This window comes from Pseudomonas sp. GW821-FHT03A09 (genome assembly GCF_059421065.1).
In genome coordinates, this window is the sequence record NZ_JBWKUX010000008.1 from 172620 (window position 1) to 230290 (window position 57671).

Below are 57671 nucleotides of genomic sequence, written 5' to 3' on the forward strand. Positions count from 1 at the left end.
GTCACTTCCTTCCAACGCTTGGCCACCGCCGTGTGGGTGGCCATGCCGCCGGCGATCACCATGCGCAGCGCGGAAAAGTCCCGTGCGCAGAACTCCTTGTTCTCCAGCAAGCCATTGAACAACGTGTTGACTCCAGCGATGCCGTTGAAGCGCTCCTTGCGCAGGATCATCTGCACCCGCTTCACATCCCGTGGGTTGGCAATCAGGATGTTGCGCCCGCCCAGGCACATGAACATCAGGCAGTTCACCGTCAGGGAAAAGATGTGGTACAGCGGCAGCAAGGTGACGTTGGTTTCCTGCTGGGTCTGGTCCAATTGATCACCGACCCACGCCTTGGCTTGCAGCAGGTTGGCGATGATATTGCGATGGCTGAGCATCACGCCCTTGGCGTCGCCCGTGGTGCCACCGGTGTACTGCAGGAAGGCCAGGTCGTCGAGGGCCATCGTGACAGGAGAATGATGCTGTGCCCGCCCCTGCTTCAGCACCTGATTGAAGCGCAGCGCCCCTGGCAGCTTGAACGCCGGCACCTGTTTCTGCACGCTGCGCAGGATGAAGTTCATCGCCGCGCCCTTGAAGGTGCCGAGCAAATCGCCGATGGCGGCGATCACCACGCGCTTGACGCTGCTGCCGGTGATGACCTTTTCCAGGGTGTGGGCGAAGTTTTCGAAGATCACCACGGTTTCAGCTTCGCTGTCCTTGAGCAAATGCTTGAGCTCATGGGAGGTGTACAACGGGTTGACGTTGACCACCACCGCGCCGGCCAGGATCGTGCCCAACAGGCAGATCGGGTATTGCAGGCAGTTGGGCATCATCAGCGCCACGCGGTCGCCTTTCTTCACCCCCTGGCCCTGCAGCCAGGCGGCAAACGCCGTACCTTGCACCTGCCAATCGGCGTAGGTCATTTCGGTGCCGATGCTGACATAGGCGACCCGCTCGCGGAATTTGTCCAGGTGCTCCAGAAACACCTCGCGCAGCGACGGGTAGTCCTCGATACCGGCGTCGATGTCGGCCGGCACGCCGGGCAAGTAAGCGTTCAACCAGACCCGTTCGGCTTGTTCCAGGCTTACAGCGTTCATGGCAGTCTCCTTGTTGTTGTTTTTGATAGAGCTACTCTCGACGATGGCAGTAATGCCCAGCCCGCCTGCCGCGCAGATGGAAATCAGGCCGCGCCCGCCGCCGTTCTCATGGATGATCTTGGCCAGCGCCGCCAATTGCCGGCCTCCAGTGGCTGCAAAGGGGTGGCCGCAGCCGAGCGAGCCGCCGTTGACGTTCATCTTGGCGCGATCAATGGCGCCCAGCGGTGCATCCAAGCCTAGACGTTCGCGGCAATAATCGGCGTCTTCCCAGGCCTTGAGCGTGCACAACACCTGGGCAGCAAAGGCTTCGTGGATCTCGAAGAAATCAAAGTCACTGAAGCTCAGGCCTTCGCGCTTGAGCATGCGCGGCACCGCGTAGGCCGGGGCCATCAGCAAGCCTTCAGTGCCGTCGACAAAATTCACCGCTGCAGTTTCGCCAGTGCGCAGGTAGGCCAGCACCGGCCACCCCTTGGCGGCCGCCCATTCTTCACTGGCCAACAACACCACCGAGGCGCCATCGGTCAGCGGCGTGGAGTTGCCCGCCGTGAGCGTACCGTCTTGTCGGTCGTAGGCCGGGGCCAGGCCGGCGAGTTTTTCCAGGCTCGTGTCGGCGCGCAGGTTGTTATCCCGCGCCAGGCCGCGATGGGGGCTGATCAGGTCATCGAAGAAGCCGCGCTGGTAAGCGGCATCCAGACGCTGGTGACTGGTGAGGGTCAGTTCATCCTGTGCCAGGCGTTTGATCTGCCAACGCTTGGCCATCTCTTCACAGTGCTCGCCCATGGACAAACCCGTGCGCGGCTCACCATTACGCGGCAGCAGTGGTTTGAAGAACATCGACGGACGCACCTTCAGCAACGCCTTCACCTTGTTGCCCACGCCTTTGGCGCGGTTGGCCGCGAGCAAGCTGTGACGCATTGACTCATTGATGCCGATGGGTGCGTCGGAGGTGGTGTCGGAACCGCCAGCAATGCCCACTTCGATCTGGCCAAGCGCAATTTTATTGGCCACCAGCAAGGCTGCTTCCAGACCTGTGCCGCAGGCTTGCTGCACGTCGTAGGCGGGTGTTTGCGGCGACAACGTGGTGGACAGCAAGGACTCACGCGCCAGGTTGAAATCCCGCGAATGCTTGATCACCGCGCCCGCGGCGAACTCACCCAAACGCTGGCCGTGCAAGTTATAGCGGTCGACCAGGCCTTGCAGTGCAGCCACCAGCAGGTCCTGGTTGCTGTCGTGGGCGTACACCGTGTTGGAGCGGGCGAACGGAATACGGTTGCCACCGATGATCGCCACGCGACGGGTCTGGGCCGGGTTAAAGCTGTAGTCACTCATCGACAGGTCTCATTCCAGATAAACAAGCCGCGCATATGGGGTTTATCACCCGCAAAATTGCGCACTTCAAACTCACGGCGTGGGCTGGTCACAGGATGGCTCCACAGCGCGACCTGGCCGGGCAGGAAGATCGGCAATTTGAAGTCGCAATGCGCTTGCGCCTGCTCCAATCCACCGGGCGGTTGCTGGGCGGCCAGTGCGCGGCCCAGGGTCCACATGCCATGGGCGATGGCGCGGCGAAAGCCGAAGATTTTCGCGCCGATCACCGAGGTGTGAATCGGGTTGAAGTCCCCCGACACCTGGGCAAAGCGTCGGCCCAGGTCGGCGGGCAACACCCAGCGCTGGGTGCGCAACAGGCCCTCGTCCTGCAACGGCAACACGTCATCCCACGGTTCGCCGACGGGATGGCTCACGTCGCGGCGCAGGTACAGGCTGTCGCTCTCCCACACCAAGGTGCCCGCACTGTAGGCGCGGGTGGCAATGCTCAGCGCCTGGCCCTTGGGATGGGCAACCCAGCGCTCGCAGTAGACTTCCAGGCGCAGGGCCTGGCCTTCCTCCAGCCGCTGATGCTGACGAATGCGATTGGCCAAATGCACCATGCCGCTGGCCGGGAACGGGAAGCTTGGCCGAGTCAGCAGCATCAAATGCAAGGGAAACGCCAGCACATGGGGATAGGACAGCGGCACGCCCTGCTCACGGCGAAAGCCACAGGCGCGACCAAAAGCGGCGATGCCATTGGCCGACAGCTCCACGGCAGAGCGCACCAGTCGCTCTTTGGGCAGCAACGGGTCGCCGTCGAGCTTGGATTTGCGCAGCCCACGCATGCCGTCCAGCAATAGCCGCGTACGCGACGGCAGTGGGTCAATGATCTGGGTCACGTAGTCCATGGCTCAGGCTCCCAGTAGGCTTTGGCCGCACACACGTACGACCTGGCCATTGACCCCGCCAGACGCTGGATGCGCCAGCCAGGCAATGGTCTCGGCCACGTCGATCGGCTGGCCACCCTGGGACAACGAGTTCATACGCCGCCCCGCTTCGCGAATCATCAGCGGGATCTTCGCGGTCATCTGGGTTTCGATAAACCCCGGCGCCACGGCGTTGACCGTGACCTGTTGCGCGGCCGCACGCGGAGCCAGCCCCTGCACGAGGCCAATGACACCGGCCTTGGAGGTGGCGTAATTGCTTTGCCCCAGGTTGCCGGCAATCCCGGAGATCGACGACACACACACAATACGCCCGCCCGGGTTGAGGCCCTGGCTGTTCAGCAGCGCCTCGCTCAATTGCAACGGCGCTTGCAGGTTGACCGCTAGCACGTCGCGCCAGGCCGCTTCGGACATCTTGGCGATGGTCTTGTCGCGGGTGATCCCGGCGTTGTGCACCACCACGTCAAAGGCCCCGTATTGGCTGGCATGAGCCTGCAACAAGGCGGCGGCGTCCGCTGCGGTAATGTCCAGCGGCAAAGCCGACCCGCCCACGCTGCTGGCCGTTTGCTGCAATGCTTCCTGGGCCTGAGGCACATCGACGCACACCACATGGGCACCGTCGCGGGCCAGCACTTGGGCAATCGCCAAGCCGATGCCCCGGGAAGCGCCGGTGACCAAGGCGCGGCGACCAGCGAAGGGTTTTTCCCAATTGACGGTGACGTGGCCTTCCACCGCTTTTTCCAGACGCACCACTTGCCCCGATACATAGGCCGAGCGACGGGACAGGAAGAAACGCAGGCTGCTGTCCAACGCCTCTTCGGCACCCGGCGCCACGTAAATCAATTGCACGGTGATCGCCCGTCGCAATTCCTTGGCCAGCGAACGTACCAGCCCTTCCAGGGCGCGCTGGGCAATGGCCTGGGGCAAGTCTTTGCAATGTTCTGGCGCGGTGCCGAGCACCACCACGCGACCATGGTGGCTAAGGCGCTTGGCGTTGGCGTGGAAGAACAGGTAAAGCTCGTCGAGCTGTGCGACATCCGCCACGCCACTGGCGTCGAACACCGCGCCCTGCACCTTGAGCGTGGACGGCGCCGTGAGGGTTGCCGGGGTAGCGGCGACCGTGTCGGTGGCGGTGAAGACCTGTTGCACCCGAGGAACCAGGTGCCCTGCCCCGGCGATGATCACCGGGTTGACCAGCCCCTGCAGGCCGCTGCGATGACGTTGCAGCGGCAAGGGTTGCGGCAGGCCGATGGCCTGGGCCAGGCGACGGCCCCAGGGGGAGTTGACGAACGAAAGGTAGCTGTCACTCATAGATAGATCCACTCACAACATAATCCTGCCTGGTAAATCCGATCTCTTGTGGGAGCTGGCTTGCCTGCGATGGCATCGCCTCGGTATCTCTAAAAGACCGAGTCGTCTGCATCGAAGGCAAGCCAGCTCCCACACTGACCGTGTTCATTCCGTACTGCTCAGTTGACCGAGGCGTTTTCGCTTTGGGTGTTGCGACGCTTGGCCTTGGGCTCCAATGCCTGTTGACGCTGTTGCAACGCCTCGAGCAAACCGAAGTCCTGCGGGAAGTCGTCGACCTGGATGCCATGGTCGGCGTATTCCACATAGCGTCCCAGCAAGGTGTCTTCGTCGTCGCCGATCAGGTCCAGCGCCCGCGCCTTGACGCGCCAGGCGGTGAAGGCCGTGGCGGAAATCGGCATCGGCTCGATCAAGCCCTGCTTGACGGCTGACTTGAGCCGAGCTTCGATCAGCTCCACCTGCGGCAGTAAACGGAAGCCCAATTCGCCGTAGGCCAGCTTGTCGACTTCCGGGCGTGGAATGTAGGAATTGGCCAGCAAACGGTCACGGGTTTCACCCGGGGTTTGCACCACGTCGGCCACTTGTGCCAGCAAGCGGTCCGAGGGTTTGCGCAGCGGAATGCCAAACGGGAAACTCAAGCCACGCACCACGGCCGCAGCGGCTTTCGACGGGTAGTTGTCGAGCACTTCGGCCAAGGCCTCATGGGCACGCAACAACGCGTCCTGGGCCGACCAATGCACCAGCGGCAGGTCGGCCTGGGGCCGACCATCATCCTCAAAACGCTTGAGCACGCAGGACAAGATGTACAACTGCGACAGAATATCCCCCAAGCGCCCGGTGATACTTTCCTTGCGTTTGAGGGCACCACCCAGCACACCCATGGAAATGTCTGAGATCAACGCCAGCACCACTGACAGGCGGTTGGCCTGACGGTAATAGGACGCCAGCGCCGGATCGGTCTTGGCCGGTACGGCTATCAGCCGCCCGCCGGTCAGCGCATGCACTGCGGCACGCACGGTGTTGGCCAGCACAAAGCTCACGTGGCCGAACATCGCACTGTCGAAATCTTCCAGTGCTTTGCGCCGATCCGGGTTACGTGCCGCTTCCATTTCACGGAACACGTAAGGATGGCAGCGAATCAGACCCTGGCCGAAGATGATCAGGCAACGGGTCATGATGTTCGCGCCCTCCACCGTGATTGCTATCGGGCTTTGCTGATAGGCACGGGCCAGGAAATTGTTCGGCCCCATGCAAATGCCTTTGCCGGCGACGATGTCCATGCCGTCGTTGACGATGATCCGCGCACGTTCGGTGACGTGGTATTTGGCGATGGCCGAGATCACCGAGGGTTTCTCGCCAGCATCCAGGGACGCCACCGAGACCTTGCGCACGGCATCACAGGCATACAAATGCCCGGCCATCCGTGCCAGCGGTGCCTGCACGCCTTCGAACTTGCCGATAGGCAGGCCGAACTGTTTGCGCATCGCCGCATAGGCCGTGGTACCGCGCACCGCGACCTTGCCCAGACCAACGTTGGCCGACGGCAAGGAAATCGCGCGGCCGGCGGCCAGGCACTCCATCAGCATGCGCCAGCCGTTGCCGACTTGTTCACGGCCGCCGATGACCCACTCCAGGGGAATGAATACATCCTTGCCGGTGGTAGGACCATTCTGGAATACAGCGTTGAGCGGCCAGTGACGACGACCACTGTTCACGCCCGGATGGGTGGTAGGAATCAGCGCACAGGTAATGCCCAGCGAACCCGGCTTGCCGAGCAGACCGTCCGGGTCTTCGGCGCGAAACGCCAGGCCAAGCACCGTGGCGATGGGGCCGAGGGTGATGTAGCGCTTGTCCCAGGTCACTTTGAAACCCAGCACTTCCTCACCTTCGTGCACGCCTTTGCAGACGATACCCAAATCCGGGATCGCCCCGGCATCGGAGCCCGCGTAGGGGCTGGTCAGTGCAAAGCATGGGATGTCTTCACCCCGCGCCAAACGCGGCAAATAGTAATTGCGCTGGGCATCGGTGCCGTAATGCAGCAACAGTTCCGCCGGGCCCAAGGAGTTAGGCACCATCACCGAAATCGCCGCCGCCGAGCAGCGCGTCGACAGCTTCATCACCACTTGCGAGTGCGCGTAATGGGAGAAACCTTTGCCGCCGTACTGCTTGGGAATGATCATGCCAAGGAACCCAGCGTCCTTGGTGTACTGCCAGCCTTCGGGGGACATGTCCTGCCAGACCTGGGTGGTTTCCCAGTCGTTGGCGATGTCACACAGAGTTTCGACTTCGTTGTCGAGGAAGGCTTGTTCCTCGGCGCTGAGACGGGCGGGTGCGGCTTTGAGCAGGCGGTCCCAGTTGGGTTTGCCGCTGAATAGTTCGGCATCCCACCATACGGTACCGGACTCGATTGCCGCGCGTTCGGTGTCGGACATGGCCGGCATGATCGTGCGAAACAGGCCTAGCGCCTTGCTGGTCAACAGCGTGCGGCGCAGGGGTTTGATCGTCATCAGCACCGCGGGCGCTATCACCAGCACCGCCGCGACGGTGGCGCCAAAACCTGCCACTACGTTGACCAGGTAACCAATCGCCAGCCAAACCAGGCCAACACCCAGCCACAGAGCAGCGGTGGCTTGTCGATATGCCAGGGCAATCGCTGCTGCGACACCCGCCAATAACCAGATAACCATGGGGATACCTCTACTTGATTCAGGGGCACGGCTGTTGCGCGGGCAGATCGAAATGAACTGCGGCGTAGAGCCACACTACAAACTTGAAAAGATAAATTCAAATTTTGTTTTGAAATTTTTATTTAATGCTTTGGCGCAAAAAATAAGGGCTGAGCGAGTCAGCCTTAAAGATAAAAAGGTGGAAGCGAAACCGGGCGCAAAGCGTCCCGTCAGAAACGCACGACCGTGTGGAGCCGGGCATCCAGATGCGCTGGGTACCCTGCTCCACCGCTGTCTTGCAGACTACTTAGAACTTATAGGTAGCCGACAAGCTGACAACGTCACCTGAGGACTCGGCCTTACCGTCCAACTGCGCACCACCGAGACGATCCACGTTCTTGGTCTTCAAGTTGACCTTCTCGACAAACTGGTGCGAGTACGCGGCGTCTACCGACAGACCAGGCACGGCCTTGATGTCATAGCCGGCACCGAATGCCAGGAAGTACCGGTCACCGTCCGGAATCCGAGGATCTCGGGTAGAGTTACGGGTAGGTGTCTGGTCGTAGGCCACACCAGCGCGCAGAGTGAGTTCATCGGTGGCTTTGTAATCGCCGCCAATGGAAGTCATCCAGGCGTTCTTGTAGTTGTAGGGAATGGACACAATGGTCGTTCCCTGAGACTTGAGTGTCAGATCTTGGAACGAAGACCATTCAGTCCACTGGGCGCTCACACCGAGAGTCCAGCGATCATTGAACTGGTGGACCCAGTCAATGGCAGCTGTGGCAGGAATATCCAACTGAGTACTGGCATGCGCGCCATCCGGAAATAGCTTGAGGCCCGGATAAGCCATTTCAACCAATGTTTCGCCGTTTGGACCGATCGGATTGGTCATCGCGTTACGACCGATGGCATCCGTGTAAAAGTTGTACTTGCCGGTCATCTTATTCTTGATTTTGGCATGGTAGTTCAAGCCCAGTGTGTCTTGCTGCGTCGGTTTCCATACGACGCCACCAAACCACCCCACAGAGATGTTATCGACCTTCACGCGTATCAAGGAGTGCCCTACACCGGACGGAAAACCTTGTCCCCCTAGCCCTGGAGAGACATCTGCAGCAGCCAACAAGTCGACGTTCTGGCTGACATTCCCCTGGCTGCGCTGAACAATGGCGCCAGCACCGACCGAAAACTCATCATTGACTTTGAACGACAGCGAGCCTGTCAGGCCGACGGTCTCGATTTTGGTGTCGACAGCAAAATCCCGCAGCTTTGAATTTTCGTTCCATGTGCTCTTCATGCCCTGAGGCACAACCTGGCTTAGGCCAAAAGCGAATCGGTCGCCGATCGGCATTACCATAAAGCCCGTTGGCAGCCATGCGGTAAAGCCTCCTTGGCCACCATTATTGGTATTGAGGACAGGGTCGCCCAGGTTGCCTTGGTCATCCAGCACTGGCGTGTTGGTCACCGGATTACCATTGTGATCGTAGGCTTGGCCGGAGTATTTGATCTTGACCCGAGCGTAATCGACGGTCTGTTGCACGATGGTCGTATCGATGAAGGCCATGGCTGCCGGGTTGTTGTACGCGGCACTGGGATCATTCTTGAACAGTGATCCCCCACCGAATGCACGGCCCCAGCCGGGAGCCCCATAGGTAGGTGTGGAGAATCCGCCCGCCTGGACATACCCAGTGGTCATCAGACCTCCCAACAGAGCCAGCCCCAGTAACGTGTGGGCGTGTTGTTTCTTATTATTCATGCGGCACTCCTTATTATTCACGACCGGTCCCTGCCATGGATGAAAGCACTTCAAAATCAACTAACACCCAGCCCGGACACGCTACGCTCAAAATGCTTTGCATCACCTACCCCCCTGATAACCGATCCCATGCACGCTGGCTTCTCGCGCCCGGACAGGTGCCTCTGAAGAGGCACCTGAAGTGTGGGGTGATCAGCCCTGAGGAGAGACGGCTTATGGATTAACTGTCAGCGAAGGTGCGTCCACGCTAAGGGAGGTCACGGTGCAGCCGCCGGTCAGCGCCTGGTTCGTGGCGGACAAGGTCTTGGTACCTGGATTCCACGCCACACTGATGGGGGTAGGACCACAGTGGGTGGACGGAATCGAGGTGATGTCGTAGCCAACGTTGGTCACTGTGCCGGTGGTAGCACTGCCGGCATACAGGGTCCAAGGGATGTTGGTCAGTTTAGGCAGAGCGCACAGGCCCCCACCCGTCAAGGTGGCACCAGTGATCGAGGCGACGCCACCTGTAACGGTGCCAGTAAAGGTAATACCGCAAGTCACTTCCGCACCGAAGGAAGAAGGCGATTTCACTTTGATAGTACCTGGTGAAGTACTGAACGCCCCTTCCGGCGAAATCCAGGCAGCATTGGCCATCGAGGCCGCGCCAAAGCACATTGCAAAAGAAGCTACACAAACGAGGGTTTTCAAGCTTTTCATTGTTTTTCCTCACATGTAATGGCGAGTTATTTCGCCAGGGGTAATGGCCAAGATAGAGAGGTCACGGTGAAACAGCAGAACTTCTCTATCCAGCCAAATCTCAATTCGACTACCACGGATTCTTCCAACTTTGTTTATTCGACCACTTTGAAGTTTGGCGGCATCTTTATCGATACCGTCTTGATCTTGCAGTCGTCGCCAATCGGTACATTGGCAGCTTCCAACTTACCGGTGGCGTTGTCCCAAGTGCCGTCGGCTGTCGAAGGACCGCACTTGCCGCCCAGGCCGAAGGCATGGACATCCACACTGATCTTCGACATGGAACCGCTTTTGGTATCTTTGGCGATTAATACCCACGGTAAATTGATGGCTTCAACACGGCTGCATTTAAGGCCGCCATCGAATTCAACTTTATCGACATTCACCGAAGTGCCATCGGCGGCAACTTTGCCGGCCACCTTGATAGTGCAGTCGGCGCTGATCAGTGCGCCTTTGGAAAAGCTGATGGGGCCTTGGGCCGTAAAGGTGCTGCCCGCAGGCTCGATACGCGCGGCCTGGGCCTGGTGATAAACGATCAGACCCAGGGCAGCCAGTATGATATGGCTCGTGAACTTGGCAGGTGCTTGCATGGTGTACGTCCTTCCCTTGAAATTATTTTTGTAGGGTCAAACCACTCACTTGCATTCAATCGGTAAACCTTGGGCAATCGGAACCTGCGCGATACACAGACCCCGAGCCCCCCAACAACAGGTTCACTCACATCAAAACGGTGTTGAACTGTTAGCGTATTTCTCTAGGTACTTCAGACGTTGCGACGGCTGAAGATTAGTCAGGGTAATGTCCCCGGCATAATGTTTCAGTACTCGGTGGTCCATACGACGACGCCACAAGTACGGCACATAGGCCCAGACAATCATGCTCGCGTATCCATAAGGAAGTTGCGGTGACTCATCAAAGTGACGCAACGACTGATAACTGCGTGTTGGGTTGGCATGATGATCGGAGTGCCGCTGCAATTGGAACAGAAAGATATTGGTAACAATCCGATTACTGTTCCACGAGTGTCGTGGCGAACAACGCTCATAACGTCCATTGGGTAATTTCTGGCGTTTAAGGCCGTAGTGTTCGACATAGTTCACTACTTCCAGCAACGAGAACCCGTAGATACCCTGGATAATCAGGAATGGAATCACCCCTGCCCCCAGCCACACGATCATCGCGCCCCACAGCACGACGCTGTACATCCAGGCGCTGAGCACGGCGTTCTTCCAGTGCAGCGCCGGCAGGCCGAGTTTGCGCAGGCGTTCGCGTTCCAGGTTCCAGGCCGAGCGGGCACTGAACCACACCGAGCGCGGCAAGAAGGCCCAGAAACTTTCACCCAAGCGCGAGCTGGCCGGATCTTCGGGGGTGGCGACACGCACGTGGTGACCACGGTTGTGTTCGGTGTAGAAGTGCCCGTAGAACGTCGGTGCCAGGGTAACCTTGGCGAGGAACACTTCCAGTGGCTTGGGCTTGTGCCCCAGCTCGTGAGCGGTGTTGATTGCAATCCCGGTCGCAGCGCCGGTGGACATTGCCATGCCCAGGTAAGTGAACCAGCTCACTTCGCCATGCAGTTGAGTACGCGCAGTGATGTAGCTTGCGGCATGGGACAGCCAGCTCGCCGGGTCCAGATTGGCGGTAGCCTGCAACAGGCCGCCCCGGATGATCCAATCGATGCCCCCCGCCGCCAGCCAACCGGTGATCACCACCGACGTAATGACGAAAAGCACACCGGTGTACACGATCCAGCGGTAGTAGCTTTGAGATTCAAGGTGGCTGACAGCGGACTCGGGCGGGTTACTGACATCTTCGCCCAGCAGGCCGTCGATCAATGGAATCAGGCCGAATATCACCAAGACACCGACCCACCACAATTGTTGTACACCGGTGGTGATAGCTAACGTACCAGAGAGTAATGGGGTTGCCAGGGGCATGATGCCGAGCCACCACAGGTGGCGCTTGCCGTCGGTCCAGACGTTGGGTGCGGCCAGGGACTGATTCATGGCAACCTCCGCACGAGACCGGTGGTCAGGGAGAAGAATTGAACGGTCAACAGATTCACGGAGCGGTGAATCCTCCGAGAAACCATCCATGCGATAAAAGACGTTTTTTTCATTATTCTATTCGCTCTTAGGCATTTCAAAAATTATTTCAAATTAGACATTGAAATAATTTTTTTAAATAAATAGCGCGGAATCGTTAGGTCGTCAACTAGTTTCTCGGCGCCTTTTTGACGTGACCGTACAGTCTCTTTTTCAGCCGTTTGGTCAGGTGTCTAGGGCAGGCATTAACGCCGCTGATCCGCAGGTTTGATTGCAAGGTTATTTACTCGCCAAGGCAAATGACGGGTGCAGTACCGTGGCGCTTTCCAGGGGCCGGGTGCGCTTGGCGATCTGCTCCACCAGCGCGACCACACGGTCCACGGCGGTGATGGGCAACATATGGCCCCGCCCTTCCACCACCTGCAGCTTCAAGCCAGGCACCTTGCTGGCCAGGGCCTGGCCGTGCTTCTGGAAGTCGAGCACCTTGTCCCGTGCGCCGTATATCAACCCAATGGGCAGGCTCAACTGCGGATAACGCTTGACCATTTCCGGAAGGTCATCGTTGACCCGATTGATCTCGCTGGAGGCGGCGTAGAAGTTGTCAGGACGCATACCCAGCAGTCCGCCACCCTGCGTGGCGAAGTCGGTCGGCGGCGCATCCGGGGCGAACACCCCGTTCACCACTGCCCCCTTGGTCAACAACCCGATAGGCATCGTCAGAGTGTGTGAAACCCAGCGTCGCAACCAGGCCGGGCGCACCGCCAACGACAAGAACACCAGCGGCAACAGGCGTTGAGGATGGGTCAGCGGTGCCACCAGGATCAGGCCAGAGACGGCATGAGGATGATCAAGCGCGAGCGCCAGGGAGATCGCGCCGCCGAGGGAGTGCCCAAGTACTAAAGGTTTATCCAGGTCCAGCGTCTTGATGAACGCGGCCATTTGTCGGGCCTGGGCCGGCAGGTCTGCCGCAGTGCCACTATGCCGGGTGGAATAGCCCGAGCCTGGACGGTCCACCGTGATGACCCGAAAACGCTCGCGTAACTGACCAGACAAGGCATAGGTCAGGTTGCGACTGCTGCCCATCAGCCCGTGAATCATCACCAGCGGTGGGCCCTTGCCTTCCTCTACATAATGAAAGCGCTCGCCATCGACCTCCACGAAACGCCCGTTGATCGGCACAGCCGCTTCAATACGCCGAGTCATCCAGGCGCTGAAGCCCCATAGCGCAGCACTCGCACCCACCAACACACCTGCAGCGACAACCCATTCGACAGCCATAGCTCGGTCCTCTGCTTCCCTGTTGCTGGCGACCCGACCGGAATTGGTCAAGGCTTCAGCTATCGTCCATGCCTTGAAACTAGACCTCATGCATACCGTGCTCGTCTGTCGAACAAGTCGCATATGTGAAACAAGGTCCTAGCGTAGGCGATATTTTCAGGTAGATTATTTAAAATCTTTTTTAAAATAAATAATTCAATTTTTCTTTGCAATGGTGTTCTATCTAAAAAGACAAAACAAAAACAGGAGCACAACAGATGCCCACGAAGGACACGCTATGAACGCCCACAGCGATGCCATCGACATCGCCATCATCGGGTCGGGTTTCGCCGGGCTGTGCATGGCGATCAAACTCAAGGACGCCGGAATCACTGACTTCCTGATCGCCGAACAAGCCCAGACCCTTGGCGGCACATGGCGCGACAACCATTACCCCGGCTGCGCCTGCGACGTGCAGTCCCATGTGTACTCATTTTCCTTTGCACCCAACCCAAACTGGACGCGGCAATTCGCACCACAGCCAGAGATCCGCGCCTATCTGGAAGACTGCGCCCGAGACTTTGAACTGGCGCCGTTCCTGCGTTTTGGCATGGGCCTGCAGCGGGCAGTATTCGATGAACAGCAACAACGCTGGCAGCTCAGCTTCAGCAATGGTCGCCACCTCAGTGCGCGGGTGCTGGTGTCGGGCATGGGCGGCCTGTCGCGCCCGGCGCTGCCGGATATACCCGGGCTGGACAGTTTCAAGGGCAAGCGCTTCCACTCCCAGCAGTGGGACCACGAGTATTCATTGAAGGGCAAGCGCGTGGCGGTGATCGGCACCGGGGCCAGTGCCATCCAGTTCGTACCTCAGATTGCGCCACAAGTGGCCCATCTGGACCTTTTCCAACGCACACCGCCGTGGATCATGCCCAAACCGGACCGAGCTATCTCGCGCATCGAGCGTTGGGCGTTCAAACATCTGCCATTCACTCAACGGCTGGTACGCAGCGCGTTTTATTGGGCCTTGGAAGGTCGCGTGGTCGGTTTCGCCCTTCACCCGCGCCTGATGAAAATGGTGCAGAAAATAGCCCTGCGCCACCTGCATAAGCAGGTCTCCCGCCCTTCCCTGCGTAAAATCCTGACGCCGAACTACACCATCGGCTGCAAGCGCGTTCTGATCTCCAATGACTATTACCCAGCGTTGTCGCGCAGCAACGTCGAAGTGGTGACCCACGACGTGCTGCGCATCGAAGCCGACGGCATCATCACCAACGATGGCATCAAGCACCCCGCCGATTGCCTGATCTTCGGCACCGGCTTTCAAGCCACAGATCCCTTGCCGCGTGACTGCATCATCGGCTGCGACGGTATCGACCTGCTGGATACCTGGCGCGATGGCGCCCATGCCTACAAAGGCACCACCGTGCCGGGCTACCCGAACCTGTTCCTGATCGTCGGCCCCAATACCGGGTTGGGCCACAATTCAATGATTCTGATGATCGAGGCCCAGGTCACCTACATCCTGGATGCGTTGAAACAGATGCAGCACCATCGCATCGCCACCGTGGACGTCAAACCCGCCGTAGAAGAAGCCTACAACCGACAGCTGCAGGACAATCTCAAGCGCACCATCTGGAACACCGGCGGCTGCCAGAGCTGGTACCTCGACCCGCGCACCGGCAAGAACACCACCTTGTGGCCCGGTTCGACCTGGCGCTTCAAGCAAGTCACTCGGCATTTTGCACTCAAGGACTATATCGCCCGCCTGGCGCCGCCCGCGCCTCATCCTGTGCCAACGGCCTACCCCAACACTGAAGGCAGCCTGACATGAAATCATTCAATGGCCGCGTGGCGGCAATCACCGGTGCGGCATCCGGCATGGGCCGCGCACTGGCTTTGGCCCTGGCGCGGGAGGGTTGTCATCTGGCGCTCGCGGATAAAAACAGCCAGGGCCTGGAGCAGACGCTGACGCTGATCAAGACGTCAACGTTGTCACCCGTGACGATCACAACCCAGGTGCTGGATGTGTCCGACCGCCAAGCGGTCGAGGCATGGGCCACGCAGTGCATCGCCGAGCATGGCCAGGTCAACCTGATCTTCAACAACGCCGGAGTGGCGCTGTCGAGCACTGTGGAAGGCGTGGACTACGCCGACCTGGAGTGGATCGTCGACATCAACTTCTGGGGCGTGGTGTACGGCACCAAGGCATTCCTGCCACACCTCAAAGCCAGCGGCGATGGGCATGTGATCAACACGTCCAGCGTGTTCGGCCTGTTCGCTCAGCCCGGCATGAGTGGCTACAACGCCACGAAGTTTGCCGTGCGTGGCTTCACCGAGTCTCTGCGCCAGGAACTCGACCTGCAGCGCTGCGGCGTCTCGGCCACCTGCGTGCACCCCGGAGGAATTCGTACTGATATCTGTCGGAGCAGCCGCATCGACGCCAACATGACCGGTTTCCTCATCCACAGCGAACAACAGGCCCGTGCCGATTTTGAAAAGTTGTTCATCACCGACGCCGACCAGGCGGCCAAAGTGATCCTGCAAGGCGTACGCAAAAACAAACGCCGCGTGCTGATCGGGCGCGATGCCTACTTCCTCGACCTGCTAGCCCGTTGCTTGCCGGCGGCCTATCAAGCACTGGTGGTATTGGCCAGTAAACGCATGGCGCCAAAACCACCCACGCCGGTATTCGAAACCCATGACGAGCCTCGCCACTGAACAGGAGAACGCACCATGCTGCCGATCCGCCGCGATATCCGCTTTGCCTTGCCCGCCGAGCGTATCAAGAACTGGCACGAACAAGGCCCGTTCATCACCCACTTCTTCAATGCCTTGTCGTTGCTGTTTCCCCAGGGCGAACTGTTTTTCATGGACAGTGTGCGCCACTACCGCTCGCAGATTGACGATCCGGCCCTGAAAGCGGAGATACAGGGGTTCATCGGCCAGGAGGCCATGCACAGCCGCGAACATGTGGCCTACAACGACCTGTTGCAAGCGGCCGGCTTACCGGCGCACACCCTCGACCGGCGCCTCAAGTTCATCCTCGACCTGCAGAAAAAACACCTGCCGCCCTCTTTCAACCTGGCCGTAACCATCGCCCTTGAGCACTACACCGCGATGCTCGCGGAGATTCTGCTGAGCGACCCGTCACGCTTTGGCGACTCGCTCAAGGGCTACCGGCAGATGTGGTATTGGCACGCGCTCGAAGAGACCGAACACAAAGCGGTGGCATTCGATGTGTGGAACACCGTGATCAAGCCCGGCCCCCTGCGCTACCTGCTGCGCACCGGGACCATGCTGACCACCACCGTGCTGTTCTGGCTGGTGGCCTTTGATTTCCACCTGCGCCTGTTGCTGGCCGATCGCACGTCAGGCGGCTATCTGAAAGGCTTCTGGCGCATGCTCAAGTTTTTATATGGCCCCAGTGGCGTATTCCCGCGAATGCTGCGGCCATGGCTGCACTATTTCAAACCGGGCTTTCATCCTTGGGATCATGACAATCGCGCACGCTTGGCAGGTATCGATAGCCTGCTCGACGAAATAGAGCGGACTCAACGCGGCTATGAGTCAGCCTAGGCTCCGCCCAACACTTTACGTTCGCGTACAAAGTGCGGCACCTGTTCGCCGGGCAGCGCTTTACTGAAATACCAGCCTTGAATAAACAACTCGGTACCGGTATTCAAGAACGCCAACTGCTCGGCGGTCTCCACTCCCTCGACCACCACTCCCAGGTTCAGCGCCTCGCAGAAGCGCAACATGCCAGTCAGCACCTGAGCCCCTTTGGGATCGCGTTGGGCAACCACAAAGCTGCGATCGATCTTGATGAAATCCACGGGAAACTGGTGCAGATAACTCAACGCCGAAAACCCAGTGCCAAAGTCATCGAGATAGACCTTGGCGCCGATCGTTTGCAACTTCTGGATGGTCTGGCGCGTGGCCTGGATGTCGCCGACCAGAGCGTCTTCCGTGATTTCCACCGACACCTGCCCGTGGGCCTGGGCCAGGATTTCCACCAGGCGATCACCATAGGCGGCGTGGGTCAGCGTCACACTGGAAATATTGATGGTCATCGGTAACTCAAAGCCAACCTTCTTCCATTGCTGGTACTGGCGTACAGCCTGGGAGGCCACCCATACATCCACATCAGGCATCAATCGAGCCTGCGCCAGCCATTGCAAGAACTCCCAGGGCGAGTGCACCGTGCCCTGATTGTCCCGTGCTCGCATCAGGGCTTCACAACCGGTGCATAGGCCGGTGCGAGTGGAAACCTGCGGCTGGAACTCCAGGTAAAACTCGTAATCGCTGATCTGCTGAATCCGACTGAACTCCACAGCCTGGCGTGCCGCGCTGCGATGAGACGCGAGCACCGGGTCGAATTCCAGCAGTCGACCCTTTTCTTCAAGGCCGCGAAACGTCATGTCCAGGGACTTGAGATACACCGTCCCCCCCTCACTGGACTGGCGATGAATCGCCCGCACATACGGTGCATATATCAGGGTACCCAAGCCCAGGAGCACCAATTGCAGCACCACCGCCGCCATGTCGCCATGGGTGCTCAGGTAGGCATTGAGCATCACGGGAGCAGTAAACGGTACGCTGGCCACCGCCGGTGACACCCAACCCAATTGCACCACCGCCAAAGCCACCATGGTATTGAGCGCAGGTACCAGCAAAAACGGAATGAACAAGCGCGGGTTGAGGATGATCGGCAATCCAAACAACAGCACCTCGCTGACGTTGAACAACGACAGCGGCAAGCTGGCAATGGCCAGCAACCGCATGGACTGGCTCTTGGAAAACAGCAGGATCGCCGACAGCAGGCACAGCGTCGCGCCCGACCCACCAATAAATGCGAAAGACCCCAGTAGACCGCTGTTGAGCAGATATAGAATCGGCTCACCCGCCGCCTGCGAAGCCCCGTTGAGCACCACGGCCTGGTCCAGTACATCGAATAGCGGCTGCATGGCATACACGCCGTGAATGCCGAAAAACCACAGCAACGAATTCATCAGGGTCACGAACAACCCGCTGCCGTATGGCGTTTGCAGCGCATCGAGCACCTGAGGGCCTTGGAGCTGGGCCACATAAGGAACCTGCAGCAGCAACGACAACACCACCACCAATGTGAGCGCGGTGATTGCGCCAGGCAGCACCATGTTGATGGTGCCCCGAAGGTTGTGGCCGACGAGGTCCTCGTTGACCAGGCGCGTCCAACGAAAGCGATGCAGCCAGGCGATGGCCGGTACATTGATCAGCGGTGACGCAATGGCGATGAACAGCACGAAGGTGGCCGAGGCCCGCGGATACTCGCGCAGGACGAAGGTCGCCACCACCACGTGGGCAAGGCACAGGAAAGCGATCGGCAACTGTGGCAGGCGATACCGAATCGCCAGCATGTACCCAATGGATGCGGCCACCAGCAGCGGGATAACCGAGCTTATCTGATTGTGCAGCCCTGCCAGGAAGCCCACCACCTGGGGGTCAAACCCGAGCACCCCGGCACACTCGGACAGGATCAGGAAGGAGGCAGACACCAACAGGCACGGCAAGATCCACAGCAACCCCTCACGAATCGCCCGCAACGACTCCGTGCTTGCCAGGTCGGCCAGGCGTTGAGTAAGGAAAAGTTTAAACAGCGTTTGCGCCATGACCTGTCCCTCTGCCTGTCACTCGCTGCCACTGGTAATCAGGGCCGGAAACACGAGGTAACGCTACACGTCCTGATAGCGTGAGCGAAAGCCTTTTGCCATATACCGGGATTTATTTAGGCTGCGCATGCCCATTTGCTACGCTTGTTCGAAGATGAAATATCGAACTTTCCGACAGGATCTGCCCCCTAATCTGATCTGAGTCGGTATTATCCGCGCCTTTCTGCGCGTTAATGGATGTGACAGCCGGGGTAAAGCCCGGGTGACCCACTCAGGGAATGTTGTCTGGAACGGAAGCAGGCACTCAGGAGTAAGGCTTACTATGCAAGACAAACGCTCAAACAGTATGCGCCCCATCTGCATCACCATTGTGCTGTGGCTGTGCAGCGTGGCGTTGTTATTCATTATCAAAAACGTCATTGAGCTTTTTACCGGGCCTGTCGCTGAAACCTGGATCGACTTGACCCTGGTACTCGCGGCTTACCTGATGTTTTTCTTGCTGGCACCGTTGCAAAACTGGATTCGCCGCAAGTCCAACAAGCGCGCTCGACGTCATATCAGCCGACACTCGTCCGATACCGAGCCCCGTCGCTCCCACTAAGGTGCACCTCTTGTCAGCACCCGACGATAAGCATCAACTCGCCCTGGATCGGTTCCTGCGCGAACACCCACAACTCGTCACTCAGCTAGACAGCCTCAACCCACTGGCTGCTCAGGCCAGGGGCGAAACCCTTGCACAATATCGTGCCGAACGCCTGCATGAAGCCTTCGAAGCAGAGGCCGAGCGCCTGAACCTATTCGCTTGGGAACTGACCCTCAAGCTGACGGCGCAATCCACCGAAGACTTCGAGGCCCAACGCCTGGAAGTACACAAGGAAGTCGCACAGATGGCCGGGTTGGATTGGGTCGAGTACTGCCAACTGCATGACTTGGCTACTTGACCCACGCCCTACAGCAACCAGTGAAACCGGTCACGGCCAATGACTTCGCGCAGCTCAGCCACGCTCACGTCGCGTCGCTCGGGGTCCACCGCCAATGCACAACGTAACGCAGGCCAGCAATGCCTGGGTAATTGCGTAATCCAGTGGCCGGCTAGGTTCAATTGATGCAGGAACGGCCGCAAGGGAAGGCGTCGTTCCTGCCTCTGAAGGGCTACACCATCGCCAGTGGATGCTTACGTTTAGGTGCCCCGAATACGCGGTCGATCGCGTCCAGATCATGCTCATCCAACACCAGTTGCGCGGCGCTAGCATTGAGGCGCACGTGTTCGGGCGTGACGGCTTTCGGGATGGCAATCACACCGTCCTGACGCAGGACCCAAGCGAGGGAAACCTGTGCAGGTGTCACCTCATGACGATGGGCAATTTGCTTGAGCGTAGGGCTGGACAACAGCTCACCGCCTTGAGCGATCGGACAGTAAGCCATCAAGGGCAAATGGTGTTGCTGCCACCACGGCAGCAGGTCGAATTCGATACCACGCTCTTCAATGTTGTAGAGCACCTGGTTGGTGGCGCAGGCCGGGGATGCCAGTTCCTGCAGGTCCGCGACATCAAAATTGGACACCCCCCAACGGCCGATCTTGCCGGCTTCGCGCAGGCGTTCGAACGCTTCAACGGTTTCTTCAAGAGGGTATTGGCCACGCCAGTGCAGCAGGTACAGGTCAATGTAGTCGGTGCCCAGGCGTTGGAGGCTGGCTTCGCAGGCACGGGGAACGCCTTTATGGCTGGCGTTGTGCGGATAGACCTTGCTGACAAGGAACACGTGGTCACGCTTGCCGCGAATGGCTTCGCCGACCACCGTTTCGGCGCCGCCCTCGCCATACATTTCGGCGGTATCGATCAGGGTCATGCCCTCGTCGATGCCCAATTGCAGCGCCGCGACTTCGGCACGGCGCTGGTCCGGTTTTTCGCCCATGCGCCAGGTTCCCTGGCCGATGACCGGCACAGGCACGCCAGCCAGATCAATGGTACGCATGACAATCTCCTGATGAGTACACGGGTCTAGAGTGTGGCACTGACTGGACAAAAGGGTTCCATCAAGTAGGCTCCCATCGTCCTGACCTGAACCCTACCCGAACGGGTTATGGCGCCCCTCCTCGTCCTGCCTGACAGTGCTATCAGTCCCTCAGCCTGATAACAAGCACAAGATAGGTGGGTTCCCATGCAGAAAACCTTCATCGCTCTGTTCAGTGCCGCCTTGCTGGCCTCGGCAACCTTGAGCCATGCCGCCGATGCCCCGGACAACACCTTGCGCATCTACAACTGGGCGGACTACATCGGCGACACCACCTTGGCTGACTTCGAGAAAGCCACCGGTATCAAGGTGGTCTACGACACCTACGATTCGTACGAAACCGTGCAGGGAAAACTGCTTTCGGGGCGCTCCGGTTATGACCTGACATTGCTCAATGCCTCCCTGGTACCGCTGCTGATCAAAGGCAACGTATTCCAGGCCCTGGATAAATCCCGATTGCCCGACTGGAAAAACCTCGACCCACTGGTACTCAAAAGCCTGGAGGCGCACGACCCCGGCGTTACCTATTCGGCACCTTATACCTGGGGCAGCAACGGCGTGACCTACAACGTCGACATGATCAAGGCGCGTATGCCGGACGCCCCCCTCGGCTCCCTGGCGATGATCTTCGACCCCAAGGTCGTGTCCCGGTTTGCCGACTGCGGCATCACCTTCATGGATTCCCCCACCGACATGATTCCCCTGGCCCTGACCTATCTCGGCCTAGACCCCAACAGCGTCGCTCCCAAGGATCTCAAAGCCGCCCAGGACGTGCTGATGGCGGTGCGTCCCTACATCCGCAAATTCGACTCCAGCGGTTTCATCAATGGCCTGGCCAACGGTGACTTGTGCCTGGCCACTACCTGGTCCGGCGACTACGCCACATCCCAGGCACGGGCGACGGAAGCCGGGGCCAACGTCAAGTTGGATTACTTCATCCCCAAGGAAGGCTCGTTGATCTGGTTCGATAATTTCTACATTCCTGCCGATGCGCCCCATGTGGCGAATGCCCATAAGTTCATCGAGTTCCTGCTGCAACCCAGCACCATGGCCGGCGTCAGCAACACCATCCATTACGCCAACAGCAACCTGGCTTCAAAGCCCCTGGTCAACGCGGATATCCGCGACAACCCGGCCATCTATCCCGACCCGGCGACGATGCAGCGCCTATTCACGCAAAAAAGTCAGCCCCAGGCCGCCGTGCGCCTGATCACCCGTACCTGGAATGCCGTGAAGACCGGCAAGTAACCCCCAGCCATTGAAGGTAAATGCCATGACTCTGCCAAATCCCGCTTTCTTCGCCCAGTTCGACCACGCCAAGCTGGACGCCGCCGACAAAGCCCACTACATGCACGGTTTCCATATGTTCGATGAACACCGTGAACAGGGTTCGCTGAATATCGCAGCGGGTAACGGCGCCTATATCTACGACACCCATGGCAATCGCTACCTGGATGCCGTCGGTGGCATGTGGTGTACCAATATCGGCCTGGGCCGCGAGGAAATGGCCGATGCGATTGCCCATCAGGTGCGCCAGTTGGCGTACTCCAATCCGTTCTGTGACATGGCCAACGTCACGGCCATCGAGCTGTGCGCCAAACTCGCCAGCCTGGCCCCCGGCGACCTTGACCATGTGTTCCTCACCACCGGTGGTTCTACCGCGGTGGACACGGCTTATCGGCTGGTGCAGTACTACCAGAACAGCCGGGGCAAGCCGACCAAAAAACACATCATTTCGCGCTTGGGCGCCTATCACGGCAGCACATTCCTGACGATGTCCATCGGCAACAAGGCCGCCGACCGCGCCCCCGAATTCGACTTCATGAGTGACCTGTTCCACCACATCTCCTGCCCAAACTACTACCGGGCACCGGAGGGGATGAGCGAAAGTGATTTCCTCGGTTTCCTAGTGAGCGAGTTCGAAGACAAGATCCTGGCACTCGGCCCGGACAATGTGGCGGCGTTCTTCGCCGAGCCAATCATGGGCTCCGGCGGCGTGATCATCCCGCCCAAGGGTTACCACCGTCGTATGTGGGAAGTCTGCCAGCGCTATGACCTGCTCTACGTCGCCGACGAAGTCGTCACCTCGTTCGGGCGTCTCGGTGCATTCTTTGCGTCCGAGGACGTGTTCGGCATGCAGCCGGACATCATCACCACCGCCAAGGGCCTGACTTCCGGTTATTTGCCACTGGGTGCGTGCATTTTTTCCGATCGGATCTGGCAGGTGATCGGCGAGCCAGGCAAGGGCCGCTGCTTTACCCACGGCTTTACCTACAGCGGCCACCCGGTCAGTTGCGTGGCAGCACTGAAGAATATCGAGATTATTGAGCGGGAAAACCTGCTGGCCCATGTAGAGGACGTGGGCGTGTACCTGGAACAGCGCCTGCAGAGCCTGGCCGACTTACCCCTGGTCGGGGATATTCGCTGCCAACGGTTGATGGCCTGCATCGAGTTCGTGGCGGACAAGCGCAGCAAGGCGCTGCTGCCAGAGGCGGTGAACATTGGCGAGAAAATCCACCTGCGCGCCCAGGCCAAAGGCTTGCTGGTGCGGCCCATCGGCCATCTGAACGTGATGTCGCCACCGTTGATCATCAGCCACGCCCAGGTGGATGAAGTGGTGGAGACGCTACGCCAATGCATCCTCGAAACCGCCGCAGAATTACGCCAGAGCGGCGAGTACCACGACTGATGAAACACCACGCCGAGCCTGTCTCGGCGTTTTTGCCTGGGCACGGCCCCGCGGGTAGACTGGCGGCCATGACCACAGCCAGCCCTACCCCGACCCTCGACGAACTTGAAGCCTGGCATCAAGCCCTGGCCCAGGCCTTTATCCACGTGGACGAGTCGTCGTTTCTCGAACACCTGGCCAGGGCGCTGTGCACGCTCACCCCCATTGAATCGATGATGATCAGCCTGGAGCGTCAGGGCTTGCCGCCGCACCTGCTGTATCAACAGGGCATTCCCCGGGCTTATCAGGATGAAATCATCCACCGCTACTTTTCCCGAGGCTATTTGTTGGACCCATTCTGCCTGGCGGTAGACAAGGGCCTGGCCGAAGGTTTCTACCATCTGGCCCAGATCGCCCCGGACGATTTCTTCAACAGTGAGTACTACAAGACCTACTACCTGCGTAGCGGCGGCGCCCAGGAGAGCTACTACATCGTCGACCTGTGCCCCCAAAGCAAAATCTCCCTGTGCATGTTCCAGGGCCTGAGCGCCGGACAGTTCAGCGACGCGCAACTGGCGCTGCAGCAATCGACCCAGGCCATGGTCCGCGAACTGCTACGTCGCTTCGGCACCACGGGTGGCCTGGCCAAGGTGATCAGCGACGAGGCATTCACCCAGACTCAGGCCCACCAACAGATCGAAGCCGCGTTCATGGGCTTTGGCAACGGCGTGCTCACCGTACGCGAACGCGAAATTGCCCACTTGATCCTGCGCGGTCACTCGGTGAAATCCACTGCGCAAGTGCTGGGCATTTCCCCGGAAACCGTGCGCATGCACCGCAAGAACCTGTACACCAAGCTGGCCATCAACTCCCAGGCCGAACTGTTCGCCCTGTTCATCGAGTGGCTGACCCGTAGCGGTGCCATGGCCCGGGCTTAAGCTACTAACGCGGCTTTGCTTTGCTTCGTTTTTGACTTTGATCTCAAGCGCCCCATCAACCACGCTGGCCGAACGCAGGCTTGAATCCGTGGGTAACCCGGCAGGACGCCGGGTTAGCCGTCCTGGGCCAGGGATGGCCCATGACGGCGGCCCACGGATTCAAGCCTGCGTTCGGGCACACCGAGCCTAAGCGAGGTGCCGAGTGGTGGGGCGAAGCGTTTTTGGTTACTTTTGGCGCTCTTCCAAAAGTGACCCGCTGTAAGAGCGGAACCCTAAGCCGCCGCGGCCGCAGCAATGGATATGTACCCCGCCCAAAAACCTCTAGCGCCTAGCACATAGCAATCGCTGGCAAGCCTGCTCCTACGCAATCCCCCTCCCACAGGTCCAGTGCGCCATCCAACGTTGTGTATAGGCCGAGGACCGCTCAGGCAATCCACCGGAACTTTGCCAACAAATAATCGCCTGAATCCGGTAGGCTCACCCTTTTCATTCAAGGAGTTACTCCCATGGCCAAAGCCACCGCCCGTCACATCCTCGTGTCCACTGAAGCCAAGTGCAACGAACTGAAAGCCCAAATCGAAGGCGGCGCTGATTTCGCAGAAATCGCCAAAGCCAACTCCAGCTGCCCATCCAGCCGCGACGGCGGCAACCTGGGTTCGTTCGGTCCAGGCCAGATGGTCAAGGAATTCGACACCGTCGTGTTCAGCGCCCCGGTCAACACCGTGCAAGGCCCGGTAAAGACCCAGTTCGGCTACCACCTGCTGGAAGTCACCAGCCGCCAGGACTGATCCAGTCCGCGCTGGTGCGATAAACAACGGCCCGCCTCTTGGTGGGCCGTTGTGCATGTGATGACTGGCGACACGGATGCCGTTAGCGTACAAATCCCTATTATTCTTCATCCGGTGTTCAAGGCTGATAATGCGATTGGCTTTTTCCAGACTGCTCAGTACCTCCTTGGCCCTGTTGCTGGCCAGCAGCGCCGTGATCGCGGCTCCGCAGACTTACCTCACGGTATACGGCGAACCGGCCAAGTACCCCGCTGGCTTCACCCACTTCGACTACACCAACCCCGAGGCCCCCAAGGGCGGCAGCCTACGGCGCTCGGCGCTGGAAATCGGGCGCTTCGACCATGTGTTGCCCTATATCGACAAGGGCATCGGTGTGTCCCAGGTCGACGGCTGGCTCTATGCGCCCCTGGCCCAGCGCTCCCTGGATGAGCCCTACACGGTGTATGGCCTGGTGGCAGAGAAGATGGAGCGCGCCGAGGACGGATTGTCCCTGCGCTTTTACCTCAACCCCAAGGCGCGCTTTGCCGATGGCAAGCCCATCACCGCCGAAGACGTGCGCTACAGTTTCGATCTGCTGATGACCCAAGGCAGCCTGCGCTTCCGAACGCTGTTCGCCGACGTCAAGCACGTCGAAGTCGAAGGCGAGCGCCAGGTGCGCTTTGACTTTTCCAGCAATGAAAACCGCACCCTGCCCCTGGATATCGCCACCCTGCCGGTGTTCCCCGAGCATTGGTGGAAGACCCGCGACTTCGCCAACGGCGGTGGTTACGAAGCCCCGCTGGGCAGCGGCCCGTACACCGTCAGCAAGATCGACTCCGGCAGCACCATCACCTTTACCCGTGATCCCGACTGGTGGGGCAAGGACCTCCCCGTCAGCCGAGGCCTGTACAACTTCGATCACCTGAGCCTGGAATACTTCGGCGACACCGAAGTGGCGCGCCAGGTGCTGCGCGGCGGCGCCTATGACTTCAACCGCGAGTTCTCCGCCACCGGCTATTCCATCGGCTATAACGGCCCGGCACTGGACGACGGTCGTCTGCAACGCGCCCACTTGGCCAGGGAGATGCCGCAACCGGCCCAGGGCTACGTGTTCAACGTGCAAAAACCGATGTTCAAGGACCGCCGCGTGCGCCAGGCCCTGGCGATGCTGTGGGACTTCGAATGGGCCAACCGGCAGATGATGCGCAATATGTACATCCGCCAGCAGAGCTTCTTCTCCAATAGCCCGTTGGCCGCCAGCCAGCCGCCTACAAAAGACGAACTGGCCATTCTTGAACCGTTGCGCGGCCAGGTTCCCGACGAGGTATTCACCCAGGTATTCAAGGCACCGGTCACCGATGGCAGCGGCATGATCCGTGACAAGCAGTTGCAAGCCCTGGCCTTGCTGGAGCAAGCCGGCTGGAAACCGGAGGGCGACAAACTGGTTAACGCCGCCGGCGAGCCACTGGAGTTCACCTTCCTCAATGCCCAAGGCGGCATAGAACGCCTATTGCTGCCATACAAACGCAACCTGGCGCAGATCGGCATAACCCTGAATATCCGACGTATCGACTCCTCCCAATATGTGAACCGGGTCATGGCACGGGATTACGACATGATCGTCGCCGGGTTCCCGGTCACCACCTCACCGGGGATGGAGCTGTACAACTATTTTGGCTCGGCCGCCGCCTTTGATCCCGGCGCCAACAACTACACGGTGCTCAAGGACCCGGCAGTCGACAGCCTGATCAAGGGTCTGGTCAAGGCCAACACCCAAGCGCAGATGCTCACTTACGCCCACGCCCTGGACCGCGTGTTGCAATGGAATTACCTGTGGATCCCCAACTTCTACCCGCCCGGCACCTCGGCGGCGTGGTGGAACCGCTTCGGACGCCCGGCCATCGAGGCCAAGAACGACGAAGCCCTGGAAACCTGGTGGGAAATCAGCCCAACCCCCTTGACCAATGAGCAGATGAACGCCGAATTGAAAAAACGCGGAGGTGCACGCTGATGTTTGCTTATATCGTGCGGCGCCTGCTACTGATCATCCCGACGCTGGTGATCATCCTGCTGGTGAATTTTGTGATCGTGCAGGCCGCCCCTGGTGGCCCGGTGGAACAGGCCATTGCCCACCTGCAAGGGATTGGCGGTGGTGGCGTCGGCGGCTCCGGCGGTGACGGTGCTGGCACGGGCTCCCGCGCCAGCCGTGGCCTGGACCCGAAACTGATCAAGGACATCGAGAAACAATACGGCTTCGACAAGCCGGCACCGGAACGCCTGTGGCTGATGCTCACGAGCTACGCGAAGCTGGATTTCGGCAACAGCTTCTTTCGCGGCAAGACCGTGATCGACCTGATCCTGGAAAAGATGCCGGTGACCATTTCGTTGGGCCTGTGGGCCACCTTGATCACCTACCTGGTGTCGATCCCCCTGGGCATTCGCAAGGCGGTACGCCACGGCAGCAGTTTTGACGTATGGAGCAGCACGGCCATCGTGATCGGCTATGCAATGCCGGCGTTTCTGTTTGCGATGTTCCTGATTGTGGTGTTCGCCGGTGGCACTTCGCTGAACTGGTTCCCGGTGCGCGGGCTGGTCTCGGAGAACTTCGAAGAACTGAGCACCGTGGGCAAGATCGCCGACTACTTCTGGCACCTGGTGCTGCCCGTGACTTCGTTGGTCATCGGCGGGTTCGCGACCTTGACCATCCTCACCAAAAACTCGTTCCTCAATGAAATCACCCGCCAGTACGTGGTGACCGCCCGCGCCAAAGGCCTGAGCGAAAAACGCGTGCTGTACGGGCATGTCTTTCGCAATGCCATGCTGCTGGTGATCTCCGGCATTCCCCAGGCGTTTATCGCGGTGTTCTTCGCAGGCTCCTTGCTGATCGAGGTGATCTTTTCCCTCGACGGCCTGGGCCGCATGAGCTACGAAGCCGCCCTCTCCCGGGATTACCCGGTGGTGTTCGGCTCGCTGTTTATCTTCACCCTGTTCGGGCTCTTGATAAAACTCATCGGTGACCTCTGTTACACCCTGGTGGACCCGCGTATCGACTTTGCCGCGAGGAACGCCTGATGCTGAATCTCTCTCCAGTGGCCCGCCGGCGTTTCGAGCGATTCAAGAAGAACCGGCGCGGCTGGTGGTCACTGTGGCTGTTTATCGGGCTGTTTATCCTGACCCTGGGCGGTGAGCTGATTGCCAATGACAAGCCCTTGGCCCTCAGCTACAAGAACGAGCTGTATTTCCCGGTGTTCAAGCGCTACACCGAACAGCAGTTCGGCGGGCAACTGCCGTTCCAGGCCGACTACCGCAGTGACTACGTGCAAAAGCTGATCAAGCAGGACGGCGGGTGGATGTTGTTCCCGCCGATCCCGTTCAGCGACGACACGCCCAACTATGAACTGACCCGCCCTGCCCCCAGCCCGCCGTCGTCGGTGAACTGGCTGGGCACCGATGACCAGGCGCGGGATGTGCTGGCGCGGGTGATCTTCGGCGCACGGGTGTCGATTCTGTTTGCCCTGGCACTCACCGCCATCAGCGCCGTCATCGGCATTGCCGCCGGTGCGCTGCAAGGCTATTACGGCGGCTGGGTCGACCTGGTCGGCCAGCGCATCCTTGAAGTGTGGTCCGGGCTGCCGGTGCTGTACCTGCTAATCATCCTGTCAGGCTTTGTCGAGCCTAACTTCTGGTGGTTGCTGGGGATCATGGCGCTGTTTTCCTGGCTGGCGCTGGTGGACGTAGTACGTGCCGAGTTCCTGCGCGGGCGTAACCTGGAGTACGTCAAGGCCGCGCGGGCGCTGGGGCTGGGCGATGGCAAGATCATTCGCCGGCATATCCTGCCCAACGCCATGACGGCGACCTTGAGCTATTTGCCGTTCATCCTCACTGGCGCGATTTCTACCCTGAGCGCCCTGGATTTCCTCGGCTTCGGCATGCCCGCAGGCAGCGCGTCGCTGGGCGAGTTGATCGCCCAGGGCAAGCAGAACCTGCAGGCGCCCTGGTTGGGGCTGACGGCGTTTTTCACCTTGGCGCTGATCCTGTCGCTGCTGGTCTTTATCGGCGAGGCATTACGTGATGCCTTCGACCCACGTTCATGAGTGACTCCCTATGAACCTGATCGAAATCCGCGACCTCAGTGTCGCCTTCAGTGGCCAGACCGTGGTGCGCAACCTGAGCCTGGATGTACGCCCCGGCGAGTGCCTGGCGCTGGTGGGTGAATCGGGCTCCGGCAAGTCGGTGACGGCCCATTCGATTTTGCAACTGTTGCCCGAAGCCGGTACGCAAACTACCGGCTCCGTGAAATATCGCGGCCAAGAGCTGATCGGCGCTTCGACTGCCACCCTGCAAAAGCTGCGTGGCAACCGTATCGCGATGATCTTCCAGGAGCCGATGACCTCCCTCAACCCGCTGCACAGCATCGAAAAGCAGATCGGCGAAACCCTGCTGCTGCACAAGGGTCTGGGCGGCAAAGCGGCGCAGGCGCGCATCCTCGAGCTGCTCGAACTGGTAGGCATCCAGAAGCCCCAGGAGCGGCTCAAGGCTTACCCGCATCAACTCTCCGGTGGCCAGCGCCAACGGGTGATGATCGCCATGGCCTTGGCCTGCGAGCCGGAACTGCTGATCGCCGACGAACCGACCACCGCGCTGGACGTCACCGTGCAGCGCAAGATCCTGTTGCTGCTCAAGTCGCTGCAAAAGCGCCTGGGCATGTCGCTGCTGTTGATCAGCCACGACCTCAACCTGGTGCGCAGCATTGCCCAGCGCGTGTGCGTGATGCGTGCCGGGGAAATTGTCGAGCAGGCCGACTGCCAAACCTTGTTCAGCGCCCCGCACCACCCTTACAGCCGCCTGCTGCTGGATGCCGAGCCCGTCGGTACGGCGCTGTGCAGTGATGAGCGCGAGACGGTATTGCAAGTGGACGACTTGACCGTGCAGTTCCCCCTCGGTGGCGGGTTGTTTCGGCGCAAGACCTATCTGCGTGCGGTCGATGGCATCAGCCTCAGTGTGCAGCGTGGCAAAACCCTGGGAATCGTCGGCGAGTCCGGTTCGGGCAAGTCCACATTGGGCCAGGCGATCCTGCGTTTGCTGGAATCCAGTGGCAGCATCCGTTTCCAGGGCGAAGCCCTCGACCCGTTGAACCCTCGGCAGATGCGCCCCTGGCGCAAGCAGATGCAGGTGGTGTTCCAGGACCCTTATGGCAGCCTGAGCCCGCGCATGTCGGTGCAACAGATCATCAGTGAAGGCCTGGAGGTCCATGCCCCCTGCAGCCTGGAAGATCGCGATGCCCAAGTGATCCAGGTGCTCAAGGATGTGGGCCTCGACCCTGAGAGTCGACACCGTTACCCCCATGAGTTTTCCGGGGGCCAGCGCCAACGCATCGCCATCGCCCGGGCCTTGGTGCTCAAGCCCGCGCTGATGCTGCTGGACGAGCCTACCTCGGCGCTGGATCGAACCGTGCAGAAGCAAGTGGTGGCCTTGCTGCGCGAACTTCAGGAGAAGTACGGCCTGACTTACCTGTTCATCAGCCATGACCTGGCGGTGGTGCGTGCCATGGCCCACGACATGATCGTGGTCAAGGATGGCAAGGTGGTGGAGCGCGGCGCGAGCCACGCTGTATTTGAGTCACCGCAGCATCCGTACACCCAGGAACTGCTCGCGGCCGCACAGCCATGAACACCAGTCTCAAGGATTACCAACAGGTTCGCGGCCTGGCCATCCAGTCGCTGTTCGAGATCATCGAGCAGTCCAGCGAGGGCACGGTGATTGTCGACCGCGACGCGAATATCGTGTGGATGAACGAGCGCTACGCCAAGCGTTTCGGCCTTGAGAGCGCCGACGACGCCATTGGCCAGCCTTGTGAAAAGGTGATCTCCAATAGCCTGTTGCGCCAGGTGGTGCGCACCGACCGGCCGATTCTGCTGGACATCCAGGACACACCCAAAGGCCCACTGGTGGTGATGCGCCTGCCGATTCATGACGATGCCGGCGCGGTGATCGGGGCGATTGGTTTTGCGCTGTTCGATGAGCTGCGCAACCTGTCACCGATGATCGAGCGCTACCTGAGCATGCAGCAAGAGCTGGCGTCCACCCGCTCGCTGCTGCGCAAGCGCCAGAGCAAATACAACTTCGCCCACTTTATCGGCACCAGCGCCGCCAGCCTGGAGGTCAAACGCCGGGCACGCCGCAGCGCGAGCGCCGAGTCACCGGTGTTGCTGCTCGGGGAAACCGGCACTGGCAAGGAACTGCTCGCCCAGGCAATTCACGGCGCCTCAAACCGTGCGCATAAAGCCTTTGTCAGTATCAACAGCGCGGCGATTCCCGCTGATCTGCTGGAAGCCGAATTCTTCGGCACCGCGCCCGGCGCCTTTACCGGCGCGGATCGCAAGGGTCGCCCCGGTAAACTGCAAATCGCCCAGGGCGGTACGCTGTTCCTCGATGAAATCGGCGACATGCCGCTGCCGCTGCAAAGCAAATTACTGCGGGTGCTGCAGGAAAAAGAATACGAACCGGTCGGCTCCAACGAGATGCTGCACAGCGATGTGCGGGTGATTGCCGCCACCTCCCTGGATCTGGAGGCAGCCATCAAGCGCGGTGAGTTCCGTGCGGACTTGTATTACCGACTGAACGTGCTGCCCATCCAAGTGCCGCCGTTGCGCGAACGCCTGGAGGACATCCCGGCGCTGAGCGAAGCGATTCTTGAGGAACTGCGCAGCCAGCACGAACTCGATCCCGAAGCATTGGTTTTATTGGCACAGCACGCCTGGCCGGGGAACATCCGTGAGCTGCGCAATGTGCTCGAGCGGGCGGCCTTGCTGAGTGATGCCCTGGTGTTGAATGCCGAGGATATTCGCGCCGCGATTGGCACGTTCAGCCCAGTGGAGCACGGAACGGTGCGGGCCCTCGAGGGTGAATCGTTCAGTGCTGCACGGGAGCGGTTTGACCGGCATGTGATCGGGGCCGCCTTGAAAGCCAGCGATGGGAATGTGGTGGAGGCAGCCAGGCGATTGGGGCTTGGGCGGTCGACGCTATACAAGAAGATGGTGGCGCTGGGTATCGCATAGTCTCAGGATAGAGATGTATATCTCCATAAAGAGACTATCTAATGTGGGAGGGGGCTTGCCCCCGATGGCAGTGTGTCAGCCACCCATCTATCAACTGACACTCCCTCATCGGGGGCAAGCCCCCTCCCACATTTGCCCCTCATTTGTCTCTAAATAGAGACAATCTTGAGACTTTCTGCTCGAGTATTAGAAATTATCAATATATTTCAATAAGTTAGAGTATTGGCACACATCTCGCTATAGCTCTTCTTCAAAGCACCACCCCACAAAAATAACAATCTGGAGACACACCATGAGTGTGATCATTGCCCTCGCAGCCCTGGCGCTGCTGATGCTGGCTGCCTACCGTGGCTACAGCGTGATCCTGTTTGCCCCCATTGCCGCCCTCGGCGCGGTACTGCTGACCGACCCGTCCGCTGTCGCCCCTGCCTTTACCGGGGTGTTCATGGAGAAAATGGTCGGTTTCATCAAACTGTATTTCCCGGTGTTCTTGCTTGGCGCGGTGTTCGGCAAGTTGATCGAACTGTCGGGGTTCTCGCGCTCTATCGTTGCCGCCGCGATCCGTTTGCTTGGCACGCGCCAGGCCATGCTGGTGATTGTGCTGGTCTGCGCCCTGCTCACCTATGGCGGCGTGTCGCTGTTTGTGGTGGTGTTTGCGGTGTACCCGTTTGCCGCAGAGATGTTCCGCCAGAGCAATATCCCCAAGCGCCTGATCCCGGCGACCATCGCCCTCGGCGCGTTCTCGTTCACCATGGACGCCCTGCCCGGCACACCACAGATCCAGAACATCATCCCCAGCACGTTCTTCAACACCACCGCCTGGGCCGCGCCGTGGCTGGGCTTGATCGGCACGATCTTCGTGTTCTGCACCGGCATGCTCTACCTGGCGCGCCAGCGCAACAAAGCGCAGCGTGCCGGTGAAGGCTATGGCACCGAGTTGCGCAACGAGCCGGAAACCGCCGAAAACCTTACGCTGCCCAACCCCTGGATCGCGCTGTCTCCGCTGATTCTGGTGGGTGTGATGAACCTGCTGTTCACCCACTGGATCCCTCAGTGGTACGGCAAGACCCACAGCCTCAGCCTGCCAGGCATGAGCGCCCCCGTGACGACCGAAATCGCCAAACTCACCGCGATCTGGGCGGTACAGGCTGCGCTGCTGGTGGGCATCTTGATGGTGTTGGTATTCGGCTGGTCAGCCATCAAAAGCAAGCTCGCCGAAGGCAGCAAAAGCGCAGTCAGCGGCGCCTTGCTGGCGGCGATGAACACCGCGTCGGAGTACGGCTTCGGTGCAGTGATCGCCTCACTGCCGGGTTTCCTGGTGCTGGCGGACTGGCTCAAGGGCATCCCCAACCCACTGGTCAACGAAGCGATTACCGTCACCCTGCTGGCCGGCATCACCGGTTCCGCGTCCGGCGGCATGAGCATCGCCCTGGCCGCCATGTCCGAGAGCTTTATTTCGGCGGCCCATGCGGCCAATATCCCCCTTGAAGTGCTGCACCGGGTCGCGGCCATGGCCAGCGGTGGCATGGACACCCTGCCCCACAACGGCGCGGTGATCACGCTGCTGGCGGTCACCGGGCTGACCCACCGCGAAGCCTACAAGGACATTTTCGGCATCACGATCATCAAGACCCTCGCGGTGTTCGTGGTGATCGGTACTTTCTACGCCACCGGCATTGTGTGAGGTTTGTATGACGACTTTGAATGGCAAGACCGCCCTGGTTACCGGCTCCACCAGTGGCATCGGTTTGGGCATCGCACTGAGCCTGGCCAAGGCCGGCGCCAACCTGATCCTCAACGGCTTCGGCGACGCCAGCGCGGTGATCGCCCAGGTGCAGGCGTTCGGCGGCAAGGTCGGCCATCACCCGGCGGACGTCAGCGACCCGACGCAGATCGCCGACATGCTCGCCTACGCCGAGCGTGAATTCGGCGGCGTGGATATCCTGGTGAACAATGCCGGCATCCAGCACGTGGCCGCCGTGGAAGACTTCCCGGTGGAGCGCTGGGATTCGATCATCGCCATCAACCTGTCCTCGGTGTTCCACAGCACTCGCTTGAGCTTGCCGGGGATGAAGGCCAAGGGCTGGGGGCGCATCGTCAACATCGCATCGGTGCACGGCCAGGTCGGTTCGGTGGGCAAGGCGGCGTATGTGGCAGCCAAGCACGGTGTGATCGGCCTGACCAAAGTGGTGGGCCTGGAGACGGCCACCAGCAACGTCACCTGCAACGCCATCTGTCCGGGTTGGGTGCTGACGCCGCTGGTGCAGAAGCAGATTGATGATCGTGCCGCCAGCGGCGTGGACCCGCAGCAGGCGCAGCATGACCTGCTGGCCGAGAAGCAGCCGTCACTGGAGTTCGTGACACCACCGCAGCTGGGCGAACTCGTCTTGTTCCTGTGCAGCGAAGCCGGCAGCCAGGTGCGTGGCGCCGCGTGGAACATCGATGGAGGCTGGCTGGCTCAATAAAACCAGACACTGGAGATTAAAACTGTGGGAGGGGGCTTGCCCCCGATGGCGGTGTATCAGTTAACACATTGATTACTGACCCATTGCTATCGGGGGCAAGCCCCCTCCCACATTGGAACTCTATTGTTTGGAAGATCTGTACAAAAATAAGAGACGTACGTATGTCCGACATCCTCTGGCAACCCTCCCCGGATCGCATCGCCAACACGCGCATGGACCAGTTCCGCCGCTACATCAACAAGCGCTACAGCGTGCAGCTCAACGACTACCCCGCCCTGCACCAATGGAGCATCGACCAGCGCCCAGACTTCTGGCGGGCCATCGTCGCCTACTTCGATGTGCAATTTCGCAGCCCGCCCACCGCGACGCTGATCGAAGACGCTGAAATGCCCAGCGCCCAGTGGTTCCCCGGCGCCACCCTGAATTTTGCCGAACACCTGCTGCGCCGTCGCGACGCTCACCCTGCGGTAGTGGCTATCAGTGAAGACGGCCAGCGCGAACAACTGACCTACGCCGAATTGGCCGCCCACGTTGCCGGCTTGCAAAAAAGCCTGCGGGCGGCCGGTGTCGTTCAGGGCGACCGCGTCGCCGCGTGCATGCCCAACACCTGGCAAACCCTGGTGGGTATGCTCGCCACCACCAGCATCGGTGCGATCTGGTCATGTTCGTCACCGGACTTCGGCACCCAGGGTGTGATCGACCGTTTCGGCCAGATCGAGCCCAAGGTGCTGATCACCTGCGCCGGTTACCGCTACGCCGGTAAAAACATTGACCAGACCGTCAAGCTCAATGAAATCCTCGGACGCCTACCGTCCCTTGAACAACTGATCATCGTCCCGTATGCACGGCCCCAGACGCGCATCGACGACTACCACAGCCAAGCCAGGGTCACGCTGTGGAGCGACTTTTATCAAGCCGGTGGCGAGCCTGGGTTTGTTGCCGTGCCGTTCGACCACCCGCTGTACATCCTCTACTCCAGCGGCACCACCGGGGTGCCCAAGTGCATCATCCATGGCACCGGTGGCGTGCTGCTCACCCACCTCAAGGAACACTGCTTGCACGCCGACCTGTCCAGGGATGACTGCCTGTTCTACTACACCACCTGCGGCTGGATGATGTGGAACTGGCTGGTGTCGGTACTCGCCCTTGGCGCCACGGCGGTGCTGTATGACGGCTCGCCGTTCTACCCAGGCCCCGAGCGATTGATCGACCTGATCGACGCAGAAAAGATCAGCGTGTTCGGCACCAGCCCGAAATTCCTCGCCACCCTGGAAAAATCCGCGCTGCAACCGCGCCTGAGCCATGACCTGAGCAGCCTCAAAGGGCTCATTTCCACCGGTTCGCCGCTGTCACCGCACAGTTATGACTACGTGTACCGCGAGATCAAAAGCGAGCTGTGCCTGTCGTCGATGTCGGGCGGTACCGACATCGTTTCCTGCTTTGTGATTGGCAATCCGGTGCTGCCGGTGCGGCGCGGTGAAATGCAATGCAAGAGCCTGGCAATGGCCATCGAAGTGTGGGACGAGCAAGGCCAGCCATTGATCGGCGAAAAAGGCGAGCTGGTGTGCACCCGGCATTTCCCGGCCATGCCGATCGGGTTATGGAACGATCCTGACCAGCAGAAATTGCGCGCCTCGTATTTCAGCCAGTTTCCCGGTGTGTGGGCCCAGGGTGACTACGCCGAACAACGCCCCAATGGCAGCCTGCTGATCCACGGGCGCTCCGACGCGGTGCTCAACCCTGGTGGTGTGCGTATCGGCACCGCAGAGATTTATCGCCAGGTGGAAAAAGTCCCGCAAGTCATGGAAAGCCTGGCCATCGGCCAACGCTGGCGGGACGACGTGCGCGTGGTGTTGTTCGTGCGCCTCAATGAGGGTATCGAGCTAGATGAAGCGCTGGAACAGCAGATCCGCCAGGTCATCCGTGCCAACACCACACCGCGTCATGTGCCGGCAAAGATCCTCGCCGTCAACGATATCCCACGTACCATCAGCGGCAAGATCGTGGAACTGGCGGTGCGCAATGTCGTTCACGGCGAACCGGTAAAAAACACCGACGCCCTGGCCAATCCGGAGGCCCTGGCTCAATTTCGCGACCGCCCTGAACTCGCGACGTAAGGATGAAAGGTTTCAGCCCTGGCGTACTCATTTGAAGAAAAAACCCCAATGCATGCTATTTTTCGAGGGGTAGTCAGCCGTTCCCGACTCACGGGATAATCGGTTTCGGTCATATTTCAAAGCGTTACGCTCAGGGCTTTTTCATGAATGGGACATCCACCGGCAGCGAAGCCGCAGTATTGATCGCGCGGCGGGATTGGGCACATAGCCCGCTCGGTGATGCCAGGGGTTGGCCGCAAAGCCTGCGCACCGCCGTCGACATCGTGCTGCACTCGCCGATGCCGATGCTCCTGCTGTGGGGCAGCCAACTCACCCAGCTCTACAACGATGGTTTCGCCTTGCTTGCGGGTAACAAGCACCCCGAAGCCCTGGGCCGGCCGGCTCATGAAACCTGGCCGGAGCTCGAAAGTTTCACCGCGCCAATCTACGACGCGGTGCTCGGCGGGCAGGTGCGTACCTTCAGCGAGCAGCGCTTCGTCCTGCAACGCAATCATCGCGACACCGAAATCTGGCTCGACCTGACCTACAGCCCTGTGCGTGATGAAAGCGGTACAGTCGCCGGCATTCTGGTCATCGCCATTGAAACCAATGAGCGCCGCAGCAAAGCCCTCGAACTGCAGCAACGTTCCGAAGACAGCCTCAAGGCCCAACACAGCACCGAGCAACGCCTTCAACTGGCACTGGCGGCTACCGACGCAGTCGGCACCTGGGATTGGGATATCGGCGAAGACCGGTTCATCGCCGATGCACATTTCGCCTATCTGCATGGTGTAGACCCGGAAGACGCCGACCTGCTGCCGATCAGCGCCTATTTGCAAGGCGTACATCCCGAAGACCGCGGTATGGTGGCGCGCAGCATCAAGCATTGCATCACCTTCGGCACTGAATACGCCGAGGAATACCGCCTGCTGCAAGCCGACGGCCAAGTGCGCTGGGTGTTTGCCCGAGGCCGCTGCTACAAGGACCCTCAGGGCCGCCCGGCGCGCTTCCTCGGTGCGGCACTGGACCTGACCGAACGCAAGCACACCGAACAAGCCTTGCGCCAAAGCCAGACCGAACTGCAACTGATCATCAACGCCATGCCGGTGCTGATCGGCTATGTCGACCACGAAGAGCGCTTTCGCCTGAACAACAGCGCCTACCTCGATTGGTACGGCATGACGCCCCAGGAGCTGTACGGCAAGTCCATCCGCGAAGTGCTCGGCGACGACGTGTATGCCGGGCGCGAGGACAAGATCGCCGCGGCGCTCAAGGGCAAGGCGTGCAGCTTTCTGACCGTCACGCCCCATCGCGACGGTCGGCCACGCCACGCCTTGATGAAGTACCTGCCGCGCTTCAGTAACGACGGCTCGGTGAACGGTTTCTACATCTTTGTGATCGATGAGACCGAGCGCATCCTCACCGAGGATGCCCTGCGCCACCTCAACGAGAACCTTGAAGAACGCGTGGCCCAGCGCACCCAAGCGCTCGCCGAAGCCAACCAGCGGCTGCAAAACGAAATGTTCGAGCGCGAACGCGCCGAAGATGCGTTGCGTCATGCGCAAAAGATGGAAGCGGTGGGCCAGCTCACCGGCGGCATCGCCCATGACTTCAACAATATGCTCACCGGCATCATCGGCAGCCTGGACCTGATGCAGCGCTATATCGCTGCCGGGCGCAGCGACGAAATCGGTCGGTTCACCGACGCCGCAGTGTCGTCCGCCCATCGGGCGGCCGCCCTCACCCACCGCTTGCTGGCGTTCTCGCGACGCCAGTCGCTGGACCGTCGACCGATCGACCCCAACCAGTTGGTGGCGTCGCTGGAAGACCTGTTCCGCCGTACCAAGGGCGCGCATATCACGCTCAAGGTGCAACTCGGCCAGGACATCTGGCCGGTCAACACCGACGCCAGCCAACTGGAAAACGCCCTGCTCAATCTGGTGATCAACGCACGCGACGCCATGCCCGACGGCGGCGAACTGCTGATCGAAACCGCCAACAGCTACCTGGACGGCAGCGATATCACCACGCTGGAACCGGTCAAGGCCGGGGATTACGTGATGCTCGGCGTGTGCGACAACGGCACTGGGATGGCGCCGAAAATCCTCGCCAAAGCCTTCGACCCGTTTTTCACCACCAAACCCATCGGCCAAGGTACGGGCCTGGGGCTGTCGATGATCTATGGCTTTGCCCAGCAGTCCGGCGGCCATGTGACCATTCACAGTGAACCGGGCCAGGGCACTTGCGTGCGCCTGTACCTGCCGCGCCTGTATGGCACCGCGCTGGAAAGCAGCCAGCCACCGTACTTGAGCGAAGCTCCGCTGGCACTGGCCGGTGAGGCCGTGGTGGTGGTAGAGGATGACCCCGCCGTGCGTATGCTGGTGGTCAATGTGCTGGATGAATTGGGCTACACCGCACACCAGGCCGCCGACGCCCGCACGGCGCTGCCGCTGCTGGAGTCTGACCTGCGTGTGGACCTGCTGGTGACCGACGTCGGCCTGCCGGGCATGAACGGCAGGCAACTGGCGGAAATCGCCCGCCAGCACCGTCCGGGGCTGCGCGTGCTGTTCATGACGGGTTACGCCGAAAAAGCCGCCGAGCGCCAGGGTTTTCTGGAAGAGGGAATGGACATGGTGGCCAAACCCTTTTCCATCGATTTGCTGGCCACGAAAATCCGCAGCATGATCAGCGTTGACAGCTGACTTCAGGCATAATCCCGCGCCCTTACGTTTGACCGTTGCAAGGTAACAAGATGAAAGCCCAAGCCCGTCACATCCTGGTCAAAACCAGTGAAGAAGCCGAACAGCTCAAGCAACGCATTGCCAAGGGCGAAGCGTTTGATGTGCTGGCCAAGAAGTACTCCACCTGCCCGTCAGGCAAGCGCGGCGGTGACTTGGGTGAAGTACGGCCTGGGCAAATGGTGGGCGCGATTGATGCGGTGATCTTCAAGAAACCGGTGAAGGTGGTTCACGGGCCGATCAAGAGCAAGTTCGGGTATCACCTGGTGCAGGTGTTTTACCGGGACTGAGGGGTTTGGCCTTAGACCGCTATCGCAGGCAAGCCAGCTCCCACATTTAACGGTGCACACCCATAAAATGTGGGAGCCGGGCTTGCCCGCGAACCGCCGCAGGCGGCCAATCACCGAGGAATCAGAGCGCCTGGAAACTGGATAACCCGGCTCGCCAAGCGATGCCCAGCCAAGGCAGCCTCCTCAGGCGAACCACCCTTGAGCCGACTGGCCAGGTACGCCGCACTGAACGAATCCCCCGCCGCCGTCGTATCAACCACCTTTTCCACCTGGATGGCCGGCACGCAAAAGCGCTCGCCCTTGCAACGGATCAGGCACGCATCCGCCCCACGCTTGAGCACCACTTCGGCCAACGTCGGATAGGCCGCGAACACCTGCTCGCTGTCCGCATAACCAAACAGCGCACGCTCGTCATCCTCGGTCAGCAAGGCGATATCCACTTCACTCATGACCTGGTGATACGCCACACGCGCCGCCTCGACACTGGCCCACAAACGCGGCCGGTAGTTGTTATCGAACACCACTTTGCCACCGCGACGACGAGCTTCGATCAGTGTTTGCAGTAGGCGCTCACGCCCGATCTCACCCAGCACCGCCAGGGTAATGCCGCTGAAATACACCACGTCATAGTCCGGCAAGGCGGCGAGGATCGGCTCTGCCGCTGGCGTGGTGAAACAATCACGCACCGCGGCCTCGTTGCGCCAATACAGAAATTTGCGCTCTCCGCTGGCATCGGTCTGGATGCAATACAACCCCGGCAAACGTCCTGCCAGGCGCTGGACCATGCCCAGGCCCAGCCCTTCATCAATCCATTGCTGGCACATGGCATCGCTGAAACTGTCATCGCCCAGGGCGGTGACGTAGTCGACGCTGCCGCTATCGCCCAGCTCACGACGCAAGTACACCGCCGTGTTCAGGGTGTCACCGCCGAAGCTCTGGTGCAGGCTGCCGTCGGCGCGGTGTTGCAGTTCGATCATGCATTCGCCGATGAGGGCGATGTGGGGTTGAATGGTCATGGCTTTTGTCTCGGGTGTGGCTGATGGCCTCATCGGGGGCAAGCCCCCTCCCACATTTGAAATGGGTTCACAAATCAAACTGTGAGAGGGGGCTTGCCCCCGATAGGACCGACGTGGTCTAGAAGCGGGTATGCAGGGACTCGATCACCTGCAACTGCTCATCCACCAGGCAGCCGACCTGCCACTTGTCGAAGGTCAGGCAAGGGTGCGAAGTGCCGAACGAAATGATGTCGCCGATGCGCAACTCAATACCCGGCGCCACCGTCATGAACGCATGCTGGTCCATCACCGCCGTCACCTTGCACGCGCTCACGTCATCACCTTCCGCCGGCAGGATACCAGCCTTGTAGCGTTTGAGCGGCACCGGCAAACCGGCGTCGTAGGCCACGTCGCGCTTGCCGAGGGCAATCACCGCAAAACCCGGCTCGGGCAGCGACTGCACATGCGCCCAGACTTCCAGGGCTGGGCGCAGGCCTTCGTTGAGGTCGCTACGACGGTCGAGCACGCAACACTGCGCTTCTTTGTAGATGCCATGGTCGTGAGCCACGTAACTGCCCGGGCGCAATACACTGAGGAAACGGCCGGCGGCGTTTTGCGTTTCGAAAGACTCGGCGATCAGGTCGTACCAGGCCGAACCGGAAGCCGTCACGATTGGCTTGGCCAGGTCGAAGGCGCCGTTGTTTTGCAGGTCCACCGCCAAACGCACCAGGCTGGCGGCGAACTCGCGAATACCGCTGATGGCGTGCTCACCATGGATCACGCCTTCGTAGCCTTCGATACCCGTGAGCGCCAGCGCCGGCTGGGCCTTGATCGCCTTGGCCAGGTCGCGCACTTCCTGTTCGCTGCGGCAACCGCAGCGGCCACCGACCACGCCGTATTCGATCATCACGTTCAAGCGCAAGCCACGGGCGGCGAAGAACAAGCCGAGGTCAGCGACGTTGTCCGGGTGGTCGACCATGCAATGGAAGTCAAAGTCCTTGTCGGCCAGCAAGTCAGCGATCAGCGCCATGTTCGGCGCGCCTACCAACTGGTTGGCCATCAACACACGGCGCACGCCACCGGCATAGGCGGCGCGGGTCTGCACGGCGTTGGCCAGGGTGATGCCCCAGGCACCTTGGGCGATCTGACGCTGGAACAGCGCCGGCATCATGCTGGTTTTGCCGTGGGGGGCCAGTTCTGCGCCGCTGTTGCTGACAAAGTCCTGCATCCAGCGAATGTTGTGCTCCAAAGCGTCGCGGTGCAGCACCAGGGCCGGCAGGCTGACGTCACGGACCAAGTGAGCACCGACAGCGGCGGCGCCCTTCTCAACAGCATTGATGGCAGACATGAAATGCTCCTATTCGTTGATGCGACGGGCCAGGTTATTGGCGCTTTCGATCAGCACCCGGCGATAGTCGTTGTAATGGGTGATGGCATCGGCACGCGGGGCAACGATGCACAACGTCGCAATGCTGATGCCCTGCGCGTCCCGCACGGGGGCGGCAAAGCAATGGGTAAAGGTGTCAGCCACGCTGTCGAAGGAAAAGAAACCATCGAGGGTGGCCTGACGGATCTGTGCCAGGAACGTCTCCAGCGGCAAGCGCTGGCCGTCTGGCAGGATGAAGTCGTCGTGGTCGATCAGGTCGATAATCTGTTGGTCGCTCAGGTGCCCCAACAGCAAGCGGCCGGACGCCGTCCAGGGGATCGGCGCGTTTTCGCCGATGTCGGAGGAAATGCGAAAATGTCGCTCACCTTCGCGCATCAACGCCACCGTGTATTTGCGCCCGTTGAGCAGGCACATCTGCGCGGTTTCGCGGGTCTGGCTGACGATCTCCTGCAAGGCGTGGTCGGCCTCGCGGGTCAGGTCGAAGTGGCGTAAATGCGCCTGGCCGAGAAAATACAGCTGGCGGCCCAGGTAGACATGTCCATCCTTGCCCACGGTCTCCAGGATGCGCCGCTCAAGCAAGGATGCAACCAATTCGTAGACGGTGGACTTGGGGCTGCCAATGCCGTTGGCAATATCATTCGGACGCAGGGGCTGGCCGATTTCCTTGAGAAAATCGAGGATATCGAATGCACGGTCCAGGCCTTTGGCGCGGCGTTTGATGGTGTCTTCGGTCATGGCGGTGTCGGTCCGGTCAAAGGTGTGTGCTGCACGGTGATCCCCTGTGGGAGCGGGCTTGCCCGCGATGGCGGTGGTTCAGTTACCCATTGGCTGCCTGACACTCCGTTATCGCAGGCAAGCCAGCTCCCACACTGGACTTGCTGAGGTCTTAAGATCGCAGCATTTAGCCTTTTTTCTTGTAGGCCACGCAATCGATCTCCACCTTGCAATCGACCATCATATTGGCCTGTACACAGGCCCGCGCCGGGGCGTGTTCCGGGGTGAAGTATTCACCGAAGACCTTGTTGAAACTCCAGAAGTCCCGTGGGTCTTCCAGCCAAACACCGACGCGCACCACATCTTTGAGTTCGTAACCCGCCTCGTCAAGAATCGCCACCACATTGCGCATGGTCTGGCGGGTTTGTTCGACGATGCCGCCCGTGATGATTTCACCGTCCACCGCCGGCACTTGGCCGGAGACGTAGAGCCAACCGTCCGCTTCCACCGCACGTGCAAAAGGACGTGGCTGGCCGCCGCCGGCGGTGCTGCCGGTGCCGTAACGAGTAATGCTCATAGAAATAGCTCCTGATTAAAAACGAATGTTCTTCAAAAATTCCGCCAAACGTGGCGATTGCGGCCGTTCGAAGATGTCCTTCGAAGAACCCTGCTCTTCAATACGGCCCTGGTTCATGAATACGATCTTGTCCGAGACTTCGTAGGCAAAGCGCATTTCGTGGGTGACCAGCAACATGGTCATGCCCTCTTCCGCCAGGCCCTTGATAACACTGAGCACCTCACCCACCAGCTCCGGGTCGAGCGCCGAGGTGACCTCGTCGAACAGCATCAGGCTGGGGTTCATGGCGATGGCGCGGGCAATCGCCACCCGTTGCTGCTGACCACCGGACAACTGGCCGGGAAAGTGATTGCGCCGCTCCAGCAGGCCAACGCGGTCCAGCCATTTTTCAGCCAGCGCCACGGCTTCGTCCTTGCCCATCTTCTTGACCTTGAGCAGGCCCAGAGTAACGTTCTGCAAGGCGGTCAGGTGCGGAAACAAGTTGAACTGCTGGAACGCCATGCCGGTCATCGCGCGGTGCTGGGCAATCACCCGCTCCGGGTGACGCACGCGTTTGCCGGCGATTTCGCTGTAGCCGATGGATTCGCCATCCAGGGTGATCTGCCCACCCTGAAACTCTTCCAGCAGGTTGACGCAACGCAGCAGTGTGGTCTTGCCCGACCCGCTGGAGCCGATCAACGTCACCACGTTGCCGCGCTGCATGGACAGGTCGACGCCCTTGAGCACTTCCACCTGACCGTATTGTTTACGCAGGCCGCGGATGTTCAGAAGCGGTTGGTTGGTTTGAGGTTGGTTCATGGCAAGGCCACCCGCTTTTCAATGTAGCGCCCGAATAACTCGATGGCGTAGTTGATGACAAAGAACAGAAAACCCGCGAACAGGTAGAACTCCAGGGTCATGAAGGTGCGCGCAATCACTTGCTGGGTGCTGAGCAACAACTCGGCCACGCCAATCACCGAGAGCAAGGTCGAGGCCTTGACGATTTCCGTGGAGGAATTGACCCAGGTCGGCAAGATCTGGCGCAACGCCTGGGGCAACAGCACATAACCCAGGGACTGGTAGAACGTCAGGCCAATCGCCTTGCCCGCTTCCAGTTGCCCACGGGGAATAGCTTGCAGGGCACCGCGCACGATTTCCGACACATGGGAGCCGCAGAACAGCGTCAGCCCGACGGCACCTGCCTGGAACGCGGTGATCTGCCAGCCGAGCGCCGGCAGCATGTAGAAACACGCCAGCACCAGCACGAACACCGGTGTGCCACGGATCAGGTCGACATACAGGCGGAATGGCGCACGCATCCAGAATTTGCCGTAGGTCAGGATCAATCCGGCAACGATACCGATCAGGGTGCCGAAGATAATCGCCAGGGCCGACACATAAACACTGGCCTGAAAGCCCGCCCACAGGGTTTCCCGGGCGACCCACAACTCATGCAGCCAGCTTGGGGACTCGTACATGAAAGCCCTCCTTAACGACGGATCGCCAGACGCTGTTCCAGGTAGCGGAGCAGCATGGCAATGAGGTAACAGGCAGCCACGTAGAGCGCGGTCGTGACCAGCCAGGTTTCGATCACCCGGTAGCTTTCGACGTTGATCTTGCGGGCGTAATAGGTCAGCTCCGGTACCGCGATCGCGGCGGCCAGCGAGGTGTCCTTGAACAGCGAGATGAAGTTGTTCGACAGCGCAGGCAGCACGTTGCGCAGCATCACCGGCACAGTGATGTAGGCGCGAATCCGCCACTCACCCAGACCGATGGCCAAGCCGGCTTCACGCAAGCCCTTGGGAATATTCAACAGCCCGGCACGGAATACTTCGGTGAGGTAAGCACCGGCGTACAACGACAAGGTAATGATGAAGGACGGGATCTTATCCAGACGAATCCCGAGGCTGGGCAACGCAAAGTAGATCAACAGGATCAGCACGAGGATCGGTGTATTGCGGATCACCGTCACATACACCGAGGCCAACACGCGCAGCGCCCGGTGCCTGGACAGCATGGCAAACGCCATCATCAGGCCAATCACGCAACCGATGGCGATCGACAGCAGCGCCAGCTCCAGGCCCAGGCCGAGCCCCGCCAGCAAGCTGGGGAAGTCACGCCACACGGCGGCAAAGTTCAACTGATAGTTCATGGTCGGCAGTACCTGAATCGGGGCGCCAACTGCTGCGCCCCCGGTTTACACATCACTTGAATTCAACAGGGAAGCCAATCGCCGGCGACGGCAGATCAACACCGAACCATTTTTTGAACGACTCTTTGTAGGTCGGGAACTCCACACCGGTCATGGCTTCATGCAGCGCGGTGTTGACGAAGTTCAGCCAGTCCTGGTCGCCACGCTTGACGGCGCACGCATAGGTTTGCGGGCTCCAGGCGTAGACCGGGCTGCGGTAGCGGCCGGGGTTCTGCACCATCAGGTATTTGACCGAGGATTGGTCGGTGGCGGCGGCATCAGCGCGACCGGAGTTCACGGCCTGGTACATCAGGTCGACGCTGTCGTACTGGTCGACCTTGGCCTTGGGCAGCGCCTGGTGCACCAGTTCTTCGGCATACACGTTTTGCAGCACCGCCACCGTCACGCTGTCGCCCGCGGCCTGCAGGTCTTCAATCTCTTTGTACTTGCTGTTGTTCGGCAACAGCAGGCCCACGCCTTCACGGTAGTACGGCAAGGTAAAGGCAACCTGCTGGGCACGGCTGGCGGTGACGGTGATGAACTGGCAACTCATGTCGACCTTGTCGGTCAGCAGGTTGGGAATCCGGGCGTCGGAAGATTGCACCACAAACTCGACCTTGCTGGGGTCGTTGAACAACCCTTTGGCCACGATGCGGCCAATGTCGATATCAAAACCTTGCAACTTGCCATCCGCTCCCTGGAAGTGCCACGGCGCATTGGTACTGCCTGTACCCACGATGAGATGCCCACGCTTGAGCACATCATCGAGCTTGCTGTCCGCCGCCTGCACTTGGCTTGCGAGGGAAGCCGATGCGGCGAAGAGAAAAACACACGCTTTAAACACGGAAGGTCGGTGATGCATGACAAGCACTCCAGGAGTTGTGTATTCCGCTATACCGGAACTTAGTATGTAACAACGGAATAAACAGCAGAAAGTGTGCCACACGGAGTAACAGAAAAATATGGCTGGGATAAATGCGTTAAAAATCAAATCGATAACTACCCTGACGGTAGACAGCGAGATGCCAGCACCTGAAATCAGTTTGCTACCCAAGGCCTCACGTTGCGGTGACAGCGCTATTGAAGTGCGCCACAACGCTGTTACCCCGCACCCTTGCAGTGCGCAGCATCGTGGAAAAATCGCGGCGCTGGACTAGCCTCTGTTCAGGTTTACGATTCCTACACATAAGGAATCTGTTTTGATGAAAGTCTGTGTTGTTGTCGGGTTGCTGGCTTTGATGGCGACCTGTGAAGGTTGACAGTAGACGGGGGCGACATCCCTGCTTAGCGTTGGTAAAACACCGCAGCCGACAGGGAGATCACCATGGGGATTGCCAAAGACGTCATTGCCTGCAACGAGGATTATCAGTCCGTGCTGGCAGCGCACCCAACCGTTTTCATGCTGTTTATTTCGCAGACGTGCCCGGCGTGCGCGAGTGCCGTGAAGCTTTTTGAGCCCATCGCAGAAAACTACGACCCACTTGTGAAAAGCCTGGTGCTCGATACAGCCAAAACTCCCAGACTCCAACAAGTGACCGGCACGCCCACACTGGTGGTGCACACCGATGGCAAAATCAAGGAAGTACTTAAAGGGTTTGGCCCCTGGGAAACCCAGGAGCAAACACTCCAGGACCTGTTCAGCCGCTATGCGCAGCTGCAGGTTCCAGACGCACCTGCGTGACCCGTCGCTCCTCCACAGCTGCCACGGTCAGGCGCCAGCCTGCATGCTCCAGGCTATCGCCCACTACCGGCAGGCGATCCAGCAAACTCATGACCAGGCCGGCCAGCGTCTGGTAATCCTCAGTCGCCACCGCATTGAAGCCGGTGCGCTGACGAACCTGGCTCAGGGTCAACGCACCATTGGCGCGAAAGCCGCTGCCGTCCTCGACAATATCCGGACCTTCGATTTCACTGGCATCGGGCAACTCACCGGCGATGGACTCGAGAATATCGGTCATGCTCAACACGCCCATGAAATCGCCGAATTCATTGATCACGAACGCGATGTGGGTCGACTCCTGGCGCATCTGCTCCAGGGCGTTGAGGATCGAAAAACTCTCCAGCAGGTTGATCGCACGGCGTGCCAGGTGCTCCAGGTCCGGCTCGTTACCGGCCAGGTATTCCTTGAGCAGCTCCTTCTTATGCACGAAACCCAGCGGCTCATCCACGGCACCATTACGAATCAGCGGCAAGCGTGAATAGGATGAATGCATCAGTTTCAGGCGAATCGTCTCGGCGTCGTCCGCCAGATCAATGCAGTCGACCTTGGCTCGCGGCGTCATCAACGTGCGGATCGGTCGCTCGGCCAGTTGCAGCACGCCGCTGATCATCACGCGTTCACGTCGATCGAACAGCGGCCCCTGGTTGGCATCCGGCTCGCCGAGCAGGTCCGCCACCTCTTCACTCACCTCTTCCACCGCCAGGCTGCGGCCACCCAACAAACGCATCACCGCGTGAGCAGTACGCTCACGCACCGGCAACACGCCTTGCGCCGACTTCTTGCGGCGTGCCCGGGCGATCTGGTTGAACAGTTCGATCAAGATCGAGAAGCCAATCGCCGCATACAGGTAGCCCTTGGGAATATGGAAGCCCAGGCCTTCGGCGGTCAGGGCGAAACCGATCATCATCAAGAAGCCCAGGCACAGCATGATCACCGTCGGGTGGGCGTTGACGAAGCGGGTCAGCGGCTTGCTCGCCACAATCATCAGGCCGATGGACACGATCACCGCGATCATCATCACCGCCAGCTCATCCACCATGCCCACGGCGGTAATCACCGCATCGAGGGAGAACACCGCGTCGAGCACCACGATCTGCGCCACGATCGGCCAGAACATTGCATAGGCGACATTGCCCGAGCGTTGGGCCACATGACCTTCCAGGCGCTCGTGCAATTCCATGGTGGCCTTGAACAACAGGAACACACCACCAAACAGCATGATCAGGTCACGGCCGGAGAAGCTCTTGTCGAACACCTCGAACAGCGGCTGGGTGAGCGTCACCAGCCAGGAAATACTCGCCAGCAGGCCCAGGCGCATCAGCAACGCCAGGGACAGGCCGATCAACCGCGCACGGTCGCGCTGCTCCGGCGGCAGCTTGTCGGCCAGAATCGCGATAAACACCAGGTTGTCGATACCCAGCACCAGCTCCAGCACAATCAACGTCAACAGGCCGAGCCAGGCCGTGGGATCCGCTAACCATTCCATTTATAGAGTCTCGTTAAAATTTTCAGAATGCCGGGCACGGCAAGATGCGGTCGGTGGACCGGGACAAGGTTAGCAGGCGGAATACGGGGTGCTTCAGCGGGAACAGCGGCAGTGATTGTCTTGGAGAAAGACGACTGGGAGGCTCCGAGAGGGTGTTCATGCAAGTCCTGAAATGACAAAAGGACTTGAATCGTACAGTCGAAACACAAATTTCCTACAACGCAAAACTATTACAAAATCTGTAAGCCACGCACTCAATAGCCCTGCTGCCCCCTGTGGGAGCCGGGCTTGCCCGCGATGCAGGCGACTAGGTCCATCAGCCATACCGAGGCGATGCTATCGCAGGCAAGCCAGCTCCCACACAAGCCGGCTTCACATGTTTGACCGGGTTGAATCAGGACTTTCGGGTAGCGTCATCCAGCGCGAGGATGGTGTGGGCATTCGTCACCGTCGTTGCAAGGGTATTGATCACCCCCGAGCGCAACGCCCCCAAGGTCGCCGCCGCCTTGGTGTTCTCACTGGCAATCGCGACCACGTCCGGGATGCGGAACAGTTCCTGCACCGTCAAGCCGATCACTCGACCTTGAATGGCGTTGACCGCTGGCTGGCCATGAATATCGATGAAGTCATAACCCATCATGTCCCCCACGGTGCCGGACAACCGCGCCTGGGCGATTTCCTGGGGCGAGAACCAGCCCATGCGCACCATGTTGCTGTTCTCGCTCATGTCGCCAATACCAATCAACGCAATGTCCGCCCGCCGCGCACGATCCAGGGTCGAGCGCACGGTGTCGTTGTTGATCAACACGCCACGCAATTCCGGGTTGGCGACCAACGCCGGGGCGTACAGGCTTTCACTTTCGCCACCAAAGCGCAGGGCCAGGCGCCGACAGATATGGTCCGGGTTCATGTATTCGCCAGCCTTGAGCGAACCACCGATGGCGCACACAAATGTGCAGTTGCGCGTCACTGGCAGGAAGACGTTATCGGCCACCGCGCCGACGTTACGGCCCATGCCCACGGCGACGATCATGCCGTCGCTCAAGGTTTTGTTCAGGTAGTTGGCCACCAGGCTGGCCACGGCCGAGCGCTGGGTGTCGGGTTCGCTGTGGTCGACGGCGATCAGGGCGCGATCAAGCTTGAAGCGCTCCACCAGCGCCCGCTCCAGCTCATTGTTCATCGCCGGGTGCTGCAACACGCGCACCTCGACAATACCTTCATCCCGTGCACGCTTGAGCAAGCGGCTGACCTTCGCCCGTGACAAGTCGAAACGCTTGGCGATGGCTTCCTGAGTGACGTTCTCAAGGTAATAGAGCATCGCCACTTCGGTCATCTGATCGATATCGCTGGCAATGCGCTGGGTACTGTCACTCATGGGGACGGGCTTCCGTTTCGGCGTCAAAGGCGCATTCTCCCGGCTCTTGCCCCGTTTAGTCCACTACTGATGCCCATCGCGCTCGATCGCATTGATGCGCTCGACCTTGGCCCCGGAACGCGCCGCTTCGAACTCTGACTCCAGAAACGCCTTAACGATACTTTTGGCCAACTCCGCGCCGATCACCCGCGCACCAATGGACAGGATCTGCGCATCGTTGCTCTTGCGCGCACGCTCTGCCGAATAAGTGTCGTGGGCCTGAGCAGCCCGAATGCCCAGCACCTTGTTCGCTGAAATAGCCATGCCGATCCCAGTGCCACACACCAACACGCCCAAGCGTTGTTCACCCGCAGTAATGGCGTTGGCCACGGCCAGGGCAATGTCCGGGTAGAGCACCGGAGCGGTGGAATGGGTGCCGAAGTCAGTCACCGGATAACCCAGCGCCTCGATATGGCGTTTCAACAGCTCTTTGAGCTCAAAACCCGCTTCATCGCATCCGATAGCCACCGGGAAAGGTGTGTTCATGGCGTCTGGCTCCGCTGCCGTATTGATGCTTTTGACTGATCATATGATCATCAAGTGAAATTTAGCTCAGTCATTTCGCGTGCATTCACCCCTTCCTGTCAAGCGAGTTTTAGCTGACTCGCCAGTCAAAGCGCTCTAAAAAGCAGTCAATGACGCACAAAGTCAGATTTAAAGCTTTTCAATGAAAGAGATTGACTGATCAGAATTTCATTTGATACACATATGATCACAGCGAAACATGACTGTGCGACCTAATAAGAATTCACAGCACGAGGACACGCCGATGGCTACGCCATTACTGCTCCAGGCTGAACATGTCGCCAAGGCTTACGCCGGGGTACCCGCCCTGTGTGACGGGCGCCTTTCTCTGCGGGCCGGCAGCGTCCACGCCCTGTGTGGCGGCAATGGCGCCGGCAAGTCGACCTTCCTGAGCATCCTGATGGGCATCACTCAACGTGACGCCGGAACCATCCTGCTCAACGGCACACCCGTGCAGTTCAACCGCCCAAGCGAAGCACTGGCGGCTGGAATCGCGATGATCACCCAAGAGCTGGAACCCATCCCCTACATGACCGTCGCCGAAAATATCTGGCTGGGCCGCGAACCGCGCCACGCCGGATGCATCGTCGACAACAAGACCCTCAACCGCCGCACCCGCGAACTACTCGAAAACCTGGAATTCGACGTCGACGCCACCAGCCCGATGCACCGCCTGAGCGTGGCGCAGATTCAACTGGTGGAAATCGCCAAGGCGTTCAGCCATGACTGCCAGGTGATGATCATGGACGAACCCACCTCAGCCATCGGTGAACGCGAGGCCGAGACCCTGTTCAAGGCGATCCGTCGCTTGACCGCCCGTGGCGCCGGCATCGTGTATGTGTCCCACCGTCTGAGCGAACTGGCACAGATCGCCGACGACTTCAGCATCTTCCGCGATGGCGCCTTTGTGGAAAGCGGGCGCATGGCCGACATCGACCGCAATCATCTGGTGCGCGGCATCGTCGGCCAGGAGCTGACACGCATCGACCACAAGGTCGGCCGCGAATGCGCCGCCAACACCTGCCTGCAGGTCGACAACCTGAGCCGTACCGGCGAGTTTCACGACATCAGCCTGCAACTGCGCCAAGGCGAAATTCTCGGCATCTACGGATTGATGGGGTCCGGGCGCAGCGAATTCCTCAATTGCATTTACGGCCTCACCACACCGGATTCCGGCAGCGTGACCCTGCAAGGCAAACCCATGCCGGTCGGCCTGCCCAAGGCCACGATCAATGCCGGCATGTCCCTGGTCACCGAGGACCGCAAAGACAGCGGCCTGGTGCTGACCGGCAGCATTCTGTCCAACATTGCCCTGTCGGCCTACAAACGCCTGTCGAGTTGGTCGCTGATCAATGCGCGCAAGGAAACCCAACTGGCCCAGGACATGGTCAAGCGCCTGCAGATCAAGACCAGCTCCCTGGAATTGCCAGTGGCCTCCATGAGCGGCGGCAACCAACAGAAAGTGGTGCTCGCCAAATGCCTGTCCACCGAGCCAGTGTGCCTGCTCTGCGATGAACCGACCCGTGGTATCGACGAAGGGGCCAAGCAGGAGATCTACCACTTGCTCGACCAGTTCGTACGGGCCGGTGGCGCAGCCATCGTGGTGTCGTCGGAAGCCCCGGAACTGCTGCACCTGAGCGATCGCATCGCCGTATTCAAAGGCGGCAGGCTGGTGACCATCAGCACTGACACCGCCCTTTCCCAGGAAGCCTTGTTGAGTCTTGCCTCATGAATGCCAAAACCATTGCCACCCCTATTACAGCCGCACCGCGTAACCGCCTGCGCTTGTCACTTGACCGTTTCGGCCTGCCGCTCGTATTTATCCTGCTGTGCGTGGTGTTGGCGTTTTCCAGCGAGTACTTCATGACCTGGCGCAACTGGATGGACATCCTGCGCCAGACCTCCATCAACGGCATCCTCGCCGTGGGCATGACCTACGTGATCCTGACCAAGGGCATAGACCTGTCCGTCGGCTCGATCCTGGCCTTTGCCGGGCTGTGTAGCGCCATGGTTGCCACCCAAGGCTACGGCCTGCTCGCCGCCGTAAGCGCCGGGATGTTTGCCGGGGCGATGCTTGGCGTGGTGAACGGCTTCATGGTTGCCAACCTGTCGATCCCGCCGTTCGTGGCCACCCTGGGCATGCTCAGTGTGGCGCGAGGCATGACGTTTATCCTCAACGACGGCAGCCCGATCACCGACCTGCCCGACGCTTACCTGGCCCTGGGCATCGGCAAGATCGGCCCGATTGGCGTGCCGATCATCATCTTCGCCTTGGTCGCGCTGATCTTCTGGATGGTGCTGCGCTACACCACGTATGGCCGCTATGTGTACGCGGTGGGCGGCAATGAAAAGAGCGCGCGCACCTCCGGCATTGGCGTGCGCAAGGTGATGTTTTCGGTGTACGTGGTCTCGGGCCTGCTCGCCGGGCTGGCCGGCGTGGTGTTGTCAGCACGCACCACGTCTGCCCTGCCCCAGGCCGGGGTGTCCTACGAACTGGACGCGATCGCCGCCGTGGTGATCGGCGGCACAAGCCTGTCAGGCGGCACCGGCAGCATTGTCGGTACGCTGTTTGGGGCGCTGCTGATCGGCGTGATCAACAACGGGTTGAACCTGCTCGGCGTGTCCTCCTATTACCAGCAGGTCGCCAAGGGCCTGATCATCGTATTCGCAGTACTGATTGACGTGTGGCGCAAGAAAAAACGCTAGAGAACGACCTACAACAATAACTGGAGTTCTACTCATGAAACTTGGTACCACCTTGGCCGCCGTGGCGGCCCTCTCCCTGCTCGCCAGCAGTATCACCCTGGCCGCCGATGGCAAGACCTACAAGATCGGTGCGGCGGTCTACGGCCTCAAGGGCCAGTTCATGCAGAACTGGGTCCGCGAGTTGAAGGAGCACCCGGCGGTCAAGGACGGCACCGTGCAGTTGACCGTATTCGACGGCAACTACGACGCCCTGACCCAGAACAACCAGATCGAAAACATGGTGACCCAGCATTACGACGCCATCCTGTTCGTGCCAATCGACACCAAGGCTGGTGTCGGCACGGTCAAGCAAGCCATGAGCAACGATGTGGTGGTCATCGCCTCCAATACGAAAGTAGCCGATGCCGCCGTGCCTTATGTGGGTAACGACGATGTGGAAGGTGGCCGCCTACAGGCCCAGGCCATGGTCGACAAGCTCAGCGGCAAGGGCAACGTGGTGATCATCCAGGGACCGATTGGCCAGTCGGCACAGATCGACCGGGAAAAAGGCGAACTGGAAGTGCTCAGCAAACACCCCGACATCAAGATCATCGAGAAAAAGACCGCCAACTGGGACCGCGCCCAGGCCCTGGCACTGACCGAAGACTGGCTGAACGCTCACCCTAAAGGCATCAACGGTGTGATCGCGCAGAACGACGACATGGCCCTGGGGGCCGTGCAGGCGCTGAAGTCTCACGGCTTGACCTCCAAGGACGTGCCCGTCACGTCCATTGATGGCATGCCGGATGCAATCCAGGCGGCAAAGAGAGACGAAGTCACCACCTTCCTCCAGGACGCCCAGGCCCAGTCCCAAGGTGCGCTGGATGTGGCGCTGCGCAAACTCGCCGGGGATGACTACAAGCCTCGCTCGGTGATCTGGGAGCGGTATGCCAAGGATGTGAAATGGGGTGATGGCACGGCCAAGAACTACATCCTGCCTTGGGTGCCGGTGACTAACGCGAATGCTGATGCGCTGTACCAGCAAGTCAGCGGTTCCAAGTAGTACACGATCAAAATGTGGGAGCTGGCTTGCCTGCGATGCAGACACCTCAGTGTGTCAGTTACAACCTGTTGATGCCATCGCAGGCAAGCCAGCTCCCACATTGGATCTTCAGCGCTTTTGAAAATTGGAGTCATGCATGTCTGGATTCTGGAACCAAGCCTTCGACCTCACCGGCCGCTGCGCGGTGATCACTGGCGGCGCCGCCGGCATCGGCCTGGCCTGTGCCACTCTGCTGGCCGAACGTGGCGCCCGCGTGGCCCTGCTCGACCGCGACCCGGCGGTGGTGCAAGTTGCCACCCGCCTGGGCACCGGGCATCTGGGCATTGCCGTCGACCTCAGTCAAATCAGCCAGGTGCAACACACCATCGACCAGGTGTTCGAACACTTCCAACGCCTGGATTACCTGATCAACAGTGCCGGCATCGTCCTCTTGGACAAAGCCATAAATGTCAGCGAAAGCGCCTGGGACAGCACCCTGGACATCAACCTGAAAGCCAGTTTTTTCGTGGCCCAAGCCTGCGCCAGGCACATGCTCGCCCAAGGCGGTGGGCGCATCGTGAACCTCGCCTCCCAGGCTGCCGTGATCGGCCTGGACCGCCACGTCGCCTATTGCGCGAGCAAGGCGGCCATCGTCGGCATGACCAAGGTATTGGCCATGGAATGGGCACCGCAGATCAACGTCAACGCCATCTCCCCCACCATCGTCGAGACCGCCCTGGGCAAGAAAGCCTGGGCCGGTGAAGTGGGTGAGCGGGCCAAATCACAGATCCCGGCGGGCCGTTTTGCCCAGCCGGAAGAAGTCGCCGGGCTGGCGTTGTACCTGCTCAGCGACGCCGCGCAGATGATTACCGGCGCCAACATGATGATCGACGGCGGCTACAGCATTCAGTGATTCATTCTTTTATCGTGAGGTTTTGTCATGTCCACGGTTACCGAACGCACCCTCGAACAACTGTCACCCGTCATCCCGAAAACCATGCAGGCCGTGGTCTGCCATGGCCCGGAAGACTATCGCCTGGAAACCGTCGACGTGCCTACGCCCGGCCCCGACGAGATCCTCACCAAGGTTGAGCTGTGTGGCATTTGCATGGGTGACATCAAGACCTATCGCGGCGCGCCGTCGTTCTGGGGGGATGCCGAGCAACCGCGCTACGTCAAGCCGCCGATGATTCCCGGGCATGAGTTTGTCTGCCGGGTGGTGGCCCTAGGCCCAGGTGCAGAAAAACGTGGCGTGACAATCGGCGACCGGGTGATCTCTGAACAGATCGTGCCATGCTGGGGCTGCCGCTTCTGCAATCACGGCCAGTACTGGATGTGCCAGAAGCATGACCTCTACGGTTTCCAGAACAATGTCCAGGGTGCCATGGCCCAGTACATGATCTTCACCAAGGAAGGCATCATCCACAAAGTACCGGAGTCCATCGCGCCCGATGAAGCGATCCTGATCGAACCGCTGGCCTGCTCGCTGCATGCCGCCGAGCGCGCCAATGTCGATCACGACGACGTTGTGGTGGTGGCCGGCGCCGGTACGCTGGGCCTGGGCATCATCGGTGCCGTGCGCCTGCGCAACCCGAAAAAGCTCATCGTGCTGGACATGAAGCCCGAGCGCGCCGCCCTCGCCCTGCGCATGGGTGCCGACGAAGTGTGGAACCCGGCCGAGGTCGACGTGCTGGCAAAGATTCGCGAGATCACCGACGGCTACGGCTGTGACATTTACATCGAGGCCACCGGGCACCACAAGGCCGTCAATCAGGGCCTGGCGATGCTGCGCAAGCTGGGGCGCTTCGTCGAATTCAGCGTATTCAATGATGAGGCCACGGTCGATTGGTCGATCATCGGCGACCGCAAGGAACTGGACATACTCGGCTCACACCTGGGGCCTTACATGTACCCGCGCGCCATCGACTTTATCGGCAACCGCAAGATCGACATGCGTGATGTGGTGACCCACAAGTTTGCGCTGGCGGACTTCAAGGAAGCGTTTGCGGTGATGGAGCGTGGGGACAAGTCGCTCAAGGTTGTGCTCCAACCCTGACCCTGTGGGAGCCGGGCTTGCCCGCGCATGCACCCACTGACACACCGCCATCGCAGGCAAGCCAGCTCCCACACTTGAAATGTGTTGCTCTCAAGAACAAAAACACAGGAACCCGCGTTATGAATCGAGTCATCAACGATCCGGACCAAGTGGTCGAGGACATGCTGCGCGGCATCCTGGTCGCGCACCCCGAGTTGCGCCAGTACGAAACCAACCCAAGGGTCATCACCAAAGCCAAACCCTCCGGCCAGGGCCGCGTGGGCATTGTCACCGGTGGCGGCTCGGGGCATGAGCCGGCCTTTCTCGGCTACGTCGGCCCGGGCCTGGTGGATGCGGTGGCCGTCGGCGAGATATTCTCCTCGCCCACCGCCAAGAGTTTTTTCGATGCTTTCCGCGCCGCCGACCATGGCGCGGGCGTGGCCTGCCTATACGGCAACTATGCCGGCGACAACATGAACGTAAAGCTGGCGATGAAAATGGCCGCCAGCAAGGACATGCGCATCCGCACCGTGGTCGCCAACGATGATGTGGCCTCCGCACCCAAGGCCGATATCGCCAAGCGGCGCGGCGTGGCCGGGGAAATCTTCATGTGGAAAATCGGCGGTGCCGCTGCCGCCCAACACTACGACCTCGATGGGGTGATTCGCGTCGCCCAGAAAACCGTCGACCATTGCCGTTCGATCGGCATTGGCCTCACGCCCTGCACCATTGCGGCGGTGGGCAAACCGAACTTCCAGATCCCCGACGGCCAGATGGAACTGGGCATCGGCCACCACGGCGAGCCGGGCATCGAAGTGATCGCCATCGAACCTGCCGCCGCCATGGCCGAGCGCATGCTCGCCCCCATCCTTGCCGACCGCGATTTCAACCAGGATGACAGTGTGGTGGTACTGGTCTCGGGCCTGGGCGCTACGCCCGTGATGGAGTTGTATGTGTTCTACGCCGAAGTGGAACGCCAACTCACCGCCAAGGGTTTGAAGATTCACCGTTGCTACGTCGGCAACTACTTCACCTCGCTGGAAATGATGGGCGTGACCCTGACCCTGCTCGGCCTGGACGCGGAGCTGAAAACCCTGATCGACCACCCCTGCCGTTCCATCGGCATGACCCAGGCGGAGTGAACCATG

General features: G+C 60.1%; 50 protein-coding genes (2 of these 50 cut by a window edge). 28 read left to right on the plus strand and 22 right to left on the minus strand.

Annotation, left to right across the window (positions count from 1 at the left end; translation table 11 throughout):
• The 4 genes from AC07V4_RS16655 to AC07V4_RS16670 all read right to left on the minus strand — a co-directional run.
• Positions 1–2405: the 5' portion of an acetyl-CoA C-acetyltransferase gene (locus tag AC07V4_RS16655; RefSeq protein WP_492637510.1), read on the minus strand. It extends 628 nt beyond the left edge of the window; only the first 2405 of its 3033 coding nucleotides appear in the window; it begins with the start codon at positions 2403–2405; the stop codon falls past the left edge of the window.
• The gene (locus AC07V4_RS16660) at positions 2402–3292 is read right to left on the minus strand and encodes a MaoC/PaaZ C-terminal domain-containing protein (protein ID WP_492637511.1); all 891 of its coding nucleotides are present in this window, start codon (positions 3290–3292) and stop codon (positions 2402–2404) included. The genes AC07V4_RS16655 and AC07V4_RS16660 overlap by 4 nt, the downstream gene beginning before the upstream one ends.
• 3 nt (positions 3293–3295) lie before the next feature.
• A complete protein-coding gene (locus AC07V4_RS16665; RefSeq protein WP_492637512.1) occupies positions 3296–4639 on the minus strand; it encodes a 3-oxoacyl-ACP reductase in 1344 nt (447 codons plus the stop codon).
• Positions 4640–4797: 158 nt separating this feature from the next.
• Positions 4798–7323: an acyl-CoA dehydrogenase gene (locus tag AC07V4_RS16670; protein WP_492637513.1), complete on the minus strand. Its 2526-nt coding sequence runs from the start codon at positions 7321–7323 to the stop codon at positions 4798–4800.
• A gap of 34 nt (positions 7324–7357) precedes the next feature.
• Between AC07V4_RS16670 and AC07V4_RS16675 the strand changes: the two genes are divergently transcribed.
• Positions 7358–7651: a hypothetical protein gene (locus AC07V4_RS16675; RefSeq protein WP_493183841.1), complete on the plus strand. Its 294-nt coding sequence runs from the start codon at positions 7358–7360 to the stop codon at positions 7649–7651.
• On the opposite strand, the gene AC07V4_RS16680 is transcribed toward AC07V4_RS16675, so the two are convergent.
• The 5 genes from AC07V4_RS16680 to AC07V4_RS16700 all read right to left on the minus strand — a co-directional run bounded on the left by AC07V4_RS16680 (position 7610) and on the right by AC07V4_RS16700 (position 13113).
• Complete coding sequence (locus AC07V4_RS16680) at positions 7610–9055, minus strand: outer membrane protein transport protein (protein WP_492637514.1); 1446 nt, start codon at positions 9053–9055, stop codon at positions 7610–7612. The genes AC07V4_RS16675 and AC07V4_RS16680 overlap by 42 nt on opposite strands.
• 213 nt (positions 9056–9268) lie before the next feature.
• A complete protein-coding gene (gene praB, locus AC07V4_RS16685; protein WP_492637515.1) occupies positions 9269–9754 on the minus strand; it encodes an alkane oxidation protein activator PraB in 486 nt (161 codons plus the stop codon).
• Between the two features lie 134 nt (positions 9755–9888).
• The gene (gene praA, locus AC07V4_RS16690; protein ID WP_431753072.1) at positions 9889–10383 is read right to left on the minus strand and encodes an alkane oxidation protein activator PraA; all 495 of its coding nucleotides are present in this window, start codon (positions 10381–10383) and stop codon (positions 9889–9891) included.
• A gap of 132 nt (positions 10384–10515) precedes the next feature.
• Positions 10516–11796, minus strand: coding sequence for an alkane 1-monooxygenase (locus AC07V4_RS16695; RefSeq protein ID WP_492637516.1), 1281 nt, complete (start codon positions 11794–11796; stop codon positions 10516–10518).
• A gap of 318 nt (positions 11797–12114) precedes the next feature.
• On the minus strand, positions 12115–13113 hold the full coding sequence (locus AC07V4_RS16700) for an alpha/beta fold hydrolase (RefSeq protein WP_492637517.1): 999 nt from the start codon (positions 13111–13113) through the stop codon (positions 12115–12117).
• A 277-nt stretch (positions 13114–13390) separates the two neighbouring features.
• Between AC07V4_RS16700 and AC07V4_RS16705 the strand changes: the two genes are divergently transcribed.
• From AC07V4_RS16705 to AC07V4_RS16715, 3 genes are read left to right on the plus strand one after another with little or no spacing between them, the layout of a single operon-like run.
• Entirely contained in the window at positions 13391–14923 is a 1533-nt protein-coding gene (locus AC07V4_RS16705) for a flavin-containing monooxygenase (protein WP_492637518.1), read from the plus strand.
• The gene (locus AC07V4_RS16710; RefSeq protein WP_492637519.1) at positions 14920–15810 is read left to right on the plus strand and encodes an SDR family NAD(P)-dependent oxidoreductase; all 891 of its coding nucleotides are present in this window, start codon (positions 14920–14922) and stop codon (positions 15808–15810) included. The genes AC07V4_RS16705 and AC07V4_RS16710 overlap by 4 nt, the downstream gene beginning before the upstream one ends.
• Before the next feature lie 15 nt (positions 15811–15825).
• Entirely contained in the window at positions 15826–16668 is an 843-nt protein-coding gene (locus tag AC07V4_RS16715) for a metal-dependent hydrolase (protein ID WP_492637520.1), read from the plus strand.
• Here the strand turns inward: AC07V4_RS16715 and AC07V4_RS16720 are convergent.
• Positions 16665–18740 carry an EAL domain-containing protein gene (locus AC07V4_RS16720; RefSeq protein WP_492637521.1) on the minus strand — a complete coding sequence of 692 codons (2076 nt, stop codon included), beginning with the start codon at positions 18738–18740 and terminating at the stop codon, positions 16665–16667. The two genes, AC07V4_RS16715 and AC07V4_RS16720, sit on opposite strands and share 4 nt — an antisense overlap.
• A 322-nt stretch (positions 18741–19062) precedes the next feature.
• On the opposite strand from AC07V4_RS16720, the gene AC07V4_RS16725 reads away from it, so the two are divergent.
• Both AC07V4_RS16725 and AC07V4_RS16730 read left to right on the plus strand, forming a co-directional pair.
• The gene (locus AC07V4_RS16725) at positions 19063–19341 is read left to right on the plus strand and encodes a hypothetical protein (RefSeq protein ID WP_492637522.1); all 279 of its coding nucleotides are present in this window, start codon (positions 19063–19065) and stop codon (positions 19339–19341) included.
• A 10-nt stretch (positions 19342–19351) separates the two neighbouring features.
• On the plus strand, positions 19352–19681 hold the full coding sequence (locus tag AC07V4_RS16730) for a DUF6388 family protein (protein ID WP_492637523.1): 330 nt from the start codon (positions 19352–19354) through the stop codon (positions 19679–19681).
• A 211-nt stretch (positions 19682–19892) separates the two neighbouring features.
• Here AC07V4_RS16730 and AC07V4_RS16735 read toward each other — a convergent pair whose 3' ends face one another.
• Positions 19893–20714 (minus strand): aldo/keto reductase, encoded by an 822-nt coding sequence (locus AC07V4_RS16735; protein WP_492637524.1) that lies wholly within the window; start codon positions 20712–20714, stop codon positions 19893–19895.
• 186 nt (positions 20715–20900) lie between these two features.
• Between AC07V4_RS16735 and AC07V4_RS16740 the strand changes: the two genes are divergently transcribed.
• The 14 genes from AC07V4_RS16740 (at position 20901) to AC07V4_RS16805 (ending at position 39773) form a co-directional block, all read left to right on the plus strand.
• Positions 20901–22001, plus strand: coding sequence for a polyamine ABC transporter substrate-binding protein (locus tag AC07V4_RS16740; RefSeq protein WP_492637525.1), 1101 nt, complete (start codon positions 20901–20903; stop codon positions 21999–22001).
• A gap of 25 nt (positions 22002–22026) precedes the next feature.
• Positions 22027–23442, plus strand: a complete 1416-nt coding sequence (locus tag AC07V4_RS16745) for an aminotransferase (protein ID WP_492637526.1) — start codon at positions 22027–22029, stop codon at positions 23440–23442.
• Positions 23443–23510: 68 nt separating this feature from the next.
• Positions 23511–24359 (plus strand): response regulator transcription factor, encoded by an 849-nt coding sequence (locus tag AC07V4_RS16750; RefSeq protein ID WP_492637527.1) that lies wholly within the window; start codon positions 23511–23513, stop codon positions 24357–24359.
• A gap of 506 nt (positions 24360–24865) precedes the next feature.
• Positions 24866–25147: a peptidylprolyl isomerase gene (locus tag AC07V4_RS16755; RefSeq protein ID WP_431753212.1), complete on the plus strand. Its 282-nt coding sequence runs from the start codon at positions 24866–24868 to the stop codon at positions 25145–25147.
• A gap of 130 nt (positions 25148–25277) precedes the next feature.
• Positions 25278–27137 carry an extracellular solute-binding protein gene (locus AC07V4_RS16760; RefSeq protein WP_492637528.1) on the plus strand — a complete coding sequence of 620 codons (1860 nt, stop codon included), beginning with the start codon at positions 25278–25280 and terminating at the stop codon, positions 27135–27137.
• Positions 27137–28198: a microcin C ABC transporter permease YejB gene (locus AC07V4_RS16765; RefSeq protein ID WP_492637529.1), complete on the plus strand. Its 1062-nt coding sequence runs from the start codon at positions 27137–27139 to the stop codon at positions 28196–28198. Before AC07V4_RS16760 ends, AC07V4_RS16765 begins: the two co-directional genes overlap by 1 nt.
• Complete coding sequence (locus AC07V4_RS16770; protein WP_492637530.1) at positions 28198–29220, plus strand: ABC transporter permease; 1023 nt, start codon at positions 28198–28200, stop codon at positions 29218–29220. Before AC07V4_RS16765 ends, AC07V4_RS16770 begins: the two co-directional genes overlap by 1 nt.
• Positions 29221–29230: 10 nt before the next feature.
• Entirely contained in the window at positions 29231–30796 is a 1566-nt protein-coding gene (locus AC07V4_RS16775) for an ABC transporter ATP-binding protein (RefSeq protein WP_492637531.1), read from the plus strand.
• A complete protein-coding gene (locus tag AC07V4_RS16780; protein WP_492637532.1) occupies positions 30793–32184 on the plus strand; it encodes a sigma-54 interaction domain-containing protein in 1392 nt (463 codons plus the stop codon). The genes AC07V4_RS16775 and AC07V4_RS16780 overlap by 4 nt, the downstream gene beginning before the upstream one ends.
• A 292-nt stretch (positions 32185–32476) precedes the next feature.
• Positions 32477–33868, plus strand: a complete 1392-nt coding sequence (locus AC07V4_RS16785) for a GntP family permease (RefSeq protein ID WP_282396931.1) — start codon at positions 32477–32479, stop codon at positions 33866–33868.
• A gap of 7 nt (positions 33869–33875) precedes the next feature.
• Positions 33876–34649, plus strand: coding sequence for a 3-hydroxybutyrate dehydrogenase (locus tag AC07V4_RS16790; protein WP_492637533.1), 774 nt, complete (start codon positions 33876–33878; stop codon positions 34647–34649).
• A 161-nt stretch (positions 34650–34810) separates the two neighbouring features.
• Positions 34811–36766: an acetoacetate--CoA ligase gene (locus AC07V4_RS16795; protein ID WP_492637534.1), complete on the plus strand. Its 1956-nt coding sequence runs from the start codon at positions 34811–34813 to the stop codon at positions 36764–36766.
• Positions 36767–36909: 143 nt separating this feature from the next.
• Positions 36910–39447, plus strand: coding sequence for a PAS domain-containing protein (locus tag AC07V4_RS16800; RefSeq protein ID WP_492637535.1), 2538 nt, complete (start codon positions 36910–36912; stop codon positions 39445–39447).
• Between the two features lie 50 nt (positions 39448–39497).
• The gene (locus AC07V4_RS16805) at positions 39498–39773 is read left to right on the plus strand and encodes a peptidylprolyl isomerase (RefSeq protein WP_003174397.1); all 276 of its coding nucleotides are present in this window, start codon (positions 39498–39500) and stop codon (positions 39771–39773) included.
• Between the two features lie 110 nt (positions 39774–39883).
• Here AC07V4_RS16805 and AC07V4_RS16810 read toward each other — a convergent pair whose 3' ends face one another.
• From AC07V4_RS16810 to AC07V4_RS16845, 8 genes are all read right to left on the minus strand, one after another.
• On the minus strand, positions 39884–40789 hold the full coding sequence (locus AC07V4_RS16810; RefSeq protein WP_492637536.1) for a sugar kinase: 906 nt from the start codon (positions 40787–40789) through the stop codon (positions 39884–39886).
• A gap of 118 nt (positions 40790–40907) precedes the next feature.
• On the minus strand, positions 40908–42116 hold the full coding sequence (locus AC07V4_RS16815; RefSeq protein WP_492637537.1) for an amino acid deaminase: 1209 nt from the start codon (positions 42114–42116) through the stop codon (positions 40908–40910).
• 9 nt (positions 42117–42125) lie between these two features.
• Positions 42126–42890, minus strand: a complete 765-nt coding sequence (locus AC07V4_RS16820) for an IclR family transcriptional regulator (RefSeq protein WP_492637538.1) — start codon at positions 42888–42890, stop codon at positions 42126–42128.
• 166 nt (positions 42891–43056) lie between these two features.
• The gene (locus AC07V4_RS16825) at positions 43057–43446 is read right to left on the minus strand and encodes a RidA family protein (RefSeq protein WP_492637539.1); all 390 of its coding nucleotides are present in this window, start codon (positions 43444–43446) and stop codon (positions 43057–43059) included.
• Between the two features lie 15 nt (positions 43447–43461).
• A complete protein-coding gene (locus AC07V4_RS16830; protein ID WP_034104500.1) occupies positions 43462–44244 on the minus strand; it encodes an amino acid ABC transporter ATP-binding protein in 783 nt (260 codons plus the stop codon).
• A complete protein-coding gene (locus AC07V4_RS16835; protein ID WP_431751362.1) occupies positions 44241–44903 on the minus strand; it encodes an amino acid ABC transporter permease in 663 nt (220 codons plus the stop codon). The genes AC07V4_RS16830 and AC07V4_RS16835 overlap by 4 nt, the downstream gene beginning before the upstream one ends.
• An 11-nt stretch (positions 44904–44914) precedes the next feature.
• Positions 44915–45577 (minus strand): amino acid ABC transporter permease, encoded by a 663-nt coding sequence (locus AC07V4_RS16840; RefSeq protein ID WP_431751363.1) that lies wholly within the window; start codon positions 45575–45577, stop codon positions 44915–44917.
• Positions 45578–45629: 52 nt separating this feature from the next.
• Positions 45630–46478 carry a transporter substrate-binding protein gene (locus AC07V4_RS16845; protein WP_431751364.1) on the minus strand — a complete coding sequence of 283 codons (849 nt, stop codon included), beginning with the start codon at positions 46476–46478 and terminating at the stop codon, positions 45630–45632.
• A 462-nt stretch (positions 46479–46940) separates the two neighbouring features.
• On the opposite strand from AC07V4_RS16845, the gene AC07V4_RS16850 reads away from it, so the two are divergent.
• Positions 46941–47297 carry a thioredoxin domain-containing protein gene (locus tag AC07V4_RS16850; protein ID WP_492637540.1) on the plus strand — a complete coding sequence of 119 codons (357 nt, stop codon included), beginning with the start codon at positions 46941–46943 and terminating at the stop codon, positions 47295–47297.
• On the opposite strand, the gene AC07V4_RS16855 is transcribed toward AC07V4_RS16850, so the two are convergent.
• The 3 genes from AC07V4_RS16855 to rpiB form a co-directional block, all read right to left on the minus strand.
• Positions 47254–48822, minus strand: a complete 1569-nt coding sequence (locus AC07V4_RS16855; RefSeq protein ID WP_492637541.1) for a TerC family protein — start codon at positions 48820–48822, stop codon at positions 47254–47256. The two genes, AC07V4_RS16850 and AC07V4_RS16855, sit on opposite strands and share 44 nt — an antisense overlap.
• A 394-nt stretch (positions 48823–49216) precedes the next feature.
• Entirely contained in the window at positions 49217–50197 is a 981-nt protein-coding gene (locus AC07V4_RS16860; protein ID WP_017135920.1) for a sugar-binding transcriptional regulator, read from the minus strand.
• 63 nt (positions 50198–50260) lie between these two features.
• Positions 50261–50722, minus strand: coding sequence for a ribose 5-phosphate isomerase B (gene rpiB, locus AC07V4_RS16865; RefSeq protein ID WP_431749469.1), 462 nt, complete (start codon positions 50720–50722; stop codon positions 50261–50263).
• A 283-nt stretch (positions 50723–51005) separates the two neighbouring features.
• Between rpiB and AC07V4_RS16870 the strand changes: the two genes are divergently transcribed.
• From AC07V4_RS16870 to dhaL, 7 genes are all read left to right on the plus strand, one after another.
• Entirely contained in the window at positions 51006–52493 is a 1488-nt protein-coding gene (locus AC07V4_RS16870; protein ID WP_492637542.1) for a sugar ABC transporter ATP-binding protein, read from the plus strand.
• Complete coding sequence (locus AC07V4_RS16875) at positions 52490–53467, plus strand: ABC transporter permease (RefSeq protein WP_492637543.1); 978 nt, start codon at positions 52490–52492, stop codon at positions 53465–53467. Before AC07V4_RS16870 ends, AC07V4_RS16875 begins: the two co-directional genes overlap by 4 nt.
• Positions 53468–53501: 34 nt before the next feature.
• Positions 53502–54509, plus strand: a complete 1008-nt coding sequence (locus AC07V4_RS16880) for a substrate-binding domain-containing protein (protein WP_492637544.1) — start codon at positions 53502–53504, stop codon at positions 54507–54509.
• 136 nt (positions 54510–54645) lie between these two features.
• Positions 54646–55401 carry an SDR family oxidoreductase gene (locus AC07V4_RS16885; RefSeq protein ID WP_492637545.1) on the plus strand — a complete coding sequence of 252 codons (756 nt, stop codon included), beginning with the start codon at positions 54646–54648 and terminating at the stop codon, positions 55399–55401.
• A 27-nt stretch (positions 55402–55428) separates the two neighbouring features.
• Entirely contained in the window at positions 55429–56544 is a 1116-nt protein-coding gene (locus AC07V4_RS16890; protein ID WP_492637546.1) for an MDR/zinc-dependent alcohol dehydrogenase-like family protein, read from the plus strand.
• A gap of 119 nt (positions 56545–56663) precedes the next feature.
• A complete protein-coding gene (locus AC07V4_RS16895; RefSeq protein ID WP_431751489.1) occupies positions 56664–57665 on the plus strand; it encodes a dihydroxyacetone kinase subunit DhaK in 1002 nt (333 codons plus the stop codon).
• 3 nt (positions 57666–57668) lie between these two features.
• Positions 57669–57671 carry the start of a dihydroxyacetone kinase subunit DhaL gene (gene dhaL, locus AC07V4_RS16900; protein ID WP_431751490.1) on the plus strand. The gene runs 645 nt beyond the window's last position, so only the first 3 of its 648 coding nucleotides appear in the window; its start codon is at positions 57669–57671; its stop codon lies beyond the right edge, outside the window.

Bases quoted from the DNA above. Each gene is read 5' to 3' on its own strand.
- AC07V4_RS16660 (WP_492637511.1), bottom strand. From the start codon at position 3,292: ATGGACTACGTGACCCAGATCATTGACCCACTGCCGTCGCGTACGCGG.
- AC07V4_RS16665 (WP_492637512.1), bottom strand. From the start codon at position 4,639: ATGAGTGACAGCTACCTTTCGTTCGTCAACTCCCCCTGGGGCCGTCGC.
- AC07V4_RS16670 (WP_492637513.1), bottom strand. From the start codon at position 7,323: ATGGTTATCTGGTTATTGGCGGGTGTCGCAGCAGCGATTGCCCTGGCA.
- AC07V4_RS16680 (WP_492637514.1), bottom strand. From the start codon at position 9,055: ATGAATAATAAGAAACAACACGCCCACACGTTACTGGGGCTGGCTCTG.
- praB (WP_492637515.1), bottom strand. From the start codon at position 9,754: ATGAAAAGCTTGAAAACCCTCGTTTGTGTAGCTTCTTTTGCAATGTGC.
- praA (WP_431753072.1), bottom strand. From the start codon at position 10,383: ATGCAAGCACCTGCCAAGTTCACGAGCCATATCATACTGGCTGCCCTG.
- AC07V4_RS16695 (WP_492637516.1), bottom strand. From the start codon at position 11,796: ATGAATCAGTCCCTGGCCGCACCCAACGTCTGGACCGACGGCAAGCGC.
- AC07V4_RS16700 (WP_492637517.1), bottom strand. From the start codon at position 13,113: ATGGCTGTCGAATGGGTTGTCGCTGCAGGTGTGTTGGTGGGTGCGAGT.
- AC07V4_RS16705 (WP_492637518.1), top strand. From the start codon at position 13,391: ATGAACGCCCACAGCGATGCCATCGACATCGCCATCATCGGGTCGGGT.
- AC07V4_RS16710 (WP_492637519.1), top strand. From the start codon at position 14,920: ATGAAATCATTCAATGGCCGCGTGGCGGCAATCACCGGTGCGGCATCC.
- AC07V4_RS16715 (WP_492637520.1), top strand. From the start codon at position 15,826: ATGCTGCCGATCCGCCGCGATATCCGCTTTGCCTTGCCCGCCGAGCGT.
- AC07V4_RS16720 (WP_492637521.1), bottom strand. From the start codon at position 18,740: ATGGCGCAAACGCTGTTTAAACTTTTCCTTACTCAACGCCTGGCCGAC.
- AC07V4_RS16725 (WP_492637522.1), top strand. From the start codon at position 19,063: ATGCAAGACAAACGCTCAAACAGTATGCGCCCCATCTGCATCACCATT.
- AC07V4_RS16735 (WP_492637524.1), bottom strand. From the start codon at position 20,714: ATGCGTACCATTGATCTGGCTGGCGTGCCTGTGCCGGTCATCGGCCAG.
- AC07V4_RS16740 (WP_492637525.1), top strand. From the start codon at position 20,901: ATGCAGAAAACCTTCATCGCTCTGTTCAGTGCCGCCTTGCTGGCCTCG.
- AC07V4_RS16745 (WP_492637526.1), top strand. From the start codon at position 22,027: ATGACTCTGCCAAATCCCGCTTTCTTCGCCCAGTTCGACCACGCCAAG.
- AC07V4_RS16750 (WP_492637527.1), top strand. From the start codon at position 23,511: ATGACCACAGCCAGCCCTACCCCGACCCTCGACGAACTTGAAGCCTGG.
- AC07V4_RS16755 (WP_431753212.1), top strand. From the start codon at position 24,866: ATGGCCAAAGCCACCGCCCGTCACATCCTCGTGTCCACTGAAGCCAAG.
- AC07V4_RS16760 (WP_492637528.1), top strand. From the start codon at position 25,278: ATGCGATTGGCTTTTTCCAGACTGCTCAGTACCTCCTTGGCCCTGTTG.
- AC07V4_RS16765 (WP_492637529.1), top strand. From the start codon at position 27,137: ATGTTTGCTTATATCGTGCGGCGCCTGCTACTGATCATCCCGACGCTG.
- AC07V4_RS16770 (WP_492637530.1), top strand. From the start codon at position 28,198: ATGCTGAATCTCTCTCCAGTGGCCCGCCGGCGTTTCGAGCGATTCAAG.
- AC07V4_RS16775 (WP_492637531.1), top strand. From the start codon at position 29,231: ATGAACCTGATCGAAATCCGCGACCTCAGTGTCGCCTTCAGTGGCCAG.
- AC07V4_RS16780 (WP_492637532.1), top strand. From the start codon at position 30,793: ATGAACACCAGTCTCAAGGATTACCAACAGGTTCGCGGCCTGGCCATC.
- AC07V4_RS16785 (WP_282396931.1), top strand. From the start codon at position 32,477: ATGAGTGTGATCATTGCCCTCGCAGCCCTGGCGCTGCTGATGCTGGCT.
- AC07V4_RS16790 (WP_492637533.1), top strand. From the start codon at position 33,876: ATGACGACTTTGAATGGCAAGACCGCCCTGGTTACCGGCTCCACCAGT.
- AC07V4_RS16795 (WP_492637534.1), top strand. From the start codon at position 34,811: ATGTCCGACATCCTCTGGCAACCCTCCCCGGATCGCATCGCCAACACG.
- AC07V4_RS16800 (WP_492637535.1), top strand. From the start codon at position 36,910: ATGAATGGGACATCCACCGGCAGCGAAGCCGCAGTATTGATCGCGCGG.
- AC07V4_RS16805 (WP_003174397.1), top strand. From the start codon at position 39,498: ATGAAAGCCCAAGCCCGTCACATCCTGGTCAAAACCAGTGAAGAAGCC.
- AC07V4_RS16810 (WP_492637536.1), bottom strand. From the start codon at position 40,789: ATGACCATTCAACCCCACATCGCCCTCATCGGCGAATGCATGATCGAA.
- AC07V4_RS16815 (WP_492637537.1), bottom strand. From the start codon at position 42,116: ATGTCTGCCATCAATGCTGTTGAGAAGGGCGCCGCCGCTGTCGGTGCT.
- AC07V4_RS16820 (WP_492637538.1), bottom strand. From the start codon at position 42,890: ATGACCGAAGACACCATCAAACGCCGCGCCAAAGGCCTGGACCGTGCA.
- AC07V4_RS16825 (WP_492637539.1), bottom strand. From the start codon at position 43,446: ATGAGCATTACTCGTTACGGCACCGGCAGCACCGCCGGCGGCGGCCAG.
- AC07V4_RS16830 (WP_034104500.1), bottom strand. From the start codon at position 44,244: ATGAACCAACCTCAAACCAACCAACCGCTTCTGAACATCCGCGGCCTG.
- AC07V4_RS16835 (WP_431751362.1), bottom strand. From the start codon at position 44,903: ATGTACGAGTCCCCAAGCTGGCTGCATGAGTTGTGGGTCGCCCGGGAA.
- AC07V4_RS16840 (WP_431751363.1), bottom strand. From the start codon at position 45,577: ATGAACTATCAGTTGAACTTTGCCGCCGTGTGGCGTGACTTCCCCAGC.
- AC07V4_RS16845 (WP_431751364.1), bottom strand. From the start codon at position 46,478: ATGCATCACCGACCTTCCGTGTTTAAAGCGTGTGTTTTTCTCTTCGCC.
- AC07V4_RS16850 (WP_492637540.1), top strand. From the start codon at position 46,941: ATGGGGATTGCCAAAGACGTCATTGCCTGCAACGAGGATTATCAGTCC.
- AC07V4_RS16855 (WP_492637541.1), bottom strand. From the start codon at position 48,822: ATGGAATGGTTAGCGGATCCCACGGCCTGGCTCGGCCTGTTGACGTTG.
- AC07V4_RS16860 (WP_017135920.1), bottom strand. From the start codon at position 50,197: ATGAGTGACAGTACCCAGCGCATTGCCAGCGATATCGATCAGATGACC.
- rpiB (WP_431749469.1), bottom strand. From the start codon at position 50,722: ATGAACACACCTTTCCCGGTGGCTATCGGATGCGATGAAGCGGGTTTT.
- AC07V4_RS16870 (WP_492637542.1), top strand. From the start codon at position 51,006: ATGGCTACGCCATTACTGCTCCAGGCTGAACATGTCGCCAAGGCTTAC.
- AC07V4_RS16875 (WP_492637543.1), top strand. From the start codon at position 52,490: ATGAATGCCAAAACCATTGCCACCCCTATTACAGCCGCACCGCGTAAC.
- AC07V4_RS16880 (WP_492637544.1), top strand. From the start codon at position 53,502: ATGAAACTTGGTACCACCTTGGCCGCCGTGGCGGCCCTCTCCCTGCTC.
- AC07V4_RS16885 (WP_492637545.1), top strand. From the start codon at position 54,646: ATGTCTGGATTCTGGAACCAAGCCTTCGACCTCACCGGCCGCTGCGCG.
- AC07V4_RS16890 (WP_492637546.1), top strand. From the start codon at position 55,429: ATGTCCACGGTTACCGAACGCACCCTCGAACAACTGTCACCCGTCATC.
- AC07V4_RS16895 (WP_431751489.1), top strand. From the start codon at position 56,664: ATGAATCGAGTCATCAACGATCCGGACCAAGTGGTCGAGGACATGCTG.